This window comes from Micromonospora sp. NPDC049529 (assembly GCF_055586685.1).
On the sequence record NZ_JBVJHT010000016.1, the window covers coordinates 57,672 to 115,342 of the forward strand.

Below are 57,671 nucleotides of genomic sequence, written 5' to 3' on the forward strand. Positions count from 1 at the left end.
GAGTCGCGCCACCTCGAACCACTCGCCATCGTCGAACAACCGCCAGCCTGCCGTACCCGCGACCACCCGTTGGTCGGTCAGCCATACCCTCAGGTCCGGCCCGTTCGACGTGTCGAGATCGTGCAGCACGAGCAGGTTCGGGCCGTCGGGCTGTCGGACGATCTCCGCACGCCCCGTCGTCGCGTGTTCGTGCGTGATGAAGACCCCTGCGGCCAGTACCTCGTTCCCGGCCGGCGCGGCGGACGCCGGAGCAGCCGTGGCCGTGCCGGATGCGCCGGGTGCGGCCTTCGTCGTCGCCAGCGCAACGGGTAGGGCGTCATCGACATAGGTGTCCGTGACCAGCTTCCACGGCTGGAACCAGTAGAGGCCGAACGCCGCCACGATGCCGAGAAGCACCACACCGGCCCAGGCGAGCGGTGACCGGAAGACCCGTTTCAACATTCGTCGAGAATACGGCGACGGCACCGACGGAAATGGCCACAGTCATTGCGAGAGTCTTACGGCGCGACGTTCCGGTGAGATGGGCGGCGTCGACCGGCTTGGTCACACACGACCGGGCACGCCACGCCCGCTCACCCGCCGGTCAGCCGCGCACCCCGCTGCTGCCGGCGCAGGGCGTGACGGAAGACATCGGCGCCGCGTACGCGTGTCACGGCCGGGTCCAAATTCCATGTCGTCGGTCGGCGGGGTGTCCTCCACTTCCGCCATCGCGAGCTCGATCCGATCCGTGCGAATCCGTGCGTCGCGTCGTTCGCGTCGCTCCGCGACCTCGTCGCTCGGCTGACGCGGGCGCCCGTACCCACCACCGCTCATGGCGAGAAAGTGCTGCGACTATGGGACAGGCTTTCAAGAGCCAAGTGGCCGGCACGCCTTACCGCTTCGGGTGCCGAGCCCCGCGACCAGTCAGTATCCGCTCATGCCGCCGACCGCGCGTCGCGTAGCGCCCGCAGCGCAACGATCAAGCCAACGCCGGTCGTGCCGATGAGCTCGCGGCGCTAGGGTCTCGGGGTGATGCCAGGGCGGAGGGGCCGGATTATCCTGCTCAACGGCGCTTCGAGCTCCGGCAAGAGCAGCATCGGTCAGGCACTCCTGCCGCTCCTGCCCGACCCCTGGTTCCTCGTTCCCGTTGACGCGGTCGGCGCCATGCGCTCCACCGTTCACACTCGTGTGCTCGATGACACGGAGGTCCGCGAGATGCTGAGGAGAACCCGTCTCGGCTATCACCGAGCGGTGGCTGCACTCGCCTCCGCGGGAAACGACATCATCATGGACTATCCGTTGAGCGAGCGGTGGCGTGTGAACGACCTGCTCGATGTATTGGAGGGATACGACGTTACACTCGTCGAGGTTCGCTGCTCTCAGGAGGAGCTCGACCGGCGCGAGCGAAGTCGCGGAGATCGGCCCATCGGTCTGGCCCGTTCCCAGAACACGGTCTACGCGCACGGCGAGTTCGACATCGCCGTAGACACCACAAGCACCGGTCCTGATGCCTGTGCAACCGCGATCGCAGAGGCACTGGGCGCTGTCCCGTCGCCAAAGGCGTTCGATCGGCTCCGCCGTCGTGACATCTGACTGCCCACTCATGCCGGGGTGTGGACATCACTTTCGCCGAGCCCGCGAACGCGTCCGCACCCTGATCGCGGTTGCCGACCGTTCCGCTAGATCGATAACCATGTTGGACAGATGGGGCAGGAGTGTCTTCTAAAGTACCGAGAGCACGGCTCAGATATTGGTAGTCCACCGGACATCGTCACATGATCAGCGACAGAGTCGGTGCGGGTAAGGGATGGTCACCGGCCGGCGGTCGGCGTACCACCGGCCGGTGACCGTACCGGGTGGGGCGGGCGGCTCCGGCCCACCCGGCGGACCGGGACGACATGGCTCGGTCAAGAATCGTGACCGACATAGGCGCCGAGATGCTCTGCACGTGGGTTCGGTCCAGCGGAGCCTCAAGGACCGTCGTACCGAATCAGCTCGTCGTGCAGGTGAGGTTGGTCGGTGGGGTGTTGGCTCCGTTCGCGGTGGCGACAAAGCCGAGGGTGGCGGACCCACCCGCGGGCAACGACCCGTTGTAGTCGACGTTCGCCACCGTGACGTTCGCCCCGCTCTGCGTGTACGAGCCGTTCCACATCTGGCCGATGACCTGTCCGTCGGGAAAGGTCCAGGACACGGTCCAGCCGCGGATCGGGGCCGAGCCCGCGGTCACGGTGACCTCGCCCTGGAAGCCGCCCGACCACGAGTTCGTCACTGCGTACACCGCCCGCGCGCCGGACGGCGAGGCAGTGCTGGTGAGGGTCGGTGACGGTGACACGCTGGTCCGCGCCACGCGGTAGGTGTGACCGGCGCGGACGTTGAGTTGGACGACATCTGCCTCAGGTCGCGTGGTGGTCGGTGTGCTGCCGTCGGTGACGTCGACGAGCGTGAAGCTTCCCGTGAGGAGCCGAGCCCTGAGTTTCACCACGCCGTCGCGGTCCGCCCGCATCCGGATCTCGTCGGCCTGGCCGCTGGTCCAGGTCATGCCGATGGTGTATCCGCCTCGACCTCGCAGTCCTGCGACCTGCCCCGTGGGCCACGCGGTCGGCAACGCGGGCAGCACGTGCAACTCGCCGTTGTGGCTCTGTAGCAGCATCTCGGTGATACCGGAGGTAGCACCGAAGTTGCCGTCAATCTGGAACGGTGGGTGCAGGTCGAACATGTTCGGCGCGAGCCGATCGGTTCGCACCAGGTCCCGGACGAGCTTGTGGGCGCGGGCGGCTTCTTCCATCCGGGCCCAATAGTTGATCTTCCAGGCGAGGGACCACCCGGTTCCGTCGTCGCCGCGTAGCTCCAGCGTCCGGCGCGCGGCCTCGTACAACTGCGGTGTTCCGCGCCTGGTGATCTGGTTGCTGGGGTGCAGCCCGTACAGGTGGGAGATGTGGCGGTGGTTCCGCTCCGGCTCGATCCAGTCGGCGAGCCACTCCTGGATGTTGCCGCGTGAGCCGACGCGCATCGGCGGGAGCCGGTCCTTTGCCGTGCGCACCTGCGATCGAAATGCGGTGTCGACGCCGAGAACCTCGCTGGCTCTGGCAGCGGCCTCGAACAGGTCGCGCAGGATCTGGTTGTCCATCGTCGGACCCGCGCATACGCTGACGTTCGCGTGGTGAGCGAGTTCCGGCGAGTTCGACGGGTTCGTGACCAGGTATCCGAGCGTCGGATGGGTGACCAGGGTGTCGAGGAAGAACTGGGCGGCGCCTTTCAGAGCCGCGTAGTTGGACCGGAGAAACTCGACGTCTCCGGTGAACAGGTAGTGTTCCCAGACGAGGGTGGCCAGCCACGCGCCGCCGGTCTGCCACATTCCCCACAGGGCCCCGTCGACGACCGAGGCACCACGCCATCCGTCCGTGTTGTGGTGGGTGACCCAGCCGCCGGCCCCGTACTGGGCCTGGGCGACCCGCGCCCCGGTCACGGACAGGTCCTTGACCATCTCAAAGACCGGGAGCATGCACTCGGCTAGGTTCGTGGTGTCGGCGGGCCAGTAGTTCATCGGCAGGTTGGCGTTGATGGTGTACTTCGAGTCCCAGGGCGGTGCCATCGACTCGTTCCAGATGCCCTGCAGGTTCGCCGGTTGAGTGCCCGCCCGCGATGAGGAGATCAGCAGATATCGCCCGAACTGGAACAGCAGGGCGGAGAACTGTGGGTCGTCGGTGCTCGCGTGTTGCGCGATCCGTACGTCGGTCGGCTGGTCGGCCGCGGCTGTGCGGCCCAGGTTGATGGTCACCCGGTTGAACAGCCCCTGGTAGTCGGCAAGGTGGCGACTACGCAGCTGATCGAGGCCCACGTTCCGGGCGGCACCGAGGCGGGCACGTGCGGTGCCCTGGTAGTCGCCGTTGACGGTGCGGTAGTTCACGTAGCTGGAGCCGATCGAGATCAGCAGGGTCACGCTCGTGGCACCGGCCACCCGCAGCGTGCCGCCGGAACTGCTGACCGTGCCGCCGGTTGCGACAGCATTGGCCAGGGCGAGGAACCGTACCGAGCCGTTGACACCCTCCATGTTGCCGGAGACGCCGTCGATGGCGATGGTCGTGGCGTCCGGGCTCGACATGCTCGTCCGTTGAGGACTGTCGAAGGTGGCGTTGAACGTGATCGAGCCGGCTCGGTCGGCGGTCAGCCGGATCACGATCACCTGGTCGGGTGCGCTGGCGAACACCTCACGCTGATACCGGACACCGTTGAGCACGTACGTAGTGGTGGCGGTGGCAGTGGTGAGGTCGAGCGTCCGGTTGTACTGTGACACCCCGCCGGAGGAGCCAAAAGCCAACCGAAGGTTGCCCACGGGCTGGTAGGCGAGCTGCCCGCCCGGGGTTCCCATCATGGTCTGATTGATCAGGTCCTGCGCCTGGGTCCACTGGTCCGCGAAGACCTGCCGCCGGATCTCGGCCAGGGCGGCCGCGCCCCGGCCGTTGGCGGAGTCGTACGGGCCGCCGGCCCAGATGGTGTCCTCGTTGAGCTGTAGCCGCTCGGTGTTGACGTTGCCGAACACCATGGCGCCGAGGCGCCCGTTGCCAATCGGCAGCGCGCGAAGCCAGTCGGTGCCGGCCTCCTCGTCGTACCACAGCGCCATATCGCCGGCGGCGAGCACCTGCGGCGGCGGCACCGAGCCGGCCCGGGCGGTGGCGCTCCAGGCGGCCGGCAGCAACGCGGCTCCGGTCCCCACGGCCCCAGCCCTGAGCACATTCCTTCGTGTCACCTTCGGCATGCCTGTCTCCAAGCCGGTCGTAGGGGGGCACCCGCGGCCCCGAGGGGAGACGCGACGTCGAACCCCGGCCCAGGCGTCGTCATGTCCGGGTCCACCGCTGGTTCGCGCCGGTGTGGCAGTTCCAGACGATCACGGCGGTGCCGTTGGTCGTGGCGGCTCCGCTCACGTCGAGGCAGAGGGTCGGCGACCGCACGCTGCTTATCGTGCCGTTGCCGTTGTGGGTCCACCGCTGGTTGGTGCCGCCGTTGCAGTCCCAGATCTGTACCTGCGTGCCGGCGGTCGCGCTCACCGGGATGTCCAGACACTTGCCGAGGACCTGGAGAGTCTGACCGCTCTGGCTGAGCATCTGGTTGGCATTGTTGTGGCAGTCCCAGATCACCATCGCGGTCCCGTTCGTCGACGACCCCGAATTCACGTCGAGACACCGGCCGGACGATTCGCCGCGCAGTCGGAATGTCGGCTGTGGCTCGACCGTCCCGCCGCCGCTCACCCGGTAGACCACCGTCCCGTGGGCGGGGACGTTGGCGGAGATCGTGCCCGACGTGCTGGTGGTCGCGTTCGTCCACGCGTCGAGCAGGCTGAACGAGTTGCCGGTCTTGCCGACCGCCGCCGCCGTCGTGGAGACGGTCGTGGTGGAGCTGCCCTGGTTGAACAGGGCCACCGCGACGTCCCCGTTGGAGAGCCGTTTGGCCAGCACACGCCTGGTCTGGTCGTTCGACACCTGCACTGCCTGGAGGGCGAGGGAGTCCTGGTTGACGGCGATGAGGTGCTGGTTGCGCAGGATCGTCAGGGTGGCCGAGTCAGCGGAGCGCAGGTCGTTCCCGGCCATCAGGGGCGCCGCCATGATCGCCCAGAGGGCGAAGTGGCTGCGCATCTCGGTGTCGGTCATGCCGCCCCGACCCACTTCCAGCATGTCGGGGTCGTTGAACGACCCGGGCCCGGCGTACGAGGACAGTGGGACGTTGACGTTGACGATGTTCTGGATTCCCATCGGGTATCCGTTCGTCTGGCCGCTGTTCCACGTGTTGGTGATGTCCTCGGTGGTACGCCACAGGTTGGCGACATCGCCCCAGTTGCGCATCGGCCCGGTCTTCTCGTGGATGCTGTTCGAGTTGATGCTGTAGACGATCGGCCGACCGGTCGCGGCCAACGCGTCGCGCATCTTCGCGAACGCCACGACCTGGTCGTTGATCGATCCAGCGGGCGAACACCAGTCGTACTTCAGGTAGTCCACGCCCCACGCGGCGAACTGCCGGGCATCCTGGACCTCGTGTCCGAGGCTCCCGGTCGAGCCGGGAAAGGCGTCGAAGTACTGGGCGCAGGTCTGGTCCATGGGCGACTGGTAGATGCCGAACAGCAGGCCACGGGCGTGCAGATAGTCACCCAACGCTTTCATTCCGCTCGGGAAGCGACTCGGATGGGCCTGTAGGTTGCCCTGTGAGTCCCGGTTGGGGTCGAACCAGCAGTCATCGACCACGACGTATCGGTAACCGAGATCGCGCATCCCGTTGGTCACCATGGTGTCTGCCATCTGCCTGATCAACGTCTCGTTGATGTTGCAGCCGAACGTGTTCCAGGTGTTCCAGCCCATCGGCGGAGTACGAGCCACGCCGTTGTCGAGTGCCCATGCCGATCGTGGCGAGTGCGTCCCGACGACTGCCGCGGACGCGGCCACCACCACCAGGCTCAGGACTGTCAACCATCGCGATTTCCACTGCATTTTGCCTCCTCACGCGCCGATCGACGGCGCGCACCAGCCGTCTCGGAGCGGTCGAGTTCTCAACCCAGAAGAGTCCCCGCCGAACCGGTACGCGCACATGAAAGCCGAACCAGGACGCCGGGGCCCGGCGGTCCTTCAGACCTCAACTGACGCGCTGGAGGCGCCAGCGGTTGTCGGAGCTGGCATTGTCGGCGTCCTGCACGACCTGCGCACCCCAGGCGGCGTTCCCATTGAGGACGCCGAGAACCTTGCCACTGTTGACGTTACGGATCTTGTGAGTGCCGTCGCCGTTGTCAGTCAGTGTCCAACGATGGTCGGCGGTACCGTTGTCAGACCACTGCAACACCACGGCGTTGTCGGCGGTCGACATGTTCTCCACTCCGAGCACCTTTCCGCTGTTGACGTTTCTGAAGCGAACAGCGTTGCCGTCGGCCACCATGACCCACTGGTGGTCGGCGGTCCCGGTGTCTCCCCACATCACGGCCAGACCGCCGTCCGTGGTGGACATGCCCTGCACCCCGAGCACCAGGCCGCTCGCCGCGTTGACCAGTTTGTACGTGTTGCCGGTGCCGCCACCCGAGCCGGTGTTCCAGTAGACGGTGTAGTTGAAACCATGCGCGTCGCGGAACGGCACGAGGTTGACCGTGGACCCGTTCGCGGTCGCGGTGAAAGTCAGCGCGCTCGCGCTGGTCCGGGTGATCGAGGAGACTGTCAGCGCGGGTAGCGAACCGACGGTGGAGTTGCCGTAGTTGCCACACAGCACCTCCGGGCCATAGGTGATCGCCTGGACGTTGGCATTGTCGTTCGCCGCCTGCATGATGACGCGCATGGGCAGACGTACGGTGATCGTGTCACCTGCGGCCCACGTCCGGGTGATCGTGGCATAGCCACCCGTCGCCACGCTCTGCACCTGACCGTTGACGCTGATCGTCGCGCCGTTGGTCCACGCGGGAATCCGCACCCGGATGCTCCACGATCCGCTCATCGTGCCGCCGAGCGTCAGGGTCGTCGTGTCGCTGGCCGGATAGGCGGTGCTCTGCGTGACCGTGATGCCCCGTTGCGACCAGGTCAACACCGACGGCACGAACAGGTTCACCGTCAGCGTGGTGCCGTTGTGGAAGTAGATGGAGTCCATCAACTTCGTGTTCGTCTCGATACCGGCGCCCTGGCAACACCAGAACGTGGTGTAGTCGGTGCTCCAGGTGCCGCCACCCCAGGCCGGACCCACGCCCCGACGACCGCCGGGGTTCAGCGGCGTGAAGTAGGTGATGTGGCCGTGACTGTCGGCCGGGTTCTGGGCGCCGACCAGATGGTTGACCAGTGCCCGCTCGTAGTAGTCGAAGTAGGTCGACTGGGTCGGGTCGAGCAGCCACAGTTCCCGGGTCAGCTTCAGCATGTTGTAGGTGTTGCACTGTTCGCAGGCGTCGCTGCTGAGGTATCCCGCGATGGCGTTCGGCGGACGGAAGTGCTCCGCCTGACTGTTGCCACCGATGACGTACGTGTGCGCGTTGACGGTGAGGTTCCACGCGTTGCGGGCGATGTCACGGTAGCGGGTGGTGCCGGTGGCCTTGTATTCACGCGCGGCACCCACCCACTTGGGCACCTGCGTGTTCGCGTGCAGCCCGCTGAGCTGGTCCTGGTTGTTGGCGAGCGGGTTGAAGACCGCGGCGTGGTCGAACCGCTGTGCGGCGGTGAGCCAGCGAGCGTCGCCGGTCTGCTGGTAGATGTCGGTCAGCACGGCGTTCATTCCGCCGAACTCGGTGCCCAGCATCGCCTGCATCTGACTCGCGGTCAGCCGCGCCGTACGGGTGTCGACCCACCCAGCGAGCGCCAGCAACACCGTACGCGCCTGGGTGTTCCCGACGTACCGCCACACGTCGAGCAGCCCCGCCAGTGTCTTGTGGATGCAGTAGTAGGGAACGTTGCCGTTGTTCAGGGTGCGCGCCTCAAGAGCGGTGAAGTCGGACTCCGGGAAGCCGGAGAGATAGCCCGCGCCGAACCCGGCGGCTCCGTTGTTCGCCTGGCACCTGGCCATCTCGGCGACCATGTAGTTGGCCTTGTCGCGGCACGTCGTGTCACCCAGCACCGCATATGCCTGGGCCCAGGCGGTCAGGAAGTGCCCCTGCATGTGGGTCCGGAACGGGAACGTGGGGGCGTCCCAGCCGCCGGTCGCAACCGCGCCGTTGGTCGACAACCGGTGGTTGGCCCGAAAGTTGTAGAGCAGCCGCTCCACGTCCACGAATCGCAGGTAGTTCAGCGTGCGGGTCTGGTTGTCCAGGAACCGCCCGGCGGTGAGCCGAACCTGACCCAGCGCAAACGGGTACGCCGAGACCCCGATGTCCGCGCGCACCGGCGGGAGTTCGGCGGCCATCGCCGGGCGTGAGCCAAGGAGTTCGGCACCGGTCGCCGAGGCCAGCACACCGCCGGCTGCGGCGCCCAGTACGTGACGCCGGCTGAGGCGCAGGGATGACATGAATCCTCCAGAGTGCTTCGCCGGGGACGGGTGGGACGGAGCGGAGACAAACGCCGACCCCTGCCTCACGATCCTTACGAAAGTGAGCGCTAACATGTGTCGTACATGTTACGTCCGGTCGCCCTTACATTCAAGAGAGTCAGTACGATATCCCTCTTCGCGACGGTGATTTTGCTGGCCAGGACCGGCTTGACACCCGCACATCAAGCGGATCCGGCGCACCGGCAGCGTCTGACATCCCGTGAGGCCGACAGCATCCTTATTATCGTTAACATCCCAGGATCCATGCCTTCGGAGGTCACCGCGTACCCGGTTGCCGGCGAGCGTTGCCCTGGCTGGGTTCACCACCGGAGGGTGAACCCGCGACGAGCACGGACTCCCGGCCCTCCTGCCGACCCTCCTCCCGAGCGCGGGCGACCAGCCCGGCCAGCCGCCGTCGGCGGTGCCAGGCTGTGGCCCGCAGGCCGAGGAGCAGCGCGGCGAACAGGATCAGCAACGCGAGCTGGGCCCACGGTAGGGCCCAGGTGGTGACGCTGGCGGAGACCTGCCGGAGGTCCGCGTCGGCCTGGTCGTCGCCGAGCAGGGTCGGGGTCGTGGTGACGGTTGTTCGTAGGCGTCCCAGCGCCCAGACGCCGTCAACGCGGATTTTGGCCTCCCGGCTACCGCCCGGAAGCAGTTCCTCGACGTCACCGGTGGCGTCGTGACTGGTCAGGCCGAGGATGTCGGAGACCGCTACCCGGCTCCTTCCGGTGACCCAGGCGTTTCCGTCGTTCGTCACGGTGTAGCGGACCCGAACCGTGCCGCCCGCGAAGGGATTCCACGACGGGGTGTAGATGGCACTCAGGCTCTGGACGGGCAGGGCCGCCTGAACGGTGCCGTTGACCCGCACCATGACCCGGAATCCGACTCGACTCTCGACGTTGACCGTACCTCCGGTGCTTGTGACGGTCGCGGCGATGCCGGCCGGGTGGTCACCCGGCGTGGCGCTCCGGGGCACGGTGATGGTGAACGGCACCACCTTCGTCTCGTTGGCGCCGACGGTGACCTTCCCCTGCACGTCGATCCAGGTGCCACCGTCGACCGAGGGGCGGTCGGACGGCAGCATGTTGAAGCGGCCCTTGTCGGTGAGGTAGGCGTCGGCGGCCTTCAGCGCGAAGACGACGGCGGTGCGGCTGAAGTTTCGTACCGCCAGGTGTTCGGTCACGACCTCTCCCGGGTCGAGGCTGGTGTTGATCCACCGCCGCTCGTCCGGCCCGCTCGGGGTGGCCGGCTGGACCGTCCAGGTCAAGGCTTTCGGGTCCGGTTCGGCCGCCGCCACGGTCGGCGAGGTGGCAGTCGTGAGGATCGCGGCAGCGAGGATGGTGAGCGCCCGGCGCAGCGGGGTGACGGTCATGACGACGGCCCTTCGACCCAGGCCGGCGGGGGCCTGGTCCAGACCCCCGCCGAACCACTACTCGAACAGGGAGAGCGTGAGCGTGGAGCTGTACTCACCGGCGGCGACGTCCGCCGGGGTGCGCAGGTACAGGTCGGCGTTGACGGAGTACGAGTCGCTGGCTACGGCCTCGGAGTCGAAGGCCGAGACCAGCAGTTCCTGGTCGACCAGGCCGACATTGTTGCCGGGCAGGGTCTCCTCGTCGAGGACGGTCACGACCTCTTCGCCCTCGGTGACCAGGCCGGTGTCACCGCCGTCGAGCAGGCGCGGCTTCCAGCCGAAGTGTTCGGCGCTGATCGGATCCTGGCCGGAACCGCCGTCGAAGTCGGTGGCGCTGCCGAGCACGGCCCAGCTCGCACCGTCGGGCACCTCGTCGGCGACGCGGGTGTCGGTGACCGTCACGGTCGGCAGCGTGCCGACGAACTGACGAACCAGCAGGGTCGAGCCGTCCTCGGCCAACGCGACGGCGTCGCCGGCGATCGACAGGGCGAGCACCCCCGGTTCCCTGATCTCGGCGATGTCGACCGTCACCCGCACGCCGGCGTCGTCGCCGGGCTCGGCGACGGCGGGCGACGGCAGCACCGCAGCCCCGGCCAGAGCGGCACCGACGGCGCAGGCCGCGAGCACCTGCCGTCGTTTACCTGTGTTCATGTGATCTCCGTTGTCATCGTTGGTTGACAGGGGACGTGGTGGGCCTATTCGCCGCAGGTGACGGCGGGATGCTGCACGGTGCGTACGGTCGTCACGTCGCTGCCTCCGAGAGCCCCGGTCACCCGGACCGTCACCGACCCGGCCGGCACGGACGCGGCTCGCGTGTTGAACGACTGGTACACGTTCGACCCCGGCGCCACACCCTCGAACGACCGCTCCCCGTACGGGGTCTCCAGACTGATCCCGACCGAAGCGTCATGATCGTTGCGAGCCTGCACCGCCACGTACGCCCTGCCACCCAGGCACCGCGCCTGCGCGGTGACCGTGACGGGCAGTTCGGGCTGGCCCGTCGCGGCTTCGAAGGCCCAGGAGTCGATCTCGAAGAGGTCGACGCCGGTTGGGCCGGTGAAGGTGAAGTAGACGTCGTGCACGCCGCTCACGCCGTCGAGCTCGGCGGTCACCTCGGCCCATTCGCCGGACGGTGTGTCGACCGGAATCGTGCCGACCACGGGGCCGGTGAGCTGGTCCAGCCGTACCTCGATACGCGCGCCGGCCGCGAGCGCTCGCACCTTTGCCGTCACGCTCCGGGCGCCGTTGTCGCCGAAGTCCACCGACGACAGCGCGGTCCAGTCGCCGTTGTCGATGTCGCGCACCACCAGGTTCGGCGCCGCGGCACCGAACTGAGCGGAGCCGCCGTCGACCTTCCGGGTCGAGACACCCTTGCTCCAGCCGAAGGTCTCGGCCTCGAAGACACGGTACGGGTCGAAGTTCCGGACCTGGTTGACGCCGGCATAGGTGCCGACGACCTGCTGGATCGTGCCGTCCGGGTTGAAGGTCAGCTCTTGGATGTGCGGGCTGCGGTACCCCTGGGTGGTGTTCCCGTTGATGCGTTTGTTCAGCGTCGGAGCATGGTAGGTGAAGTAGTATTTGCCCTCGAACTCGAACACCGACTGGTGGTTGTTGCCACCGGTGCCGGCGCCGAAGAACTGTGACTGGTTCGGGAACAGCACGCCGGCATAGGCCTCCTTCGGCCAGGACATCGGGTCGTCGGAGATCATGTACCCGATCTGGCCGCCGCCGGGGTAGCCGGGAAGCGGCGTCTGCGGGCCGCCGAAGTCGTTCCCGCCGAAGTGCGAGGAGTACGAGAAGTAGTACCTGCCCTCGCGCTTGAAGACGTGGCCCGCCTCGAAGGCGACGGGAGCGTCGACCACCGCGGCCGATCCCTCGGTCGAGACCATGTTGTCGCCGAGTTCGATCGCCCGGATGTTCTTCGGGTTGTTGAAGCGCTCGGCTGGCGGCATGCTCGTCGACGCGGGACCACCGCCGAAGTAGAGGTACGGCTGGCCGTCGTCATCGACGAAGGGAGCCGGGTCGAACTTCCACGCGACATCCTCGGCACCGGGAGTACTGCCGTTGATCAGCGTGCTCGTACGCTCGCTGATCCACGGACCGAGCGGCGACCCACCCGTGATCACGTTGCTGGAGCCGCCGCCGTTGGCGTAGTAGAGGAAGAACTTCTCCTCGCCGTTCACCACCTTCTTGGTCATACCGGGCGCCCACGAGTTGCCGGTGAACGGCGCCACCCCGTTCGGGCCGGCGACCTGGATCTCGCCGTGATCCGTCCAGTTCACCAGGTCCGCGGAGGAAATCACCGTGATCTGGTTGATGTCGCCGTAGTTGATGCCCGGCGAGACGCCGGTGACGGGGTCGGGAGCGTAGCCCTGGGTGTCATTGGTCAGGTACATATACACCCGGCCGTCGTGCACGAAGCCGAATCCATCGGCACCGAACTTGTGCCCGATCAACGGGTTGTGCTCCCCCGGCAGCTTGCCGACGACCTCGATCGTCTTCGACGGCGCCGCCGGTGGCGCGGCGCCGACCACCGAGACGTCATCGAGCTTGAAATCCATGAGGTGCAGGTTCGGGTCCGAGGACGGCGTGCTCGTCCAGGGTGTCTCGAAGAACAGCCGCGCCGTCGAGACGTTCTGCGTCGCCGGAATCGTGAACGTTCCGTTGAACTGCGCCCACTGGCCCTTTGTCGCGACCACGCTGACGAGGTTGGTGTAGGTGGCAGCGCCGTAGTGCATCGTGGCGAAGAACTGCTTGGTCGCCGGCCCGCTCGGGTTCTCGTACTTGATGCGGGCCGTCAGCACGTAGGTCTGCCCCGCCTGCACCTTCCCGCTCAGGTCCTGCATCGGACCGGATCCGGTCGTGGTCCGGCTGGCGACGAGCGCGGCGCCCTGACCGGAGTAGGCGTCCGAGGTCACCGACAGTTGGCCGCCGTCGGCGGAGTTCCCGTTGTTGACGAACCAGTTCGCCAGGCCCCCCTCGAACCCGCCGTTGACAATGAGATTCGTGTCGGCGGCCTGGACGGGTGCCGTCCTGGCGAAGATCCCTGCGGCCAGGACCATGCCGACCGTCGCGATCACCGCGACCCCTCCTCGGGTCGCCCGTCGCATGTGTTGTTCCACGAGACATCCTCCTTCATCTCTGACTGGGTCATCGGTGTACGGGAGACCGTTGGGAATGCGTCCTCGGGCGGCTTCGGATGCGGGTCGGCCGCCGTCACCGGCTCGACCGGTGAGGTGAGGACTCGCGCCGGGGTTATCCGCCGCAGGTGATGGTGGGATGCCGCACGGTGCGTACGGTCATCACGTCGCTGCCTCCGAGCGCCCCGGCCACCCGGACCGTCACCGACCCGGCCGGCACGGACGCGGCCCGCGTGTTGAACGACTGGTACACGTTCGACCCCGGCGCCACACCCTCGAACGACCGCTCCCCGTACGGGGTCTCCAGACCGATCCCGACCGAACCGTCATGATCGTTGCGAGCCTGCACCGCCACGTACGCCCTGCCACCCAGGCACCGCGCCTGCGCGGTGACCGTGACCGGTATCGCCGCGAGCACGCCGAGCCGGGCCAACCGGTAGCTGAGCGCCCGCTCCGGCGCGTCGATCTGGTTCTGGGTGCCGAACCGTCCGGCCCGCGCCGACCTGGCCTCCGCGAGAGCGGACTGCGTCGCGGCCCAGGCATCCGCCGGGTAGTGGCGCCCGTCGAGCGTCCCCGCGTACGCGATGGCCGCGTCGAGGGCGCTGGTGTCCAGCGGCCGGGCCTGCGCGGTCAGCGTGTCGCTGAGCAGGTAGTGGTCGAAGTCGACGCGCCCGCCGGTCTCCTGCGTCGCGTAGTTGAACAGGCCGATCCGGTGACCCATGAAGTGCGCGAGGCTGCCGTCCAGAGTCTGCGGGCCGACACGGCTGCCCAGCCGGGTCCACTCCAGCCCGTCCAGGCTGTAGTAGAACGTCGTCCACAACTGACCGAGCGGCGAGGCGAAGTCGAGATCCGCCTTGACGTGCACCTCGGTCGCGTCACCCAACGAAACCGTCGTGCCCGGCACGAAGGCCTCCAGCGTCGACTGGTCGAGGTCGACCGCGAAAGGCGAGACCCGGTTGACCACGCCGACCGTGTTGACACCGCCGACGCGCTTGACCGCCACGTACGAGAATCCGCGGTTGTAGGCGGCCAGGCCGGCGACGTCACCGTTCTTCATCCCGGAGACGTCCATCCTGGTCTCCACCGACTGCCGGGGCCCGAAAGTCCGCTGCGAGAGCGTGTTACGTGCCTCCTCGAACCAGGCCAACTCGGCGCGGTTGGACAGTTTGGTGTAGACGTACTGGCCGGTGACGAGTCTGCCGGTCGTCAGCCGCAGCCATCCGTCCCGGTCGGTGAGCGACCAGTGGCGGTTGTCGGGAGCGTGGTTCCACTCCCACGCCAGGTCCAGCCGCGATCCGTTGGGGGCGATCTCGGCCTCGGTCGGGTACTCGGTCGTTGACGGCTGCCCGACAATCGAGACGTCGTCGATCAGGTACTCCACGCTCGACGACGGCGGCTGCGGGTTCGCCCACGGGGTTTCCACGGCGAACTTGACAGTGCCGAGGTTGGCGGCCGCCGGTACGACGTACCGTCCCGACACCGTCGTCCACTGCCCGGTCGACACGTCCCCGGACGCTTCGTACCCGGAATTGGTCGGCAGTTCGACGCCGATGAGCGACTCGTCGACATCGGGTGGCTCCGGAATTGTCCACTGCTCGTCCTGGTAGGCCTTCCGCGGCGCGTCGTTGGCGAAGTCGTCGGAGGCGACGATGCTCTTCTGGCGCTCGAAGACCTCCTCCTGCGGGCTGAGCCGGATCGGCTTGGCGAACACGCCGTTGACCGGCACGACCCCGTTGGCGCCGAAGGTCGGCCATCCGTCCTGCCAGACGGCGGGGATGAGTGCCGGAATCCGCCCGGTCGGGAACGTGTCACGGAAGAACATCCCGTGCCAGTCGGTCGCACCGCCGTCGCGGGCGATCGGCACCAGGCTGCCCTGCGCGAAGCCGTTGGAGTTGAGCACCCCGCGCGCCTCGTAGGTGTTCACACCACCGGCGGAGGTGTAGCGCCCGAGCAGTTCCCTGGAGCGAAGCATGACGACCTGGCGTCCCTGCCCGGACGGCCAGGTGATGATGACGGCGTAGTACCAGCCGTCGATGTGGTAGAACTGGGCGCCCTCGAACAGACCGCCGATGAACGGCTGCCCCGCGTAGTTGCTCGCCGTGAAGATGTTCGGGTAGTCCTGCTCGATGGCCGTCAGGCCGGCGTTGAGCCGTACGGCGCTCGTTCCGCCGGATCCGTAGAAGATGTACGGGGTGCCGTCGACGTCGAAGAAGAGGGACGGGTCGTGGAGACCACGACCGAGTGGCGTGCGCTGCCAGGCGCCGTTCTCGATGTCGTCGGTGCGGTAGAGGTACGCCCCACCGAGGTTGTTGGTGTTGAAGGCGACGTAGAACATGCCGTCGTGGTAGCGCAGCGACGACGCCCACTGACCTTGGCCGTACGAGTTCTGGCCGTTGCGCAGGGAGAACGCGTCGCCGATGTTCGCCCGGTCGAAGACGTAGTTGACGATCTCCCAGTTCACGAGATCGTAGGACTTCATGATCGGCGCACCCGGGCTCAGGTGCATGGTCGTGCTGATCATGTAGTAGATGTCCCGACCCTCGTCGTTCTCGCCGGCCGGTACGCGCTCCACGCTGATGTCCGGCACGTCGGCGTTGATCAGCGGCACCGCGTACGTGCCGGCGCCGGTGTCGGTGGAGGTGTACGACGATCGGGGCGACCACCCTTCGGCAGCGTGCGCCACGGCGGGTGTTGCCACGAGGCTGGCACCGAGCAGGACGCCCACCGTTGCGAGCGTGCGCAGTGGGCCGGGCCGGCGAGTGTGAACCGTGGCGCCGATCCGTGCCATCACGGTCACGACACATTGAAGCGCGACATTGGGGCTGTTCAACGATGATCTGCGGTGGGGCCTGGGGACACGCGAGCGGATCGACACAGCCAAGGCGAGCTCCAAACGCGAGAGCGGCGTGAAGGCCATCTTGTTATCGCTAACAATGCCTGTCAAGAGCATCTATGAAACGTGCCCGAAGTATCCCCGTAATACCGTGTACCCATCCACCGGCGACGACGCGCGCGTTTTCCCACCCACCGGTGTCGCCAGGGAACACGGCCGCGCGGTCGCGGTGCGGCCGGCTCCAGCGTCAGCTGGCCGAGCCGGCTCGGCGTTTGTTGTAGACGTCGAAGGCCACGGCGACGAGCAGGACGAGACCCTTCACCACCGACTGCGTCGACTGGTCGACGCCCATCAGCTGCATACCGTTGCTCATGACCGCCATGATCAGACCGCCGACCATCGCGCCCACCACGGTACCCACTCCCCCGGTGACCGCCGCGCCACCGATGAAGGCGGCGGCAATCGCGTCGAGTTCGAACATGTTGCCGGCTGCGGGCTGGGCACCGTTGGACCGCGACGAGTAGATGACGCCGGCCACCGCCGCCAGGAAACCCATGTTGACGAACATCCAGAAGTTGACGGTGCGGACCTTCACCCCCGACAGCGCCGCCGCGGAGAGGTTGCCGCCGATCGCGTAGACCTGACGGCCGAAGACCGTACGACGGGTGAGCAGGCCGTAGACCAGCACGAGCACCGCCAGGACGATCAGTACGATCGGCAGCCCACGGGCGTGCGCCAACTGCCAGGCGAAGTACATGAGGACCGCCCCGACCACCGCCACCCGGGCGACGAACAGCGGAAACGACTCGACGGGCTGCTGGTAGCGGATGCGCGCGACCCGGGTACGGAAACCGCTCACCGCGTACCCGGCCACGGCGACGACGCCGATCAGCAGCGTGAAGGCGTCGTAGCCCTGCCCGCCGAGCAGTCCGTTGAGGAATCCCGCCGCGACCCGCTGGTACTCGGCCGGGAACGGCGACAGCGAGATGTTGTCGAGCACCCGCAGGGTCAGACCGCGGAACAGCAACATCCCGGCCAGGGTCACGATGAAGGCCGGGATGCCGGCGTACGCCACCCAGAACCCGTGCCAGGCGCCGACCAACACGCCGACCGCCAGCGCGGCCAGGATGCCGACCCACCACGGAAAGCCCTGCTGGATCACCAGGACGGCGGAGACCGCCCCGGTCAGCGCCACCACCGACCCGACCGACAGGTCGATGTGCCCACCGATGATCAGGATGACCATCCCGATCGCGAGCACCAGGATGTACGAGTACTGCAGGACGATGTTGGTGATGTTCCCCGGGCTCAGCGACACCCCGTCGGTCAGGATCGCGAAGAACGCCACGATGACGACCAGGGCGACGTAGATCCCGCTCTGCCGCAGGTTGTTCAGCACCAGGGCCCGCAGGTCGCTCGTCCCGGTGTGCAGCGCGGCGGCCGGCGCGCCGTCCGGAGGCGTCGGACGCTCCGTCGAGGGGGTCTTGATGCTGGTCATCCGACGAACTCCTTGTCCTTGGTCATCAGCCTCATGAGGCTCTCCTGGGTCGCCTCGCCCACCGGTTTCTCACCCGTGATCCGGCCGGCGGCGAGGGTGTAGATGCGGTCGCACATCCCGAGGAGCTCCGGCAGCTCGGAGGAGATGATGATCACCGCCTTACCGTCGGCGACCAGCCGATTGATGATCTGGTAGATCTCGTACTTGGCACCGACGTCGATCCCGCGCGTCGGTTCGTCCAGGATCAGCACGTCCGGGTCGGTGAAGAGCCACTTCGACAGGACAACCTTCTGCTGGTTGCCGCCGGAGAGCTTGCCGACCACCGTCATCACGCTGGGCGCCCTGATGTTCATCTCCCGCCGACTCGCCTCGGCGACCTTGATCTCCTCGTTGCCGTTGACCCAGCCCAGGCGGGACAGCCGGTCCAGGGCGGCGGCGGAGACGTTGCGGCAGACATCGTCGATGAGGTTCAGTCCGAACCGCTTGCGATCCTCGGTGACGTAGGCGATGCCGTTGCCGATCGCCTCGGCGACGGTACGGGCGCCGACCTCCCGCCCGCGCACGAACAACCGGCCCGCGATGTCGCGGCCGTACGACCGGCCGAACACGCTCATCGCCAGCTCGGTCCGCCCGGCCCCCATCAGCCCCGCTATCCCGACGACCTCACCGGCGCGAACGGACAGACCGACACCCTCGACGACCAGCCGGTCCTGGGTCGGGTGCCGCACCGTCCAGTCCTCGATCCGCAGCACCTCCTCACCGGGCGACGACACACGGTCCGGGTAGAAGCTGTCCAGATCGCGCCCGACCATGCCCCGAATGATCCGCCGCTGGCTCACGTCGTCGGCTCGCATGTCGAGGGTCTCCACGGCGCGCCCGTCCCGGATGACCGTGGTCGAGTCGGCGATCGCGGTGATCTCGTTGAGCTTGTGGGAGATCATGATGCAGGTGATCCCCCGGCCCTTGAGCTGCCGCAGCAGGCCGAGCAGGTGAGCCGAGTCGACGTCGTTGAGAGCGGCGGTCGGCTCGTCCAGGATGAGCAGGCGCACCTTCTTCGACAGCGCCTTCGCGATTTCCACCAACTGCTGCTTGCCCACGCCGAGCTGGATGACCGGGGTGACGGGGTTCTCGTCCAGCCCGACGGACGCCAGCAGCTCCGCCGCCTCGGCGTTGGCCCGGTTCCAGTCGATGAGCCCACCTCGGCCACGGCGCTCGTTGCCGAGGAAGAGGTTCTCGGCGATCGACAGGTGCGGCACCAGGGCGAGTTCCTGATGGATGATGACGACGCCGTTGGCCTCGCTGTCCCGGATGCCGCGGAACCGCATCGGCTCGCCGTCGAACAGGATCTCGCCGTCGTACGAGCCGGCGGGGTGAACACCGGACAGCACCTTCATCAGGGTGGACTTGCCGGCGCCGTTCTCGCCGCAGATGGCGTGGATCTCTCCCCGGCGCACGGCGAGGCTGACATCGTCCAGCGCGGTCACTCCGGGGAAGGTCTTCGTGATGCGACGCATCTCAAGGATGGTGTCGTCCATGGTCACTGTCCTCTGTCCGGTTCGACGCGGTACGCGACGCCGTCGGACTCGGTCATCGTCGCCGAGCCCGACGGGTCGGCTTACTTCTTCGCCTGACCCGCGGCGACCTCTTCCGCCGTCCAGTAGCCCGAATCGATCAGGGTGGCCTTGATGTCGTCCTTGTAGACGGTGGCGATCGGCAGCAGGTAGGCCGGGACGACCTTGACGCCGTTGTCGTACGTCTGCGTGTCGTTGGCCTGTGGCTGCTTGTCCTGAAGGAACGCCTCGGCGGCGAGCATGGCCTGGTCGGCCAGCAGGCGGGTGTCCTTGAAGACGGTGGAGCTCTGCACGCCGTCGTTGATCAGCTTGACCGAGGCGATCTCCGCGTCCTGGCCGGTCACCACCGGGATCTTCTTACCCGCGCCGCCGTAGCCGGCGTTCTGTAGGGCGGTGATGATGCCGCGGGAGATGCCGTCGTACGGCGACAGGACCCCGTCGACCCGCGAACCGTCGTTGTAGCTGGAGGTGAGCAGGTCCTCCATCCGCGTCTGCGCGGTTCCCTGCTGCCAGCGCAGGATGGCCACCTGCTCGACAGCGGTCTGTCCCGACTTCACCCGTAGCGTGCCGGCCTCGATGAAGGGCTTCAACGTGTCCATCGCGCCGCCGAAGAAGTACTGGGTGTTGTTGTCGTCGAGCGAGCCGGCGAAGAGTTCGACGTTCAGCGGGCCCTGGGCCGTACCCTTCGCGCCGTCCCTGGTTTGCAGGCCGAGGCCGACCAGCAGCGCGGTGGCCTGGGCGACGCCCACCTTGTAGTTGTCGAAGCTGACGTAGAAGTCGACGTTCTTGCTGCCGCGGATCAGCCGGTCGTAGGAGATGACGGGAATCTTCGCGTCGGCGGCGGCCTGCAACTGTCCGCTGAGCGACGTGCCGTCGATCGCCGCGATGATCAGGACGTCCGCGCCCTGGGTGATCATCTGGTCGACCTGCTGCGACTGGGTGGGGATGTCGTCGCCGGCGTACTGGAGGTCGACCTTGTAGCCCTTCGCCTCCAGCTTCGACTTCACCGCGTTGCCGTCCGCGATCCACCGCTCCGAGGTCTGCGTCGGCATCGAGACGCCGATGGTCAGGTCGCCGGGCTTGTCCCCGCCGGTGTCACCGCCGCCGCCCGCACCCTCGCCACTGCACGCTGCCAGGCTCATCGCCAGCACGGCGCTGCCGAGAGCAACCAGGAACCTTCTGCCCATGAGTTTCTCCTCTCTGGACTCGCCCGCCGACTGCCGGGCCGACTGTCGCCTTCCGGGTAGCGTTAGCGCTCACAAAGTGAACGTCAACACTTGTTCCGAAATAGCGGTGTCACGGTCTCGTAACGGAGGTGTCCCGACGAGCGGTGCGCGGGACTGCCACTCGACCTCGGACCGGACGCGGAAAGCCGCTCACCACCGTCGATGCGGACCCGGTCGAGGACGCGAACGTCGGTGCGGGCTCCGGCCGCCCGCGATCAGCGACGCGGTGGGGCGACGCTGTCCCGGGAGACCAGGGCCGGGGCGATGGTCTGACGCAACGCACCGCCGGTGCCCGATTCGATCTGCGCCAGCAGCATCTGCAGACTCGCCCGCGCGACCGCGCCGAAGTCCGGCCGGACGGTGGTCAGCGGCGGGATGAAGTACGCGGCCTCCGGCACGTCGTCGAAGCCGACCACGCTGATATCGTCCGGCACCCGCCGGCCGAACTCGTGCAACGCCCGCAGCACGCCGAGCGCGAGATGGTCGTTGGCGGTGAAGACCGCGGTGACCTCCGGCATCCGCGCCAGCATCTGCCCGCACCGGTAACCCGAGGCCGCGGACCAGTCCCCCGGCAGCAGCGGCGGTGGATCCACCCCGGCGGCCAGCAGTGCCGCCCGCCAGCCGTCGATCCGGCCGACACTGTCGAACCAGTCGGACGGCCCTGAGACGTGCCAGACGCTGCGATGCCCGGCGTCGAGCAGGTGCTGGGTCGCCGCTCGGGCACCCGCCACCTGGTCGACCGTCACCAACGGCACCGGCCGACTCGGGTCACCGTCGACCGTGACCAGCGGAACATCCTTGGGCAGGCGCTCCAGCGCCTCACCCGCCGACTCGACCGGCGCGATGACCACGATGCCCGCGACCCGGTGCGACAGGTGCCGCTCGACGGCGGCCGAGATGGAACGGTGGTCGAGGTTCTGCACGCTGCCCATGCTGACCGCGAAACCCTCCGCCGCAGCGGTCTGCTCCAACGCGGCCAGCAACGACGCCGGTCCGTAGAGCGTCGTGTTCTGCGCGACCACGCCGATGACCTGCGATCGGCCGGTCACCAGGGCGCGCGCCGCGCCGTTGGGGCGGTAGCCGAGCTGGGCGATTGCCGCTCGCACCCGCAGCCGGGTCTGTTCACGGACGTTCGGGTGCCCGTTGAGCACCCGCGACACCGTCTGGTGGGAGACACCGGCCAGACGAGCAACGTCCGTCATCGCAGGACCGTGGACGGCCATTTCGCTCCCCCACTACATCTCCGGCCCGCGGCCCGTCGACGTCGACTGGAGCGGTTCGGCCCGATCCCCCTCGCTCGGTCACCACGCTGGTGCGCAATCCCAGGTGACCAGCGCTGGATGGCCTGCAGTCTACGTCAGCCAACGGCTCGGACGCGGCACCGCTGTGTCGGGAACGGCGAAACGAGCGCACAGTCGCACGGCGCGACCACCGTGCGCCGGGTACGCAGACGACCGTGTGCGCCCCGCGCACCGTGGCCTGCTCCACGCTCCCGTGGACGGAGCGTGGAGCAGGCCGGCGACGACATGACGCGGTGGCACGCCGGCACTCGCCCGGCAGGCACGTGGTTCTCCGCGCCAGCGATCAGATCAGTCGCCGCCCGAGTGGTGTCAGGGCGTTGTCAGACTGAACCGGCGTACGGTGACCGCGCCACCGAGCGACTGGGTGGCGTGGTTGAACATCGCGAATCGGTAGCCCATGAAGAACTGCCAGTTGTTGGCCAGGGTCAGGGCATTGCCGAGTGGGGTGAAGGTGACTCCGTCGGTGCTGTAGGAGAAGTGGGCCTGACGGCCGGCGCCGGGTCTGATGTCGGCGCTGGCGCGCAACCAGATCCGGCCACCGGAGACGGCGGCGCTGGCCACCTCGGTACCGGTGCTGGTGGTGTTCCAGTTGCTGTCCATAGTTAGGCCGTTCTGCATGACCAGTCGGGTGGTGCCGTTGTCACGACGGACTCCGATCCAGGCCGACGAGTTACGCAGCACCGCCAGCCCGGTGCGGTCACCATCGCGCATGGTGGAGTAGTCGAGTTCGATGGTGGCGGTGGAACTGGGGCCCTGGATGCGATGGGTCAGCGTGTTGCGCGCGGCGTACAGGTCGCCGGTGACGGTGGCGGTCTGCAGGCGCAGTCCGTTGTTGACCGACCAGTTGCTGTTGTCCGGGTTGTGGTTCCATTCCCACTGCGGGCCGAGGGTGGTGCCGGCGAAGGTGTCGGTGCCGGTCAGTGGCTTCACCGCCCGGGGCGGTGCGGGCAGGTTCGGTGCGGGGTAGGAACTACCCCAGGCGCCGTTGACCGTCTGCACCACGGGCCAGCCATCGCCGGTCCAGGTGATCGGTGCCAGAGCCGGCATCCGGCCGCCCGGATAGGCGTCCACGAAGGCCATGTAGTACCAGTCGCCGCTCTGGGTCTGCACCAGCCCACCCTGATGCGGCACACCGCCGCCGGAGATCGGCCCCGGCATGTCGAGCAGCACCTGGCGCATCTCGTACGGGCCGAAGGGGCCGTTGGTCGACTTCAGTACGTACTGCCCGTTCGCCGGTCGGGTGAGCCAGATGTAGTAGTTGCCCCCGCGCTTGTAGAAACGCGCTCCCTCCAGCGTTCCGACGCTCGACGGAGTGGTGAACACCTGCTGGGCGCGGACCTGGCTACGCCCGTCGGCGGAGAGCTGCGCCACGCTGATCGTGCCGTTTCCGTACGCCACGTACATGGTGTCGTTGTCGTCGATCAACATTCCGGCGTCGTAGTAGCAGTTGTTGATGGTGGTGTGCCGGTTCCACGCGCCGTCGACGGCGGTCGCGGTGTAGATATGGGTCTGCGCGAAGTCGATGCACCCCGCCCAGTAGAACGTCCGGTTGCTCGGACGGTAGTTCAACGTCGAGGCCCAGATTCCGTCGACGTACGCCCGGCTGCCGTTCAGGTCGTACTTCGACCCGAAGTCGAGCCGGGGCACGGAGTGACCGGCGAACTCCCAGTTCACCAGGTCGTACGAGCGCAGCACCGGTGCGCCCGGCGAGTAGTGCATGGTGGACGCCGACATGTAGTAGGTGTTGTCCACCCGGATGATGTCGACGTCGGCGAAGTCCTGCCACACGACCGGATTCGCGTACGGCGTGTTGCCGGGATTGCCGCTGCCGACGGGTACGAGCTGCCACTGCTGGTTGTTGCCACCCCAGTCGTCGTACTGCACCACGTTCGCGCCGTCGGCGGTCGACGCGCTCTGCACCTCCACCGCCCTGTTGCTGTTCCGATTGATCAGGCGCACGTAGCCTCCGGCCGAGTCCGCCAACCGGAACTGCTGGTTGGTCCCGTTGCCGTCAGCCCACTGCACCACCGCCGCGCCGTTCGCGGTGGAGAAGTTGTAGACATCGAGCACCTTGCCCGAATGGCGCGACCTCAACCGGTAGTAGCCTCCGCCGGAATCCACGAACTGCCACTGCTGCCACGCACCGTCGTTACGCGCCCACTGGGTGATCCGCGCACCGTCGGTCGTCGCCCGGTTGTAGACGTCCAGCGCCTTACCGCTGTTGCGGTTCACCAACACGTACCAGGCATTGGTGTCGACCGTCGCGGCCGAGGCGGGTGTCGGGGCGACGGCCGCCAGCGCTCCGCCCACCACCGCCGCCACCGCCGCCGCGGCGACCCGCGACAACCACCCACGCCGCCGCGGTGGTGGTGGCGCTACCCAGGGAACCCGATCGATGGCAACCATGATCCTCCTCTGACGACGCGAACCGAACGGTCTGAGTCGGTGCCCGCCGCACCGGGCGGCGGCGCGAGGCTGGTCGAGTTTGCCCTTTGTGATCGCTAACATCACCCATCGCACTCCGCCGCACTCTGCTGTCGCGCACGAGGAGAGACATGACCACGGGTGGACCAGCCACGAATATCGACCGTCTCAGATATAGACTGTGAGCGATAACACGTCCGTAGTCAAGACGTAACACAAGCGGCTCACGGTCGTGCAGAGACGCGGACGGGGCGGGCCGTCCCGGCCCGCCGGACGCGGGCAGGGGCGGACCACCCCGTCATCGACGCGGCGTGGCCGGGCGGGTCAGAGGCCGCGGGACAGCCGGTAGTAGGCCTGGTTCCAGCGGATCTCGTCGGCGAACCGGCGGGGCTCGGTCTCGGCGTCGATGACGACCAGCTCGGTCCGGCTCATCTGCGCCAGGTCGTGCAGCTCCTCCACCCCGACCGCTTGGGACAGCACGGTGTGATGCGGTGCGCCAGCGGTGATCCACGCCTCCGCCGAGCGGGGCAGGTCGGGCCTCGGACGCCACACGGCGCGGGCGACCGGTAGCCGGCGCAGCGGCTGCGGCGGAGGCACCACGTCGATCTCGTTGGCCACGAGCCGGAAGCGCTCCCCCATGTCGGCCAGCCCGAGCACCACCGCCGGGCCCGGCGCGGCGTCGAACACGAGCCGGACCGGATCCTCCCTGCCCCCGATGCTCAGCGGGTGGATCTCCACGTTCGGCACCCCGGACGCGATGGTCGGGCAGACCTCAAGCATGTGCGCACCGAGCACCAACTCCTCGCCCGGGGTGAGGTCGTAGGTGTAGTCCTCCATGAACGACGTACCGCCATCCACACCCACCGACATCGCCTTGAGGGTCCGGACCAGCACGGAGGTCTTCCAGTCACCCTCGCCGCCGAAACCGTAGCCGTCCGCCATCAGCCGCTGCACGGCGATGCCGGGCAACTGGCGCAGCCCGCCGAGGTCCTCGAAGTTCGTGGTGAAGGCCTGGAACCCGCCCGCGTCCAGGAAGGCGCGCATGCCGAGCTCCAGGCGTGCGGCGTACCGCAGCGAGTCGTGCCGCTCGCCTCCGGCAAGCAGCTCACCGACGATGCGGTAGGTGTCCTCGTACTCCTTGACCAGCTCGTCCACCTGCGCGTCGGTGACCTCACCGACCACCTGGACCAGATCGTTGACGCCGTACGTGTTGACCGACACCCCGAATCGCAGCTCCGCCTCGACCTTGTCGCCCTCGGTCACCGCGACGTCACGCATGTTGTCGCCGAAGCGGGCCAGGCGCAGCGACCGCATCGCCGACCAGCCGAGCGCGGCCCGGGCCCACGCCCCGACGCGGGCGGTCACCCGCGGGTCGCTGACGTGCCCGGCCACGGTCTTTCGGGCCACACCGAGACGGGTCTGGATGTACCCGAACTCGCGGTCGCCGTGGGCCGCCTGGTTCAGGTTCATGAAGTCCATGTCGATGTCGGCCCACGGCAGCACGACGTTGGCCTGGGTGTGCAGATGCAGCAGCGGTGTCTGCAACGCGTCCAGGCCGGCGATCCACATCTTCGCCGGTGAGAAGGTGTGCATCCACGCGACAACCCCGATCGCGCCCTGCGCGGCGGCGTCGCGGCAGACCCGCAGAATCTCGCCGCTGTTGGTCAGGACCGGCTTCCAGACCACCCGGGCGGGAATCTGCGGCGATTCGTCAAGCACGGCCGCGATCAGACGTGACTGCTCGGCCACCTGCCGGAGAGTGTCCTCGCCGTACATCCCTTGGCTGCCGGTGAGAAACCAGACCTCGGGTTCGGTGTGTGATGCCATGGGGCTGCCTTCCGCGAGAGGGACGGTCACTTGTAACGGATTCCGATGAGTCGCTGGAAGAGGATGAACACGAAGAGCAGACCCCCGATCACAATTTTGGTCCACCAGGAGCTGAGACTTCCATCGAAAGTGATGAGAGTCTGGATCACGCCCAGGACCAGCACGCCGAGCACCGTGCCGAAGACGTAACCCGAGCCGCCGGTGAGCACGGTGCCACCGATGACGACCGCGGCGATGACGTCCAACTCCATGCCGACGGCGATCAGTGGCGCGCCGGAGAGGGTGTAGAAGGACAGCAGGATCCCGCCGATCGCGGAGCACAGGCCGCTGATCGTGTAGACGGCGATCCGGGTCCGCCCCACCGGCAGGCCCATGAGCAGCGCCGACTGCGGATTACCGCCAATGGCGTACACGTTGCGGCCCAGCCGGGTGTAGGCCAGCGTGTACGCGGCGATGGCGACCACGACCAGGGTGATCAGCACGCTGATCGAGACGAAGTTTCCGCGGGGATCACCGATCCGCTCCTGCGACATCCTGGTCCAGAACCCATCGGTGATCGGGATGGACGAACCGGAGATGAACGTGCACATCCCCCGGGCGAAGAACATCCCGGCGAGCGTGACGATGAACGGCTGGATCTCGAAGAAGTGGATGGCGCAGCCCATCAGCAGGCCGAGCGTCGGACCGATCAGCAGCGCGATGACGAGAACGAGCGCCGCCGGCAGGCCCTCCTGGAGCAGCCAGGCCGACACCATCGCCGTCATGGCGACGACGGAACCGACCGACAGGTCGATGCCACCGGTGAGGATCACGAAGGTCATACCCACCGCGACAACGAGCAGGAACCCGTTGTCGATGAAGACGTTGAAGATGACCTGCACGTTGGAGAACGCCCGGTACTGGGACACGCCGATGCCGTACATGACCAGCAGCAGGGCGAGCGTGGCCAGGACCGGCACCTGTCGCCTCGGCAGTCGGATCCAGGACGGGCGCGCGGTGAGCGATCCGGTGGTCATGCCGGCACCTGCTCCTTCGGCTCGGCGGCGATGATGCTCGGCGGCGCGCTGCTCCTGCGACGGGTGAACCGAGCGCGGAAGGCCGGCGCCTGGATGAGACAGACGGCGATCACGACGACCGCTTTGAACAGCAGCGAGGTCTGCGGTGAGATGTTCATGGCGTACACCGTGGTGGTCAGGGTCTGGATGATCAGCGCGCCCAGGATGGTGCCGCTGAGGAAGAACCGGCCGCCCGCGAGGGACGTGCCGCCGATGACGACCGCGAGAATGGCGTCGAGCTCCACCCAGAGTCCGGCGGCGTTGCCGTCGGCGCTGGAGACGTTGGCCGTCATCATGAAACCGGCGATCGCGGCGCAGCCGGCGCTGAGCACGTACGCGAGGAACACGACCCGGCCGGAGCGGATGCCGGCCAGGCGGCTGGCCTCGGCGTTACCGCCCACCGACTCGATGATCATGCCCAGTGCGGTGCGGCGGGTGAACGCGGCGACGAGCAGGGCCGCCGCCAGCGCGACGAAGATGGCCAGCGGCAGGGTCAGCACGTGGCCCAGCCCGATCGCCCGGTACGGCTCGGAGTTGATGGTGATGATCTGGCCCTCGGTGATCAGCTGCGCGAGCCCTCGGCCGGCCACCATCAGGATCAACGTGGCGATGATCGGTTGGATACCGATCACGGCGACCAGCACCCCGTTCCAGGCGCCGAGCACGAGCGCGACGCCGAAGGCCATCGCGAGGGCGGTCAACACCACGGCGAGGCTGTTCTGGTCGGGTTGCTGGCTGATGTACATGCAGGCGATCGCGCCGCTGATCGCGCACAGTGAGCCGACCGACAGGTCGATGCCTCCGGTCGAGATGACCAGGGTCATACCCAGGGCGACGAGGATCAGCGGCGCGCTCAGCCGCAGGATGTCGATCGGGGTGCCGTACAGGTGCCCGTCCTTGAACTCGATGGACAGGAACCCCGGCCGGTAGATCGTGTTCGCGGCGAACATGACGACCAGCACGGCGGCGGGCCAGAACAGCCGGTGACCGATCATCGTCCGGTAGCGGCCCATGGTGGCGTTCATCGGTCTGCCTCCTCCCGGTGGGATCCCTCGGCGATGGTCTGCATGATGCGATCGGCGTCGAGGCTGTCGTCGTTGGCGAGCTGCGCGACCATCTGCCGGTCACGCATCACCACCACCTTGTGGCTGAGACGCAGCACCTCCTCCAGCTCGGCGGAGATGAACAGCACCGCCATGCCGCCGTCGGACAACTGCGCCACGAGCTTCTGGATCTCCGTCTTCGCGCCGATGTCGATGCCCCGGGTCGGTTCGTCGAGGATCAGCAGCCGTGGCTCGGTGATCAGCCACCGGGCCAGGAGCACCTTCTGCTGGTTGCCGCCGGAGAGATTGCGTACCGGCACCTCCGGGTCGGACGGCCGGATGTTGAGCGCCGTGACGTACCTCTCGACCAGCTCGTCCTGCCTTCGACGAGGGATCGGCCGCAGCCAGCCGCGGGCGGCCTGCATGGCGAGGATCATGTTCTCGCGGACCGACAGGTCGGCGACGATGCCCTCTGCGCGGCGGTTCTCCGAACAGAAGCCCACGCCCTGCTCTATCGCCCGCGCGGGCGTACGCAGGCTGCTCGACGTGCCGTTCACCGCGACCTGACCACCGTCGGCCCGGTCGGCACCGAACAACAGCCGGGCCACCTCGGTGCGGCCGGAGCCGAGCAGCCCGGCCAGTCCGACCACCTCCCCGGCGTGAATGGTGAGGTCGAACGGCTCGACCGCCCCCGAGCGGCCGAGCCTCGACACCGCCAGCAGCGGGCTGCCCTGCTGTCGGGCGGCCACGTCGCGCCGTGAGTGCTCCTCGATCCCGTCGAGTACGTCGAGTTCCTTGCCGATCATCTTCTCGACGAGGGTGAGCTGGGGCAGTTCGGCGGTCGGATACTCGCCGACCAGCCCGCCGTTGCGCAGCACGGTGATCCGGTCGGCGATGCCGTAGACCTGGTCGAGGAAATGGGTCACGAACACGATCGCGATGCCCTCGTCGCGTAGTTGCCGCATGATGCGGAACAGCTGGGCGACCTCGCCGGCGTCAAGGCTGGAGGTCGGCTCGTCCAGGATCAGCACCCGGGCCCGGATGTCGATCGCCCGGGCGATGGCGACCATCTGCTGGATGGCGAGGGAGTACGTCCCGAGCGGCGCGCCGACGTCGAGATCGAGGTCGAGGCGGGCCAGCAGGGCACGGGCGCGGCGGCGGACCTCACCCCACCGGACGGCGCCGAGGAAGCGGGGCTCGCGTCCGATGAAGATGTTCTCCGCGACCGAGAGGTTGGTGCAGAGGTTGACCTCCTGGTAGACGGTGCTGACACCGGCGGCCGTCGCCTGCATCGGCCCGCTGAAGGACACCTGCTCGCCGTCGAGCGTGATCGTGCCCTCGTCGGTGTCGTAGACGCCGGTCAGCACCTTGATGAGGGTCGACTTGCCGGCGCCGTTCTCGCCCATCAGGGCGTGCACCTCGCCCGGAAAGAGCCGGAAGTTGACGTCGTGGAGTGCGCGCACCCCGGGAAAGGACTTGGCGATCCCGGTCATCGTCAGGACCGGACGGCTATCCGTCATCCCATCAGACCTCTTCTGGGTTGTCGACAGGGGAGGGCCGCTGCGCTCCCGTACGCCCGCCCGGTCGTCGCTGCGGATCGCCCGGGCGGGCGTGGGACGGGGTGATCGCGGGCCACGCCCGGTCCGTTGCGGGTAATGGGGTGACGCAGCGGGGCCGCCACGCGAGCGCGGCGACCCCGGCGTCGGTCAGTACTTGCGGTTGGGCAGTGCCGCCTTGGCCTGCTCGGTGGTGAAGGTGGTCTCCTCGGTCTCGATTCGAGCCGGCACCTCCTCGCCGGCGTGGACCTTCTTCGCCAGGTCCATGAGCTGTGGGCCGAGCAGCGGGCTGCACTCGGCGATGAAGTTGAACTTGCCGTCGGCGAGGGCCTGCATGCCGTCCTTGACGGCGTCCACGGTGATGATGGTGATGTCCTTGCCGGGCACCTTGCCTGCGGCGGTGATCGCCTCCAGCGCACCCAGTCCCATGTCGTCGTTGTGCGCGAACAGCACGTCGATCGTCGGGTTCGCCTTGAGGAACTGCTCCATCACGGCCTTACCGCCGGCCCGGGTGAACTCACCGGTCTGCGAAGCGATGATCTTCAGGTTCGGGTTGACGGCGATTGCCTCGGCGAAGCCCTTCTTGCGGTCGTTCGCGGGCGCCGCACCGGCGCTGCCCTGCAACTCGACGATGTTCACCGGGCCCGAGGCGGTCTTCTTCTGCTCGACCAACCATTCCCCGGCGAGCCGGCCCTCCTTGACGAAGTCCGAGCCGAGAAAGCTCTTGTAGAGGGACTTGTCGGCCGAGTCGACCGAGCGGTCGGTCAGGATGACCGGGATGCCGGCGTCCTTGGCCTCCTTGAGCACGGTGTCCCACCCGGATTCCACCACCGGCGAGAAGGCGATCACGTCGACCTTCTGCTGGATGTAGTTGCGGATGGCCTTGATCTGGTTCTCCTGCTTCTGCTGCGCGTCGTCGAACTTCAGGTCGATCCCGGCCGCGGCGGCGGCCTCCTTGATCGAGGTGGTGTTCGCGGTACGCCAACCGCTCTCCGCGCCGACCTGCGAAAAGCCCATCGTGATCTTGCCGTCGTCGGTGGACCCGCCGCCGGTGTCGCTGTTGCCGCAGGCCGCCATGCTGCCGACGAGCAGCACACTGGCGACGACCGAGGCGGCGCGCCATGCAGCGGAGTGCGTTCGCATCTTTCTCATCGGATCTCCTTGGGCTCGGTGTGGTGGATGCACCGCGCCTACCGCCGACGTGCGGGAAGTGGCATACGCGGCTGGTGCGTGCTGGTAACTCCGTGGTGCAGACCGGCGGGCTTCTGCCCGACCGCTGGGCGGTCAGGAATCCGCCGGTGCCGCCGGTTGTTGGCCGTAGACGTTCTGGTATCGGTGGTAGAGAGCGTCGATGTCGGCCTGCGCGATCGGCACCGGCTGCCCGAGCGCGCGGGCCAGGTGCGCGGTACGGGCCACGTCCTCGCACATGACCGCCGCCTTGACCGCCGCGCGGGCGTCGCGGCCGATGGTGAACACGCCGTGGTTGCGCATCAACACCGCGGGCGAGCGGTGCCCGACGAGCGTGCCGACGATGCCCTTGCCGATGTCGTCGCCACCGATCAGGGCGAACGGGCCGACCGGGATCTCTCCGCCGAACTCGTCGGCCTGCGCCGTGAGATGGCAGGGGATCGCCTCCCCGCGGGCGGCCCAGGCGGTGGCGTACGAGCTGTGTGTGTGGACGACCCCGCCGACCTCGGGCATGGCCCGGTAGACGTAGGCGTGGGCGGCGGTGTCGCTGGACGGCGCCAGATCCCCCTCGACGAGTACGCCGTCGAGGTCGCACACCACCATGGCGTCCGCGGAGAGCTCGTCGTAGCCCACTCCGCTCGGCTTGATCACCATCAGATCCCGGCCGGGGACCCGCGCGGAGACGTTGCCGGCCGTCCAGGCGACCAGGCGGTATCGGGTCAGCTCGGCGTGCAGGCGGGCGACACTCTCCCGCAACTCGGCGATCTGTCGGCTCACCTCGGCGTTCATCGGATCACCTCCAGCGCGGTCTCGGGCGTGACGGCGGCGGCATCGACCGCCGCGTTGCGGATCGCCCGGAGGCGGAGCATGACGTCGTTGCCGCCGCGTCCAAACTGGTCGTGCAGTGTCCGGTACTCGGCGTAGAGGGCGTCGTAGGCCCGCACCCGCTCGGGATCCGGTCGGTAGACGGCCTCGTGCACCCGCCCCATCGCCTGCGACGCCTCGTGGATCGAGGGGTAGTCACCGGCGGCGACGGCGGCATGGATCGCCGATCCCAGCGCGGGCCCCTGTGCGGAGCCGATGATGTTCAGCGGCCGGTTGGTGACATCGGCGTAGATCTGCATCAACAGGCTGTTGGAGGTCAGACCGCCGGCGATGACCAGGTCGTCCACCGCCACCCCGGACGCCACGAACGCCTCGATGATCATCCGTGTGCCGTACGCCGTGGACTCCAGCAGCGCCCGGTAGATGTCCTGCGGCCGGGTGGCCAGGGTCATCCCGACGATCATCCCGCTCAGGTCGTGGTTGACCAGCAGCGAGCGGTTGCCGTTCCACCAGTCCAGCGCGATCAGGCCGTGCGCACCGACCGCCTGGCTCGCGGCCAGTTCGGTGAGACGTTCGTGCGAAGCGACGCCGGCCGGGGCCGCGTGCTCGACGAACCAGCCGAAGATGTCGCCGACCCCGCTCTGCCCAGCCTCGTACCCCCACGCCCCCGGGCTGATGCCGCCGTCGACGACGCCACACATCCCGGCGACCTCCGCGAGGTGTGTGCCGTTGACCACGTGACAGGTGGAGGTGCCCATGATCGCGACAAGCCGACCGGGCTTCACCGCCTGCGCGGACGCCGCGGTGACGTGCGCGTCGACGTTGCCGACAGCCACCGCGATCCCCTCCGGCAGGCCGGTCCACGCCGCGGCCCGGGCGGTGAGCCCGCCGGCCCGGGCGCCGAGGGGCAGCAACGGACCGTCCAGCTTGGTCACGAAGTCGCCGAAATCCGGGTTGAGCGCGGTCAGGAACTCCCGGGAGGGATGGCGACCGTCCTGCAGGATGCCCTTGTAACCTGCCGTGCAGACGTTCCGGGTCTCGGTGCCGGCGAGCTGCCAGACGATCCAGTCGGCGGCTTCGACGAAGCGCTCGGCCCGGTGATAGACCTCGGGGTCCTCTTCCAGCATTTGCAGGCCCTTGGCGAACTGCCACTCGGCTGAGATCTTGCCGCCGTACCGGCCGATCCACGGCTCCGCACGCTCGTGTGCCAACGCGTTGATCCGGTCGGCGTGTGGTTGCGCGGCGTGGTGCTTCCACAGCTTGACCCAGGAGTGTGGACGGTCGCGCAGCTCGGGATCCTCGCAGAGCGGAGTGCCGTCGGCGAACGTCGGGAGCACTGTGCAGGCGGTGAAGTCGATGCCGATCCCGACCACCGCCGCGGGGTCCACCTTCGCGGCGGACACCGCCGCCGGGACGGCGTACCGCAGCACGTCGCGGTAGTCCTCGGGATTCTGCAGAGCCCAGTCCGGAGGAAGCGGTCGGCCTGCCGGAAGGGCCGTGCTGATGACCCCGTCGCCGTACTGGTGCACCGCGGTCCCCAACTCGGCGCCGTCACCGACCCGAACCACGAGAGCTCGTCCGGACAGGGTGCCGAAGTCGACACCGACGACATAGCGGTCGCCAGCTCCGTCCACACGGTCCATGTTCACCTCCACCGTTGACGGGGATAGTGTTAACGCTCACATCCAAACTCGTCAAGACATCTGTACGCAACGGCTCCGTAACGGAGCCGAACAGTCGCCCCAACTCGGGCACAGCGACATCGCGGCGGCGCAAAGGATCCGTTCCGTCCCCTTTCCGAGGGACCTGGTCGACCGCCGCGCAGACCGGCTCCGCGAATGCGCGTTCGGCGGGCAGGGCGGCTCACACCGAGCGACAGCACCGCCGACGAGACACGCCACGCAGTCCGGCGACCCCGGCTGTCCAATCACGACCATCTGTCGGCAGTCCACGATGTCAGCGATAACATCGGCGAATCCAGCTATTCATCGCGGTCGAATCGACCGACCCGCCAGTGTGGCACCTCGCGCGATGCCAGGTTCGCGATTGGAGGACACCACGGATCGCCGGCCGCCGCAACCGTCCTCGTTTCAGGTACGCAGGGATTCATTTCCCCCGTACCACTCGACCGACCCCGGACCGGCGGCCGCTCCCGCCGCCGAACGCTCGCGGCAGCCGACACCAGGGCCTTCCGGTCGGAACGGAGTCCGACGTGCGCCACGGTCCCCACCGCGCACCCCACCTGCCGCGACGATCGACACCCGATCCGACTCATTTCCGCACGACCGAATCGACCGCTCCGCAGAGCTGATGCCGACCTGGATCGAACGCACCACCGGGAGCGGCACACCAATGCGTAATTTGATTGTTATCGATAACATCCGCGTTTTCCCGACCCGCGTCGTCGGCGCCCCTGCGGTTCCGCGCGACACACGGATAGGTGCGGCCTCCAGGGACGGAAGTTACCGGTACGTCCCGTCCGGGGCCCGCCCCGACGAGTCGGTCGGGGGGCCGGGCAGTTCGTCCCGGTGCGGCGGGTCGGCTCCCGGGCGGGCACAGGTGGCGGCGGCCACCGCGACGGCGTACCGCAGGGCGGCACTGATCTCGTCGTCCGGCCAGGCGGGCCCCGCACCGGACCGGGAGAGTACGGCGAGCAACCCGGCGGTGAACGCGTCGCCGGCACCGATGGTGTCGACCACCTCGACGGCGGGGGCCGCCTGCCGGAGCAGCCGGTTGCCCGAGCGGGCGACGGCGCCGCGCGGGCCGAGGGTCACGACGCCGAGCGTCACGCCCTGGTCGTGCCAGTGTTCGAGGACCTCCTCCGCCGATCGCTCCGGGTAGAGCCAGCCGATGTCCTCCTCGCTGGCCTTGACGACGTGGGCATGGCGCACCAGCTGGTCGACCCGGGTGCGGGCCTCGGCGGGGGTGCCGAGCAGGCCGGGCCGGACATTCGGGTCAAGGCTGACGATCATGCCGTTGTCCCGCGCGGCACGCAGGGCGGCGCCGATCCGGTCCGCGCCGGGCGGCAGGAACACCGCCAGCGAGCCGGCGTGCACGATGCCCCGCCGGGCGAGTGCGACGTCCAGTTCGCCCGGCCGCCAGGCCCAGTCCGCCGTGCCTTCGACGTAGAAGTCGTACCCGGCGTTGCCGTCGGCGCCCACGGAGACGATCGCGAGCGTCGCCGGCTCCTCGGCGTCGACGGCGTACCGGAGGTCGACGCCGTTGGCCGCCGCGTGCCCGCGCAGCCGGCGGCCGAGGGCCGTGGTCGAGAACCGGGCGAGCAACCGGGTCGGCACACCCAGCCGGGCCAGGCCGACGGCCACGTTCAGGGGGCTGCCGCCCGGATGTGCGGCGTACCGGCCGTCGGGCTCCGGTACGAGGTCGACGACCGCCTCACCCAAGACGGTGACCGCTGTCGGGTCCGGGCTGACGGAGCCGTCCCCCTGCTCCCGTGCCGAGCTCATGGCCGGTGGCCGACGGTGGCCCGCACGGTGTCGGCGTTCGGGCCCGTCCACGGGGGTTGGAACGGGACGGGGTCGGTGATCTCACCGACGAACGTGCCGTCGACGTGGTCGAGGAACCCGATGAGCGCCCAGCCCCGGTCCCCGTCGGGGACCAGGCGGGGTGCGTACAGGTGCGGGTGCGCGACCGGCTGCGCGCGGGATACGTCCCAGGGGCCGCGCACGCTCGGTGCGTCCACCACCCAGATTCGCTGGTCGCCGAGGCGGGGGTCCGCCACGGCGTTGGTGCAGAAGAGCAGGACGGGTTGGCCGTCGACAACGGCGACCTGGGGCACTTCGAGGTGGCCGAATCCGGCGGGCGTGGACAGCGGCGGCCGGACGGTCCAGGTGACCAGGTCCGGGGAGGTCGCGTGGCCGACGACGCCGCGCTCGGACGCCGGTCCCTGGTTGGCGCGGGCGGTGACGAGCATGTGCCAGCCGTCCCCGGAGGGGTCGGCGAAGACCCACGGGTCACGCCATGCCTGCTCGTACCACATGTCCCGGTCGAGCAGCTCGTACCAGGTGGGGTCGGCTTCGACGGCGGGTTCGGTGCCGTGCCGGTGCCAGGTGGTCAGGTCGTCGGAGACCGCCCGACCGATCCGCTGGACCAGTCCGTCCTCGGCCCGGCTGACCCCCGTGTAGAACATGTGCCACCGGCCGTCCGGGCCGCGGACGGTACACCCCGTCCAGGTGGCCAGATCGTCCCAGCCCGGTGAGTCGGCCGGCACGAGCGCGTCGGCGACCAGGGTCCAGTCGCGTAGGTCGGTGGAGACGGCGTGCCCGATCGTGGCCCGCTGGTGGCGGCGGTTCGGGTCGTGCAGGGCGCGGGAGGCGCGCAGGAAGAAGACGTGCCACCGGCCGTCGTCGTCCTGGACGTACCAGCTGTCCCACACCCAGTGGTCCGGCAATCGCAACATGCGGGCAACCTACCAGTGAATCGGTTTAGCTAGAACATGCCCTACCTCGGTGAGTGGGTTGTGACGGCCGGCGCGGCGGTGGACCTGCGTCGACGCAGCGGCATGGGAACGTACGACGGCCCGGCCGCGCCGCCGTCGAGCACGAGTTCCACGGCACGGCGCCCCATCCGCTCGTGCGGCAGGGCGGCGCTGGTCAGGCTGGGACGGAGCCAGGCGGCGATGGGATCGTCGTCGAAGGAGATCACGGAGATGTCGTCGGGGACGGTCAGCCCGGCCTCGTTGAGCGCCTGGTAGGCACCGAAGGCCAGGCGGTCGTTCATGCAGATGACCGCGGTCGGGCGTGGTGACCTGGACAGGAGGGTGCACATGGCGGCGTACCCGTGTTCGGGTAGCCACTCCACGCAGTGACACTCGGCGAACAGGGTGACGTCGGCGGCGGAGAGGGTTCTGCGGATACCGCGCAGGCGGGCCCGCGCGGCGATGGAGACCTCGGGGTCGTCCTCCTTGAGCCGGTTGCGGCCGATCAGCGCGATGCGGTCGCGATGGCCGTGCGCGAGGAGGGTCTCGGTGACCGTCACGCCGGCCTTCTCGTCGTCGGGCAGCACGCAGGGCAGGTCGTCCGAGCTGGTGGCGTTGAGCAGCACCACCGGGCCGCCGAGAATGGCGGGGGGCACCGCGAGCCGACGGGTCGCCATCGCCGCGTAGACCACGCCGTCGACCTGGCGATCGAGCATCGCCTCGATGGCGTACCGCTCGAACGCCGCGTCGCCCTGGGTCTCCGTGATGAGCAGTACGTGGTCGCGTTCCCGGGCGGCGTCCAGCGCGCCGCGGATCAGGTCGCCGGCGAACCTGGTGGTGGCGACGATGTCCGAGACGAACGCGATGGTCGCGGTCTTGCGGGTGCGCAGACTGCGCGCCGCCGTGTTGGGTCGGTAGCCGAGTTCCTCGGCTGCGGCGAAGACGCGCTGGTGGGCCTCTGCGGAGAGCCGGGTGCCCTCGCGCCCGTTGAGCACCATCGAGGCGGCGGTCTTGGACAGGCCGGCCAGTCGTGCGACATCGGCCAGGGTCGCCCTGTTGCTGCCCATGACTCCTCCGAATCCGCGGTGCGTCACATGCGCCACCACATCTCATTCATCATCCGCGAGCCGCCGTGTCCAGCGAAGCCGGGACGGGCGACGGGCGCGCTCGGCCGTGTGGCCGAGCCGTTTCCAGGTCGTTACAGATCTCATCCTTGACAGGGTTCATGGGCCGCGCGCATGCTCTGCTAAATCATTTTAGCGACGTCGTTTAGTGTTACGGAAGGGAAACAGCCCCCTTTCCCGTGATCGTGTCGGCCGACGTGGTCGCGGCCCCCGGGCCCCGGCCGCGCGACCGGGGCGAGGCGGTCGGGGCTGTGCCGCCCGACCGTCGGCGGCGTGACGCGGCATGAATCAAGGAGTGGTTGACGTGCCGGATTTTTCGACCAGGTTCTCGCGACGCCGGCTGGCACTGCTGGTGCCGGCCCTCACCGCCGGCCTGGTGATGACCGCCTGTAGCGCACCAGGATCGGACCAGCCGTCGTCGGCCGGGTCCGACGCCCCGGTCAGCACCGAAATCGGCACCGGGCCGATCACCCTGGAGCTGTACGCGGAGACCGGCTTCCCGCTGGTCAAGGCGCTGGCGGACGAGTTCACCAAGCAGCGCCGCCGGCATCGCGTGGACCTGGCTACTGTCCACCGACGGCCTGGTCAACCAGATCCTGCGGGCCATCGGCCTGGGCGGGATCACCCGCGCCTGGCTCGGCGAGTTCGACACGGCACTGCCCTCGGTGGGCGTGATCGGTACCTGGGTCATGCTCGGCCTGTGCACGATCCTGCTCGTCACGGGCATGAGCAAGATCGACCCGGCGCTGTACGAAGCGGCCCGCATCGACGGCGCCGGACCCGTACGGGAGTTCTTCGCCGTCACCCTGCCGAGCCTGCGCCAGGAGATCGGGGTCTGCCTCACCGTGACCATCATCGCCGCCCTCGCCAGTTTCGACATCGTCTACATCTCCACCAGCGGTGGGCCCGGCATCCAGACCACGGTGCCCGGCCTGGAGATCTACCGGCTCGCCTTCTCCCAGCGGCAGGTCGGACTCGCCTCGGCGCTGGCGGTGGTGCTCATGGTGCTGGTGCTGGCGTGCGTGCTGCCGATCCAGCGGCTGACCCGGGAGGACAAGGCATGAACCTCACCAGCCGCGGCGAACGCCTGACCGGACGGATCTTCCTGATCGCGCTCGTCGTCGTCACGCTCCTGCCGTTCCTGAGCATGCTGTCCGCGGCGTTGCAGCCGCGCGGCACCGTCCCCACCGGACTGGCCTGGCCGTCCGACCCGCAGTGGGGCAACTTCGGCGCCGCGTTCACCGCCGCCAACATGGGTGTGTTGTTGCAGTCCAGCCTGCTGATCGTGGTCGGGGTCGTGCCGATCGGCGTGGTCATCGCGACCATGGCCGGGTTCGGACTGGGTCACCTGCGGGTGCCCGGCGGTCCGATCGCCTTCGGTCTGCTCCTGCTCGGGCTGACCCTGCCACTCGAAGCCGTGGTCACCCCGCTGTACTACCAGATGCGCGACCTCGGCCTGCTCAACACCCGCTGGGCGATCATCCTGCCGCTGATCGGCCTGTACATGCCGTTCTCGGTGTTCTGGATGCGGGCACACTTCACCACCGTGCCGAAGGAACTCTCCGAGGCGGCGCGGGTCGACGGCAGCAACACCTGGCAGTTGTTCTGGCGCATCCACGTACCGCTCGCCCGACCGGCCATCGCGTCGCTGACCATCCTGCTGTTCCTGTGGACCTGGAACCAGTTCCTGCTCGCCATCGTGCTCGTCGACGACGCCACGAAACGCACGATGGCCGGTGCGCTCGGCGCGTTCCAGGGCCAGTGGGGGACCGATCTGGTGCTGCTGTGCGCCGGGTCCCTGCTGATCCTCACCCCCACGCTCATCGTGTTCCTGATCTTCCAACGCCAGTTCATCAAGGCCCTGATCCAGGGGTCGCTGAAGGGATAGTGCGTGACCACGCATCCATCGATCCGGGGGGACGCCGACGAGGGCTTCGGCCGGGTCGTCGACATCTTCCGGGACAACTTCTCCTCGCGCGACGAGGTCGGCGCCGCCGTGGCCCTCTACGTCCGGGGCCGCAAGGTCGTCGACCTGTACGGAGGGCTCGCCGATCCCCGGTCGGGACGCCCCTGGGAGGCTGACACCCCGGCGGTCGTCTTCTCCTGCACCAAGGGAATCCTGGCCATCTGCGCGTACCTGCTGGTCCAGCAGGGCCGCCTCGACCTGGACGCGCCGGTCACCCGGTACTGGCCCGAGTTCGGCCAGCACGGCAAGGCGGCCATCCCGGTGCGCTGGCTGCTCACCCACCAGGCCGGCCTGCCAGCCCTGGACCGGCCCCTCACCCGTGAGGACGTGGTCGGCTGGCAGCCGGTGATCGAGGCGATCGAGGCGCAGACGCCGCTCTGGCCGCCCGGCACCGCGCACAGCTACCACGCGATGACCTACGGTTGGCTGATCGGCGAGGTGATCCACCGGATCACCGGTCAGCTGCCCGGCGCGTTCTTCCGCGACGTACTCGCCGCGCCGCTCGGCCTGCGTACCTGGATCGGTCTGCCCGACGAGGAACGCGACTCGGTGGCCTGGATGCTGGCGCCGCCGGCCGGCTCCTCGGTGCCCATGCACCCGGTCGCCGAGAGCGGACTCACCATGGGCGGCGCCTTCGCGTTCCCCGCCGACCACGACGGTCTGGTCAGCTTCAACGACCCGGTGATCCAGGCCGCCGGGATACCCGGAGCCGGTGCCGTCAGCACCGCCGAGAGCCTCGCCCGCCTCTACGCCGCCACGGTGTCCCCGGTCGGCACCGAACGCCTGCTCACCAGGGCTTCGGTCTACGACGCGACCCTCCCCCGGGTCGCCGGCCAGCAGCGGTACGGCCCGGCCGACACCGGCCAGCGCTGGGGAACCGGCTTCCTCCTGGACTCCCCGCCGGCACGCCCCCTGCTGGGCGCACTCAGCTTCGGCCACGACGGTGCGGGCGGCCACCTGGCCTTCGGCGACGACGCCTACCAGATGGGCTTCGCGTACGTCGTCAACCAGATGGGCGGTGTCGACGACGACCGGGGCGACCGGCTCACGGCCGCCGTGCGAGCCTGCCTCGGGGCCTGACCCGACCCGGAGGCCCACGGATGTCGACCCTCCGAACGAGGGCGATCGGGCGCCCGTACCTCCTGCGGCGCAGGGCGGTACGGGCGCCCACCACTCAACTACGCAGCTGCCACTGCTGGTTCGTGCCACCGTTGCAGGACCAGAGGACGAGCTTCGTACCGTTTGCCGTCGCGGCGCCGGTCGCATCCAGGCAGAGGCCCGACTGCGCGCCCGTGATCGTGCCGTTGGCGTTGATGTTCCACTGCTGGTTGGCCTGGCCGTTACAGTCCCAGATCACCACCGTGGTGCCGTTGGTGGTGCCCTGGCCGGAGGCGTCCAGGCACTTGGTGCCGTAGACCATGAGCTGCCGACTGGCGGTCTGGGTCCAGCGCTGGTTGGTACCGCTGGTGCAGTCCCAGAGCTGGGCCTGGGTGCCGTTGGTCGTGCTGGACCCGCCAATCTCGGCGCAGCGGCCCGACTGGCCCCCCACGATCTGCACGTTCTGCGGGTTGGTGCCGCCGTTCTGGACACCGGCCGCGGTCATCACCGCCTGGGCGCCCGACGGCCAGTTGCCGTTGGTGACCGTGACGTTGCCGGAAACGACGTTGCCGCGATCGCCGTTGGTCACGTTGGTGCTGCCGTTGGTCGACCAGTTGTTGGTGACGGTGAAGTTGCCCATGTTCTCCGCGTACCAGTAGTTGGCGGTGGCCCAGGTACCGGTGGAGGACAAGACGTTGTTGCGGGCGCTGTAGTAGCGGGAGCCCTCGTCGAAGTAGAGCCCGAACCACCCGTTGGTCCGCAGGCAGTAGTTCTCGTCGATGGCCCCGTTCGGGTTCGCCGAAAGGGTGTAGATGCACCCTCCGTCGGTCATCTGCTGCATGACGTCGTGCACGTAGTTGCCGACGACCCGGTTGTTGGCGGCGGTGGTGGGTGTCGTGTAGCGCGGCTGGTAGTTGTACAGGCCACGGTTGGCGTAGTGCTGACTGCCGCCGGCGTCGTTGGCGCCCCAGCCGTACCCGACCGAGAGGCCGGTGTACGGCATGTTGTAGACCTCGTTGTGGGAGATGGTGGCGGTGTTGACGTAGGTGGTCAGGATCGACACCACGCCCCGGTACTCCAGGCCGAGGTCGTGGACCCGGTTGTTGCTGATGGTGATGTCCCGGTTGACCATCCGCTGGTCGCCGGGGTGATGCGCGTCGGCTCGTACGCCGCCGACCACGATCCCGCCGGCCGAGTTGCGGGCGATCTCGGAGCGGGTGACCGTGATGTTGCTGGCGCCCAGGCCGACGCCGCTGGCGTGGGCGTTGGCGTCGTTGCCGATGCCGATCGCCGTCTGTCCGAGGTTGACGAACTGCGAGTCGCTGAAGGTGATGGTGTTGGCGGCGGAGACCTGCACCGCGGCGGGCATCTGGTACCAGTTCGGCCGGGTGGCCTCGAACTGGGGGCAGCCGGCCTGGCAGGAGGTCAGGGCGTCGGTCGGGCGGGCCCAGGTGCCGATGATGTGGGCGCCGGTCTGCTGGTCGGCGAAGCCCTGGTTGCTGCTGGGGCCGAGCCAACTGGTGCCGGTGAAGGTGATGCCGCGCAACGAGATGTGGTGCGCGGGCGCGTCGTAGCTGCCGCCGACGTTGACCAGGGACTGCAACTGCGGCAGTTCCACGTTGACGGTGGCCATGTTCTGCCCGGCGAGCGGGATGTAGTTGAGCGCGCCGGTGCCGGGGTTGAGGTACCACTCCCCCGGTGAGTCGAGGAACTCGTACGCGTTGGTCAGGTAGAACGGGCCCGCCCGGTGCGGGCTGGACAGGGTGTCGAAGCCGAAGGTGTTGTTGTTCCAGGCGGGCTGCTGCATCGTGAGGAAGTTGCCGCTGATGCTCTGCACCGGCGAGTACCGGTCGGTGAACGAGCCGACGCTCTCGACCTCGACCCGGTTCTGGTTGCCGAGGTTGTTGAGGTAGTTCAGTGCGCTGTTGCTGAACCGCATGCCGGTCGTGGTGAAGGTGAAGTCGGCTCGGTTGACGGCGGTACGCGCCCGGGTGGCGACGGCGCCGTTGACGTAGAGCTGGCGGGTGTCGAGCCCGGCTCCCACGTTGGCCCGCCAGATGTTCCTCCCGGAGTCGACGAGCGACCAACCGGTGACCGCCCGCGCGCCGCTGATCGTCGGACGGGCCGAGGCGGCCGCTTGCCAGATCACCTGGTAGCCGTTGTTGCCGGAGTCTGCCGCCGTCAGTCGCAGCGGCGTCGTGAGCCGGTACACCCCGTCGGCCAGTTCCACGACGATGTCACCGGACATCGTGCTGTTGCGCGCCCGTACCGCAGCCTGCGCGGCGGTGAGCGAACACGGCTGGGAGGCGGAGCAACCGGTGCCGGTGCCGGAGGGAGACGCATAGAGGGTGGTGGGGGCGGCCAGAGCCGGGGACGCCGAGGCGGTCACGGCGACCAGGGCGGTCATCGCCGTCGCGGCGGCGCCGGCCAGCAGCCGGCGGACAAGGGGTGGGGACGAGACGGACACGGGACGGTCTCCTGACCTGGGAGGGGTGGTGGTGGAACCGCCTCAACGCGGCGAGCTCGTTGACGCGGTGGTCGCGTTAGCGCTAACAACATGGACCAGCGGACCGCCGCTCCCGCACGGCGGCCCACTGCGGACGGTCCCCTGCACGGCCACGGGTCACCCGATGACCTTCCGCAGGTGGTGCAGGCCGTCCACGGCGAGACGGTCCTGCGATACGGCCAACGGACGCCAGATCGACGCGGCGGTGGCGATGGTCTCGTTCTCCGCCGTGAACGACTCGATGCAGACCGCGCCCTGATAACCGGTGGCTCGCAGGGTGGCGAAGAATCGGGGCCAGTCGAAGTGGTCCCGCCCGGGAGCGCCCCGGTCGGTCCCGCTGACCTGGACGTGCTTGATGTGCCGTCCGGCGACGGCGAGTGCCTCGTAGGGATCGGCCTCCTCGATGTTCATGTGATATGTATCGATCATGATGCCGACGTTGGGGGGCAGACCGTCGATCAGTTCGATCGTCTGCTCGATGGTGTTGACGACGCTCGTCTCGTAGCGGTTCAGCGCCTCGACACCGATGCTCACACCCCACTCGCCGGCCTGCTCGGCCACCGGCGACAAGGCCCGCCGGAAGTCCGCGTAGCAGGCCGCGCGAGCCGTCGGCGACATCCGCCAGGTGCGGCCGACCGCGGCGTACACGGGACCGCCGACGCACGGTGCGCCAACGGCCGCCGCGCTCGCCACGCAACCCATCAGGTACGCCACGGTCGACTCCACGACGGCCGGCGCCGCGTCCACCAGGTCCCGACCGGGCGGGGTGACCGCGCAGACGCCGGCCGCGACGAGCCCGTACGCCGCCAACAGGTCCCGGGTGCGGACCGGGTCCCAGTCGCCGGGCTGCTCGATCGGCAGTTCGACCGCGTCGAAGCCGAACGAGGCGATCCGTGGGATCAGCTCGGCGAGAGCCTCGTCGTCGACCGGCGAGGTCCACACCCAGGGATTGACGCCGATGGCGTACACCGGAACCTACTTCCAGCGCTGCGGGTAGCCGGGCAGGTCGGTGCAGCCGCACATGGCGTAGTGCAGCGGCGGCATGCTCGGGTCGAGGTACTGGTCCAGGTTGGCTTCGGTGATGGTCGGCTGGGGCAGCTTCCACGGGCTGGACACCTCGGCGCCGTCGAGAATGCGCAGTGCGGCGATGATCGGGGTGCGCCACTGGTAGGTCGGGTAGGTCGGGGCGATCGCGGTGAGTTTCTTGTCCTTCCACATCTTCAGGAAGTCGAGCTGGTCCTCGCCGTTGATCGGTGGCACGGGCTTGCCCGCGTCCTGGAACGCCTCGACGGCAGCGACGGCGACCGCCCCCGCGTCCATCCAGACGCCGTCGATCGTGCCGTACCGCTGGATGTAGTCGTTGACGATCTTCTTGGTCTTGGCCGGGTCCCCGTCGGTGAACTCGACCCCGACGACGTCGACCTTTGCCTTGTCGAAGGCCACCTTCGCCGCGGACCAGCGGGTCTCCAGGACGTCGACACCGGGCAGGATCCGCAGGGCGAGCACCTTGCCACCGGGCTTCATCCGCTGGCTGACGAACTCGGCTCCGACGTGACCGAAGCCGTAGCCTCCGATCGGGTTGATGAACGTCACCGGGCACTTCGTGTTGACACCACGATCGAACACGACAACCGGCAGGCCCGCCTGGCAGGCCGCCTCGACGGCCGGGGTGAGCGTGGCGGTGGTGTTCGGCGAGACGATGAGTGCGTCGCAACTCTTGCCGAGCAGGTCGTTGATGTCCGCGATCTGCTTCTGGTCCTTGCCTTCGGCGTCGACGTGCACGAACTCCTTGATGCGGCTGCGCTGCGCCTCGACCTCGGCCTGCATGGTCTTGAATCCGACCTGTCGCCAGGGATTGTTGAGCGCCGCGTTGGAGAAGCAGATCTTGTACGGGCCGTCCTTCTTGAACTTCGCGGTGTCCACCATCGTGGGGTTGAGCACCTGTTCCCACGGCTTGTCGGCCGGCCCGGTCGGGGCGGCGTCGAGCAGCGAGATCTCGGCTTGGTGGTCGGCCTCCACGAAGAACTTCGACTGGTCCCCGGTGCCCGATCCGGCAGCGGAGGCGCTGCCCGAGGGGCTCGCGGTCGGCTCGTCGGTGGCACAGCCGGCGAGGGACAGCAGAGTGACGGCCGCCAGCGCCGCCATGGAACGTCGTACCATGATTCCCCTTATCTCAACGAAGATCGTGTTGCCGAGACCGCCACGGCGAGCAGGATGATCGCGCCCTGGACGGTCGACCTGAGGGCGCCGGAGACGCCGTAGAAATTCATGAGGGTGAACAGGAGTTCGAGGGTCAGCGCACCGAGCATCGCTCCGACGACCGAGCCGCGCCCCCCGCCCAGCGCGACGCCGCCGAGGACGACCGCGGTGATCGCACCGAACTCCAGGCCGGCGCCGGCCTGGAACGACACGCCGCTGTAGCCACCCAGCAGGATCGCCGCCACCGCCGCCGCGACTCCGCTGAGGACGAAGGCGATCGTCCGGGTACGCCAGACGCGTACCCCGCTCAGCTCGGCGGTGCGCGGGTTGTCGCCCACGGCGACCAGTGTCCGGCCGAAGTCCGACCGCATCAGCAGCACCGCCAGCACCGCGAGGACCACCAGGACAACCAGGGCGTACGGGAGACGTCCGAGCACCGGCACGTCCTCGATCGAGCGCCGGCCGAACTGACGGAACTCCTCGGAGAAGCCGCCCTTCGGTGCGCCGTCGGACCAGAGGTAGACCGCGCCGACGAGGATCAGGAACATGCCGAGGGTGGTGATGAACGACGGCACCCGCAGTCGCGTCGTGATCAGGCCGTTGACCAACCCGACGAGCGCGCCGCCGACGAGCAGCACCAGCACCACCGGCCACGTCCGCGACGGGTCGCCGTCGATCAGCCGGGCGGCGACGACAACCTGGGCGGTGACCAGGGAACCGACCGAGAGGTCGAACTCGCCGGAGACGATCACGAAGTACTGACCGGCGGCGAGCAGGATGACCGGCGCGCAACGGCCGAGGAAGGACATCAGCGACGGTGGGGCGAAGAAGTCGGGCTGCCGGACGGCGAGGAGGACCAGCAACACCGCGAGAATCGCGAGGATCGGCAGGACGCCCCCGGGGCGTACCCGCAGGAGTCGCAGCGGCAGCGGACGGCGTTGGGCGATCTGCATGGCTATGACGCCGCCTTTCGCGAGGCCCGGCGGGCGTAGACGGCGACCGCGGCGATGATGATGGCGCCCCTGACCACCTGCTTGAAGAAGGCGTCCACCTCAAGCTGGTTGAAGATGGCGTCGATGCTGGCGAGCAGCAGAACTCCGCCGACGGTGCCGATGACGCCGCCGCGCCCGCCGGCGAGGGCGGTCCCGCCGAGTACCACGGCGGCGATCGACTCCAGGTCGTAGAGGCCCTCGGTGCCCACCCGGGGTGCCCCCGAGCCGAGCCGGCTGGCGAGGTAGATGCCGGCCAGCCCGGCGCAGAGCGAGCAGAGCACATGGGCGGTGACGAGGACCCGGTCGTTGCGGACGCCGGAGAGCCGGGCGACCTCCTGGTCGCCGCCGACGGCGACCAGGTGGTGGCCGAACCGGGTCCGCGAGAGCGCGAACCACGCTGCCCCGGTGACGACGAGCAGCAACAGGAAGGACAGCGGTACCGGTCCGACGCGCTGGTAGCCGAGGGTCTGCACGAGCGTGGGTGAGGTGGTGCCGGCCGGACCGTCGTAGCCGCTGTCGAGGTATCCCTTGAGCAGCAGGCCGACGCCGAGGGTCGCGATGAAGGCGTTTATCCGCACCTTCGTGACAAGCAGGCCGTTGACCAGGCCGATGCCGGCGCTGAGGGTGAGTGCCAGGCCGATCGCCGGCAGCAGCGCCGCGTCGCTGCCGTTCATGGTCTCGGCCGCGACGAGGGTGCTCAGGCTGATCACGTACGCCACTGAGAGGTCGAGCGAGCCGCCGAGGATGACCAGGGTCTGTCCGACGGCGACGAGCCCCAGCCCGGCGGCGACATGCAGCAGACTCACCGTCGTCGACTGGTTGAACAGCTGACCGCCGTCGACCATGACGACCAGCCACCCGATCGCGAGGGTGAGGGTCAGGGCCACGAACACGCCCGGTACGGGGCGTCGGGCCGGCAGGAGCGACAGGACGCTCACGCGGCCGCCTCCCGTACGGTCCCGACCGCCAGGGCGACGACGTCCTCCTCGGTCGCACCGGCGGGCAGCTCGCCCGCGATGCGGCCGTCGCGCATGACGACGATCCGGTCGCTCATCCCCAGCAGTTCCGGCAGGTCGGACGAGATCATCAGTATGGCCGCCCCGTCGTGGGCGAGGCGGCGGACGAGGTCGTGGATGGCCGACTTCGCGCCTACGTCGATGCCCCGGGTCGGCTCGTCGAACAGCAGGATCAGCGGGTTGATCGCGAGCCATCGGGCCAGCACGACCTTCTGCTGGTTGCCGCCGGACAGGAAGCGGATTTCCTGGTCGTCGCCGGCGGCGCGGACCTCCACCGCGGCGAGCAGTTCACGGACCCGAACGGTCCGGGCGGCGCGGCCGGACCGAGCCGCGAAGACGGCCCGGCTGGCGAGCAGCGCGTTGTCGAGCACCGACTGCCGGGCGACGATGCCTTCACCCTTGCGGTCCTCGGTGACATAGGCGACGCCGGCCAGCATGGCGGCGCGCGGCGAGCGCAGCCGGACCGGCTTGCCGTCCAGCGTGACCTCGCCGGTCGTGAACGGGGATACGCCGAAGAGCGCACGGGCCAGCGCCGATCGCCCGGAGCCCTGGAGGCCGCCGACGCCCAGCACCTCCCCCGCGCGCAGTTCCAGGTCCACGCTGCGCAACTTCCTGTTTCCCCCGCCGCGGACGGTGAGTCGGACCTGACCGAGGTCGTCGGGGCTGGCCCGGTCCGGGTAGTAACTGGACAGCTCCCGGCCGACCATGTGCCGCACCAGCTCGTCGGCGTTGGTGTCCGGGGTGTGCAGGGTGGTCACCCGACGGCCGTCCTTCAGGACCGTGATCCGGCCGGACAGGTCGAAGACCTCGGTGAGCCGGTGCGAGACGTACAGCAGGCCGATGTCGCGTTCCTGGAGCCGGCGTACCAGCCGGTAGAGCAGTTCGACCTCGTGGTCGGCCAGCGCCGCGGTCGGTTCGTCCATGATGAGCAGCCGCGCGTCGAGGGCGAGTGCCTTGGCGATCTCGACCACCTGCTGCTGCGCGACGCCGAGGCGCCCCACCCGGGCGTCGGCCGGCAACGCGGTCTCCCCGATCGAGGCAAGCAGTTGAGTGGTGCGGCTGAGCATCTGCCGACGGTCGACCAGGCCACGCCGTACCGGCTCGTGCCCAAGGTAGACGTTCTCCGCGACGGTGCGCTCCGGCAGGAGGTTGAACTCCTGGTGGATGATGCCGATGCCGGCCCGCTGCGCGTCGCGTGGACCACGGAACGCGCGCGGAACGCCCGCGAACTCGACGGTGCCCTCGTCCGGGACGTACCCACCCGAGACGATCTTCATGAGGGTGGACTTCCCCGCGCCGTTCTCACCGACGACGGCGTGGACCTCGCCCGGCGCGACCTCCAGGTCGACACCGTCGAGGACGCGTACCCCGAGGAAGGACTTGCCGATGCCGCGCAGGGCGAGCAGCGGCGCCGGCCGTGGATCTGACATCCGAGAACCCTCACAGAAAGTAGTCACCGACGAGATCCGTGCACCGCCCCGAAGCCGTTCGGGGCGCTGGACGACGAGCTTCCGCATGTCACCACGCAGGCTTATGTGCTTGCGTTGCAAACATTGCCTTGACATGGCCGAAACATCACACGTATGAAGATAGATGTTTGGATGCGGGTCCGCAATCCTCGACCTGAGCCGATCACCAGGCCCGCCACCGGACCGGTTGCGGCGCCGGCCGAGGAAACCGGACATCTTCACCCCACCCCCGGCGGAGACCCGGGACATTGATCAGGCCATTGACACCCATCGATGCCTAGCGCATCCTGACCTCACAGACCACGGGACGAGAACACAGCCCATGCCACGCTGTGTGACGTCCTGCAGGGGCTGACTGCCGTTGCGGCGGACGGCACGACGACCAACCGGCACACTCGTGCCCCCTCGCGCGTCCAGGCACAACCTGACGCGCCGTGGGGCCCGTGGTCGCAATCTCGTTGCCCGCCCACACTAGGAGACGGCATGCGTCGCAAGACATTGATCATCGGGTTGATCGCGGGCCTGTTACTCTCGCTCGCGCTCGTCCAACCGGCATCGGCGGCCCCGGCCTTCCGAGCCCTGCTGTTCACCAAGACCACCGGCTACCGACACGACTCGATCCCCGCCGGGGTCTCGATGTTCCAGCAGCAGGCGACCGCGAACAACTTCGAGCTGGTACACAGCGAGGACTCGAACGTCTTCACCGCCGCCAACCTCGCCACCTTCGACGTCCTCATCATGTTCCAGACCTCGGGCATGGTGTGGACCTCGGCGGCCCAACGCCAGGCGGTGGAGGGTTTCCTCGCCAGCGGTAAGGGAATCGTCGCCATCCACAACGCCACGGACATGGGCATCGAAGCCGAGTACCCGTGGTGGGACCAGACCGTGAACGCCGGCGCGCACATGCCGGAACACTCCCCCGGCGTACTGCCCGGCACCGCCATCGTCGCCGACAAGAAGCACCCGTCCACGGCCGGCCTGCCGGACCGCTGGAACCGCAGCGAGGAGTGGTACAACTTCGACCGCAACCCCCGCGGCGACGTCCACGTCCTGGTGACCGCCGACGAGCGGACGTACAACCCGGGATCACGGGCGATGGGGCCGGACCATCCGATCTCCTGGTGCCGCAACGTCGCCTCCGGCCGGGTCTGGACCACCGCCATGGGGCACGCCGCCGAGTCGTACAGTGAGACGTACTTCCGCAACCACGTCCTCGGTGGGGTCAAGTGGGCGGCCGGCAACGAGGCCGGCGACTGCGGCGGCACCGTCTGGGGCAACTTCGAGAAACGTGCCCTCGACGACAACACCGTCGACCCGATGGCGCTGGCCGTGGCACCGGACGGGCGGGTCCTCTACGTCCAGCGGGGCGGACAGGTCAAGATTTTCAAGCCCAGCACGAACAGCACCGTCACCGCGGCCACACTCAGCGTCTACACCGGCGGCGAGGACGGCCTCACCGGGATGGCGCTCGACCCGAACTTCGCCAGCAACGGCCACGTGTACCTGTACCACTCGCCGTCGAGCAGCACGACCGACGTCAACCGCGTCTCCCGTTACACGCTCACCGGCGACACGCTCAACCTGTCCAGCGAGGTCCGGATCATCGACATCCCGGCGTACCGTGACCGCACGTTCCCGGAACCCGGCCACACCGGCGGGTACATCGAATTCGGTCCGGACGGAAACCTCTACATCGGCACCGGGGACGACACGCCGCCGAACCTCGACCCCAACTGGCAGGGCTACGCGCCGCTGGACTGGCGGTCGGGCAAGGCCAATCTCGACGCCGCCCGGACCGCCGGCAACACCAACGACCTGCGCGGCAAGCTGCTGCGCATCAGGCCCTCGACCAGCGGCGGCTACACCATCCCGACGGGCAACCTCTACGCGCAGGGAACGGCACAGACCCGGCCGGAAATCTACGCCATGGGCTTTCGCAACCCGTTCCGCTTCTCGATCGACCCGGCCAACGGCTGGGTCTACCTGGCCGACTACGGCCCCGACCGGAACCCACCGACCACCAACCGCGGCCCCGAGGGGCTCGTCGAGCTCAACGTGATCAAGTCGGCGGGTAACTACGGCTGGCCGTTCTGCCACGGCGACAACCAGCCCTACGCGCCGTTCAACCCGGACACCGGCGTCGTCGGCGCCAAGTTCAACTGCTCCGCACCGGTCAACAACTCGCCCAACAACACCGGGCTGACCAGCCTGCGGCCAATCGTCGCGCCCAACCTGTGGTACGGCTACGGCACCTCGCCGACCTTCCCGGAGCTCGGATCCGGCGGTTCCGGCCCGATGGGCGGTCCGGTCTACCGGTACGACCCGGCGAACCCGTCCGCCACGAAGTTCCCGCCGTACTACGACGGCGTCCACTTCTTCTACGAGTGGTCGCGCAGCTACGTCAAGGAGGTGCACTTCGACTCCGCCACGGCGGTGACCCGCACCAACGCGTTCCTGCCGACGGCGAGGTTCAACAAGCCGATGGACATGGAGTTCGGCCGGGACGGCTCGCTCTACCTCCTGGAATGGGGCACCAATTTCGGCGGTGGAAACAGCGATTCCGGGCTCTACCGGATCGACTACGTCCAGGGCGGACGGTCGCCGGTCGCCAAGGCCACCGGCACTCCCACCAGCGGCAACGCACCGCTCAACGTCCAGTTCAGCAGTGCCGGTACGGCCGATCCGGACCCCGGCAACACGCTCAGCTACCAGTGGACGTTCGGCGACGGCACCATCTCGACGGCGGCCAACCCGTCACACGTCTACACCACCAACGGCAACTATGCGGCACAGTTGAAAGTCACCGACAACACCGGCAAGACCGGCTTCGCCAACGTCCAGATCACCGTCGGCAACACCGCACCGGTGGTCACCATCACCACCCCGTCGAACGGCGGCATGCTCACCTTCGGTGACCGGGTCTCGTACCAGATCAGCGTCTCCGACCCGGGCGGCGACCCGATCGACTGCGCCAAGGTGGTCCTCAACCCGGCGCTCGGGCACGACGACCACGCGCACGAGACCACGGAATATCCGGGCTGCTCGGGCACCATCTCCACCGACCTGCTCGGCGGACACCCCGACGGCGCCAACCTGTTCTACGTGCTGAACGCGCGGTACACCGACAACGGCGGCGCGGGTGGCGCGGCTCCGCTCACCGGCTACGGACAGGCGATCCTCCAGCCCAAGCACAAGCAGGCCGAGTACTACAGCAGCCAGTCCGGCACCCGGATCGTCGACCAGGCCGGCGCGGAGAGCGGCAAGCGCGTCGGGGACATCTCCAACAACGACTGGGTGGCGTTCACCCCGATGAGCCTGTCGGGCATCACGAACGTCAGCTACCGGCTGTCGTCGCCCTCCGGTGGCGGCTCCATCGAGCTGCGCGCCGGCTCGCCGACCGGCACCCTGCTCGCCACCACACCCGTGCCCAGCACCGGTGGATGGGACAACTACCAGTCCACGCCACCGGTGAACGTTGCCGCCCTCTCCGGAACCCAGACGCTCTACCTGGTGTTCAAGGGCAGCGCGAACAACTGGTTCGACCTCGACTCGCACACCTTCGGTGGCGCCGGCGTCGGCGTACCCAACACCGGCGGCGTAGCGGGCCGGACCTGGACGCTCACCGCGTCGCACAGCGGCAAGCTGATGGACGTCAGCGGCGTGTCCACCGCCGACGGCGCCCAGATCCACCAGTGGGCGGCCACCGGCGGCAACAACCAGAAGTGGCAGGCCGTCGACGCCGGCAGTGGTGCGATCTACCTGAAGGCGGTCCACAGCGGCAAGTGCGTCGAGGTGACCGGCGGCTCCACCACGGCGGGCGCCTTCCTCCAGCAGGCCACCTGCAACAACAGCAACCAGCAGAAATTCACCGCCGGGACGACGGCGACCACCGGGGTGTACACCCTGACGAGCGCGCTGAGCGGGCTCTGCGTGGATGTCGCCAGCGCCGCCACCAGCGACGGCGCCCGGCTGTTGCAGTGGAACTGCCTCGGGTCCACCAACCAGCAGTGGCGGTTCAGCCTGGCCTGACCAACAACGGCTACCGCGGTAGCCAGTGACGGTCCGGTCGGGACCGGCATCCGACGAAACGGAGCCGGTCCCGACCGGGACGTCGCCGTCAACCGCGACGAGGTCGCCGTCAACCGCGACGAGGTCGGGCGGAGCTGACCCGCCCCGGACAGGTGTGGCCGGTCGCACCGAAGCCCGGTTCGGTGCGGCGTACCGCCGGGCGACGTGGCGGTGCCCACGCCCTCAGGACGCCCCCAGCCGGTAGACACGACGCGCCGTGTCCCCCCACAGCGCCTGGTCGGCTCCACCGGGGTCCCCCAGCAACTCCGCCAGGACCTCGACCCACCGCGAGTACGAGGCGGCGAGCAGGCACACCGGCCAGTCCGAGCCGAACATCAGCCGATCCGGGCCGAACACGTCGAGCGCGTGGTCGACGGCCGGTCGGAGGTCGCCCGGCGTCCAGGGCGATCCCTGCACCTCGGTCACCAGACCGGAGAGCTTCGCCGTGGTGTTGGGCGAGGCCGCCAGCGCCCGCAGTTCCCGGCTCCAGTCCGCCATCTCCGGACGGCCCAGCGCGGGCTTGCCCAGATGGTCGAGAACGAAGCTCACCTCGGGCAGGTCCTGCGTCAGACGCACGGCCATGGGTAACTGGTGCTGGCGGACCAGCAGATCGAAGACCAGGCCGGCGGCTCCCACCGCCGCGATCCCCCGGCGGACGTCCGGGCGGTCCAGGTACGCCGGGTCGGTCTCGCCCTGCACGAGGTGGCGGATGCCGACGAGGCGGTCCCCGCCCCGTCCTGCCCGCAGGCGCCTGATGCGGTCGACGACGTCGTCGGCCGTCAGGTCCACCCAGCCGACGACCCCACGGACGAGGGTGTTGTCGGCCGCAACGCCCAGCAGGTCCACCGTCTCTGCCTCCGAGGCGATGGACTGCACCACTACGGTCGAGGTGACCCCGGCGGCCCGGGCCAGCGGGGTGAGGTCGACCGGCTCGAAGTCGGCGTCGATGGCCGCCATGGTCACCGGATCGATCCACGGCTGCGGGTGTCGCGCCCGGACCCAGAGGTGGTGGTGTGCGTCGACGATCCCGGCCCGTCCGGGCGCCTGCTCGCCCGTCATCGGCCGAGCCAGCCGCCGTCGACGGGCAGCACGACTCCGTTGACGTAGTCCGACGCCGCCGACGCCAGAAACACCGTGGCGCCGCCGAGATCGTCGGCGCGGCCCCACCGGGCCGCCGGAATCCGGGTGAGGATCGCCCGTTCCCGGTCGGGATCGTCGCGCAGCGCCTGGGTGTTGTCGGTGGCGATGTAGCCGGGGGCGATGGCGTTGACGTTGACCCCGCTGGCCGCCCACTCGTTCGCCAGCGCCTTGGTCAGCCCGGCCACGCCCGACTTCGACGCGGCGTAGCCGGGAACGGTGATGCCACCCTGGAAACTCAGCAGCGACGCGGTGAAAATGATCTTTCCTCGGCCACGCTCGACCATCGCCCTGCCGATCTCCCGGCTCAGCACGAACTGGCTGCTCAGGTTCACCTCGATCACGTGGTCCCACATCTCGTCCGGGTGGTCGGCGGCCGGGGTACGGGCAATCGTGCCGCCGTTGTTCACCAGGATGTCGATCGGCCCGAGCGCGGTGAGGTCGCGGACCAGCCGGTGCACGTCCGCCCGGTCGGCGAGATCGGCCCGCAGCGCGGTGAACCGGCGGCCGGCGGCCCCGACCCGGCGTTCCACCTCGCTTCCATGCGCTTCCATCCGGGCGGAGACGCCGACGACGTCGGCACCGGCCAGGGCCAGGGCCTCGGCCATGGCAAGACCGATTCCGCGCCGGGCGCCGGTCACGACGGCGGTCCGTCCGGACAGGTCGAACAGGTCCATCACCGGTTGCCCTCCCCCAGGTCGAGCAGGACCTTCATGACGCCGCCACCCTCCAGGGCCGTGAACGCGGCGGCGGCCGCCTCGACGGGTTCGATCCGGGAGATGAGCTGTCGCGCCGGAATCGCGCCGGAGGCCACCAACCGGATCGCCTCCACCATGTCGTCGCGCTGGTACAGGCGAGCACCGAGCAACTCCAACTCCCGCCAGAAGAACCGGTGCAGGTTCACCTCCCGGGGTTGGGGGTGGATCGCGACCATCACCAGCCGACCGCGAGTGGTCAGAACGTCGACCGCCGTGGCGACCCCGGCGGCGGAGCCGGACACCTCGAAGGCAACGTCGGCACCCGCGCCCTCGGTGCGGTCGTTCACCAACGCCACGACGTCGGTCGTACCCGGGTCGACGACGTCGATCCCGATTTCTCCCGCGACCGCACGCCGGAACGGGTCCGGCTCGATGAGGAGCACCTGCGCGCCGCGGCCCCGGGCGACGGCGGCGATGAGAGCCCCTATCGGCCCACCCCCGACCACGACCACCAGGTCGTCGGCGGTCACCTTCCCCCGCCGTACGTCGTGCACCGCGACCGCGACCGGTTCGACGAGCGCCGCGTGGTCGAGCGGCAGTTCCTCGGGGAGCGGCAGGACCAGTTCCGCCGGCACGTTCCAGAAGGACTGCATGGCGCCTGGCGAGTCGATGCCGAGGAAATTCATCGCGTGGCAAACGTGGGAGTTCCCGTGCCGGCAGGCCGCGCACCGTCCGCACGACCGGGTTGGCATCACCGTCACGGCCTGTCCGACCGTCCAACCGGTGGCGTCCTCGCCGACGGCCGCGATCCGCCCGGACATCTCGTGCCCGATGATCGCCGAAGGGCCGACCCGGGCGTCCATGTCCCCGTGGTAGATGTGCAGGTCGGTGCCGCAGATCCCGGTGTACGCCACCGCGATCCGCACCTGGCCGCGACCCGGTGGTTCCGGTTCACGTTCCTCGATCCCGAGGTGCCGCGCACCCCGGTAGACGACTGCCTTCATCGATCCTCCGTCTCGGCGGTCGGTACGTCGGTCGTCCCGACCGGGCATGGTCGTGGGTGCACCACCGTTGGCGGCGCACCCGCGATCTCGTTGGTCTGGCGGTAGCTCGTGCTGAAACCGGCACCCCCGTACCGGAGCTGACCGGGCGGACCCGGCCGGCGCCCCGGCCCGGACGGCCCGCTGAACGCGTCCGGGTAGGCGTTGCCGTCCAGGTCAGTGGTGTGCGGTGGGCGACACCGGGCTGTGGGAATTCAGCGGCACGACGGGAACCTGATGTGCGGGCGCGATCCCGTCGACCCCGGCCAGCAGCCGTCGTCCGGCCCGCTCCGGCCGGACGTTGGGGCCCTCGGTCGCCTGCGTCTCCGGGCGGCGCCTGGCCTCCCGAATCCGGTCCTCGTCGACCAGGACGCCCAGTCCGGGCGAGTCTCCGAGGACGAAGGCGCCGTCCTCGACGTGCAGGTCGATGGAGAGGCCGACCGGTGGATGCAGGTCCTGCAGCTCGCTGGTCAGGTGGTTCGGCACCGATGTCGCGGCGTGCAGCAGTCCGACCGGACTGTTGCCGATCGGGCTGACCGGCAGGTCGTGGGCGTGCGCCAGGGCGGACGCCCGCAGGAAGTGGGTGACCCCCCAGACGGCGGCCATCTGGACGATGTCGACCGCGCCCGCGGTGATCAGCGGGCGGTACTGTTCGAGCCCGGTAAGGTTCTCTCCGGTCGCGACCGACGCGCGAATTCCTCGGCCGACCGTGGCGAGACCCTCCGCGTCCCAGCGCCGGACGGGCTCCTCGATCCAGATGAGGTCGAGGGTGCGTTCGAGTTCGCAGACGTGCCGTACGGCCTGCTTGCGGGTCCAGGCCTCGTTCACGTCGAGCATCAGGCCCGGCCGCAGTCCGTGCCCGGCCTCGGTCAGGACCTCCCTGACCAGGCAGAGGCGGTGCCGGTCGCGCTCGATGTCGAGGCCGCCCTTGAGCTTGGCGGCTCGCAGCCCGTGCCGGGCGTAGACCTCGTAGGTCGAGACGAGTTCGTCGTCGGTCAGCCCGATGTCCAGGCCGGACGCGTAGGCGGGGACCCGCCGGTCGCGTCCGCCCAGCAGCCGCCACAGCGGCTCGCCGGCGGCCTGCGCCTTGATGTCCCACAGGGCGGTGTCGAGCGCGCCGATGGTGCCGAACACCGGACCCGCGTGCCCGGCCTTGAAGGTGTGCCGCAGCATGCGGTCGTAGAGGGTCGTCACCGCGCGGGGGTCTTCGCCGTCGATGGCCGCGAAAATACGCTCGATCTCGACGTGCGGTCCGAGTCCGATCCCGGAGATACCCTCGTCGGTCTCGACGATGACGATCGGCACCGGGACCACCCCGTCGGCGAACACGCCGTTGGCGTCGCCGACGGGCCGACCCCATTCCTGGACAGTGGACAGCGTCCGATATCCGGTGATCCGCATGTCAACCCTTCGTGGAACCGGCGGCGACGCCGTCGGCGATCTGGCGCTGGAGGAAGAGGTAGACCAGCAGGACGGGAATCGCGGCGATCAGCACACCCGAGGCGAAGGTGGGAATGTCGTCGGAGTACTGCCCCCGCAACGAGGTCACACCCACCATCAGCGTCCGGTGGTCGGCCGAGGGCATCATCACCAGCGACATGAGGACGTCGTTCCAGCAGAACAGGGCGTTGAGGATGCCGACCGACAGCAGTGCCGGGGTGCCGAGGGGCAGCATGATCCGGCGGTACACGCCGTACACGCTGTTGCCGTCGATCCTGGCCGCGTCAATGATCTCCGGCGGAATGCCCCGGTAGTAGCTCGTCATCAGGAAGACGGTGAAGGGCAGGAACTGGGCCACGTAGACGAGAACAAGCCCGGGGTACGTGTCGATGAGCGCGGTGTCAGCCATGATCCGGGCGAGCGGCACCATGATCACCTGAAACGGGACGAACAGTCCCGCGAGGCAGCCCAGGAACAGCACCGACGAACCACGGAAGCGCAGCTGACTCAGGGCGAAGCCGGCCATCGACCCGAGCAGCAGCAACAGCACCACCGACGACGTCACCACGAGCAGGGAATTGGCGAAGTAGCGGCCCAGGCCGACGCTGTTCCACGCCGTGCTGATGTTCTCCCAAC

Annotated in this window: 40 protein-coding genes (2 of these 40 cut by a window edge); 5 read left to right on the plus strand and 35 right to left on the minus strand. The window is 68.7% G+C overall.

Annotation, left to right across the window (positions count from 1 at the left end; translation table 11 throughout):
- A protein-coding gene (locus tag ACZ6QQ_RS26435; protein ID WP_465879909.1) for a DM13 domain-containing protein crosses the window boundary here: on the minus strand, nt 1-441 show its 5' portion. The gene continues 129 nt to the left of window position 1, outside the view; 441 of the gene's 570 nt are visible here — the first part of the coding sequence; its start codon is at nt 439-441; its stop codon lies off the left edge, out of view.
- 570 nt (nt 442-1,011) lie between these two features.
- Between ACZ6QQ_RS26435 and ACZ6QQ_RS26440 the strand changes: the two genes are divergently transcribed.
- Nucleotides 1,012-1,572 (plus strand): chloramphenicol phosphotransferase CPT family protein, encoded by a 561-nt coding sequence (locus tag ACZ6QQ_RS26440; protein WP_465880046.1) that lies wholly within the window; start codon nt 1,012-1,014, stop codon nt 1,570-1,572.
- A 397-nt stretch (nt 1,573-1,969) separates the two neighbouring features.
- Here ACZ6QQ_RS26440 and ACZ6QQ_RS26445 read toward each other — a convergent pair whose 3' ends face one another.
- The 23 genes from ACZ6QQ_RS26445 to ACZ6QQ_RS26555 form a co-directional block, all read right to left on the minus strand.
- Nucleotides 1,970-4,735, minus strand: a complete 2,766-nt coding sequence (locus tag ACZ6QQ_RS26445) for a glycosyl hydrolase family 95 catalytic domain-containing protein (RefSeq protein WP_465879911.1) — start codon at nt 4,733-4,735, stop codon at nt 1,970-1,972.
- A gap of 79 nt (nt 4,736-4,814) precedes the next feature.
- The gene (locus tag ACZ6QQ_RS26450) at nt 4,815-6,455 is read right to left on the minus strand and encodes a glycoside hydrolase family 27 protein (RefSeq protein ID WP_465879912.1); all 1,641 of its coding nucleotides are present in this window, start codon (nt 6,453-6,455) and stop codon (nt 4,815-4,817) included.
- A gap of 142 nt (nt 6,456-6,597) precedes the next feature.
- Nucleotides 6,598-8,928, minus strand: coding sequence for a beta-L-arabinofuranosidase domain-containing protein (locus ACZ6QQ_RS26455; RefSeq protein ID WP_465879914.1), 2,331 nt, complete (start codon nt 8,926-8,928; stop codon nt 6,598-6,600).
- 298 nt (nt 8,929-9,226) lie between these two features.
- Entirely contained in the window at nt 9,227-10,321 is a 1,095-nt protein-coding gene (locus ACZ6QQ_RS26460; protein WP_465879915.1) for a COG1470 family protein, read from the minus strand.
- Between the two features lie 57 nt (nt 10,322-10,378).
- Nucleotides 10,379-11,011, minus strand: coding sequence for a hypothetical protein (locus ACZ6QQ_RS26465; protein ID WP_465879917.1), 633 nt, complete (start codon nt 11,009-11,011; stop codon nt 10,379-10,381).
- A gap of 44 nt (nt 11,012-11,055) precedes the next feature.
- Nucleotides 11,056-13,482 (minus strand): family 43 glycosylhydrolase, encoded by a 2,427-nt coding sequence (locus ACZ6QQ_RS26470; protein ID WP_465879918.1) that lies wholly within the window; start codon nt 13,480-13,482, stop codon nt 11,056-11,058.
- Nucleotides 13,483-13,615: 133 nt separating this feature from the next.
- Entirely contained in the window at nt 13,616-16,225 is a 2,610-nt protein-coding gene (locus ACZ6QQ_RS26475; protein ID WP_465879919.1) for a glycoside hydrolase family 43 protein, read from the minus strand.
- Nucleotides 16,226-16,580: 355 nt separating this feature from the next.
- A complete protein-coding gene (gene mmsB / locus ACZ6QQ_RS26480; RefSeq protein ID WP_465879921.1) occupies nt 16,581-17,831 on the minus strand; it encodes a multiple monosaccharide ABC transporter permease in 1,251 nt (416 codons plus the stop codon).
- Entirely contained in the window at nt 17,828-19,366 is a 1,539-nt protein-coding gene (gene mmsA, locus ACZ6QQ_RS26485; RefSeq protein WP_465879922.1) for a multiple monosaccharide ABC transporter ATP-binding protein, read from the minus strand. Before mmsA ends, mmsB begins: the two co-directional genes overlap by 4 nt.
- An 80-nt stretch (nt 19,367-19,446) precedes the next feature.
- Nucleotides 19,447-20,589 carry a multiple monosaccharide ABC transporter substrate-binding protein gene (gene chvE / locus ACZ6QQ_RS26490; RefSeq protein WP_465879923.1) on the minus strand — a complete coding sequence of 381 codons (1,143 nt, stop codon included), beginning with the start codon at nt 20,587-20,589 and terminating at the stop codon, nt 19,447-19,449.
- 254 nt (nt 20,590-20,843) lie between these two features.
- On the minus strand, nt 20,844-21,830 hold the full coding sequence (locus ACZ6QQ_RS26495) for a LacI family DNA-binding transcriptional regulator (protein WP_465879924.1): 987 nt from the start codon (nt 21,828-21,830) through the stop codon (nt 20,844-20,846).
- Nucleotides 21,831-22,238: 408 nt separating this feature from the next.
- Nucleotides 22,239-24,335, minus strand: coding sequence for an RICIN domain-containing protein (locus tag ACZ6QQ_RS26500; protein WP_465879925.1), 2,097 nt, complete (start codon nt 24,333-24,335; stop codon nt 22,239-22,241).
- A 342-nt stretch (nt 24,336-24,677) separates the two neighbouring features.
- Nucleotides 24,678-26,180: an L-arabinose isomerase gene (gene araA, locus ACZ6QQ_RS26505; RefSeq protein ID WP_465879926.1), complete on the minus strand. Its 1,503-nt coding sequence runs from the start codon at nt 26,178-26,180 to the stop codon at nt 24,678-24,680.
- A 26-nt stretch (nt 26,181-26,206) separates the two neighbouring features.
- Nucleotides 26,207-27,196 (minus strand): galactofuranose ABC transporter, permease protein YjfF, encoded by a 990-nt coding sequence (gene yjfF, locus ACZ6QQ_RS26510; RefSeq protein WP_465879928.1) that lies wholly within the window; start codon nt 27,194-27,196, stop codon nt 26,207-26,209.
- Complete coding sequence (locus tag ACZ6QQ_RS26515) at nt 27,193-28,260, minus strand: ABC transporter permease (RefSeq protein ID WP_465879929.1); 1,068 nt, start codon at nt 28,258-28,260, stop codon at nt 27,193-27,195. The genes yjfF and ACZ6QQ_RS26515 overlap by 4 nt, the downstream gene beginning before the upstream one ends.
- Nucleotides 28,257-29,798 carry a sugar ABC transporter ATP-binding protein gene (locus ACZ6QQ_RS26520; RefSeq protein ID WP_465879930.1) on the minus strand — a complete coding sequence of 514 codons (1,542 nt, stop codon included), beginning with the start codon at nt 29,796-29,798 and terminating at the stop codon, nt 28,257-28,259. Before ACZ6QQ_RS26520 ends, ACZ6QQ_RS26515 begins: the two co-directional genes overlap by 4 nt.
- Before the next feature lie 186 nt (nt 29,799-29,984).
- Nucleotides 29,985-30,986 (minus strand): ABC transporter substrate-binding protein, encoded by a 1,002-nt coding sequence (locus ACZ6QQ_RS26525; RefSeq protein ID WP_465879932.1) that lies wholly within the window; start codon nt 30,984-30,986, stop codon nt 29,985-29,987.
- 132 nt (nt 30,987-31,118) lie between these two features.
- On the minus strand, nt 31,119-31,811 hold the full coding sequence (locus ACZ6QQ_RS26530; protein WP_465879933.1) for an L-ribulose-5-phosphate 4-epimerase: 693 nt from the start codon (nt 31,809-31,811) through the stop codon (nt 31,119-31,121).
- Nucleotides 31,808-33,490, minus strand: coding sequence for a ribulokinase (gene araB, locus ACZ6QQ_RS26535; RefSeq protein WP_465879934.1), 1,683 nt, complete (start codon nt 33,488-33,490; stop codon nt 31,808-31,810). Before araB ends, ACZ6QQ_RS26530 begins: the two co-directional genes overlap by 4 nt.
- 819 nt (nt 33,491-34,309) lie before the next feature.
- Complete coding sequence (locus tag ACZ6QQ_RS26540; RefSeq protein WP_465879936.1) at nt 34,310-35,311, minus strand: carbohydrate kinase family protein; 1,002 nt, start codon at nt 35,309-35,311, stop codon at nt 34,310-34,312.
- Nucleotides 35,308-36,264: a glycoside hydrolase family 68 protein gene (locus ACZ6QQ_RS26545; RefSeq protein ID WP_465879937.1), complete on the minus strand. Its 957-nt coding sequence runs from the start codon at nt 36,262-36,264 to the stop codon at nt 35,308-35,310. Before ACZ6QQ_RS26545 ends, ACZ6QQ_RS26540 begins: the two co-directional genes overlap by 4 nt.
- A 41-nt stretch (nt 36,265-36,305) precedes the next feature.
- A complete protein-coding gene (locus ACZ6QQ_RS26550) occupies nt 36,306-37,349 on the minus strand; it encodes a LacI family DNA-binding transcriptional regulator (RefSeq protein ID WP_465879939.1) in 1,044 nt (347 codons plus the stop codon).
- Between the two features lie 345 nt (nt 37,350-37,694).
- Nucleotides 37,695-37,877 carry a hypothetical protein gene (locus ACZ6QQ_RS26555; RefSeq protein WP_465879941.1) on the minus strand — a complete coding sequence of 61 codons (183 nt, stop codon included), beginning with the start codon at nt 37,875-37,877 and terminating at the stop codon, nt 37,695-37,697.
- A gap of 95 nt (nt 37,878-37,972) precedes the next feature.
- Here ACZ6QQ_RS26555 and ACZ6QQ_RS26560 point away from each other — a divergent pair, with 95 nt between their 5' ends.
- Genes ACZ6QQ_RS26560 through ACZ6QQ_RS26570 form a run of 3 tightly spaced genes read left to right on the plus strand, consistent with a single transcriptional unit; the run spans nt 37,973 to nt 40,452 of the window.
- Nucleotides 37,973-38,470 (plus strand): carbohydrate ABC transporter permease, encoded by a 498-nt coding sequence (locus ACZ6QQ_RS26560; RefSeq protein ID WP_465880047.1) that lies wholly within the window; start codon nt 37,973-37,975, stop codon nt 38,468-38,470.
- Nucleotides 38,467-39,294 (plus strand): carbohydrate ABC transporter permease, encoded by an 828-nt coding sequence (locus ACZ6QQ_RS26565; RefSeq protein ID WP_326559330.1) that lies wholly within the window; start codon nt 38,467-38,469, stop codon nt 39,292-39,294. The genes ACZ6QQ_RS26560 and ACZ6QQ_RS26565 overlap by 4 nt, the downstream gene beginning before the upstream one ends.
- Nucleotides 39,295-39,297: 3 nt before the next feature.
- Nucleotides 39,298-40,452 (plus strand): serine hydrolase domain-containing protein, encoded by a 1,155-nt coding sequence (locus tag ACZ6QQ_RS26570; RefSeq protein WP_465879943.1) that lies wholly within the window; start codon nt 39,298-39,300, stop codon nt 40,450-40,452.
- A 94-nt stretch (nt 40,453-40,546) separates the two neighbouring features.
- On the opposite strand, the gene ACZ6QQ_RS26575 is transcribed toward ACZ6QQ_RS26570, so the two are convergent.
- The 6 genes from ACZ6QQ_RS26575 to ACZ6QQ_RS26600 all read right to left on the minus strand — a co-directional run bounded on the left by ACZ6QQ_RS26575 (nt 40,547) and on the right by ACZ6QQ_RS26600 (nt 48,613).
- On the minus strand, nt 40,547-42,937 hold the full coding sequence (locus ACZ6QQ_RS26575) for a ricin-type beta-trefoil lectin domain protein (protein WP_465879946.1): 2,391 nt from the start codon (nt 42,935-42,937) through the stop codon (nt 40,547-40,549).
- A gap of 156 nt (nt 42,938-43,093) precedes the next feature.
- Entirely contained in the window at nt 43,094-43,945 is an 852-nt protein-coding gene (locus ACZ6QQ_RS26580; protein WP_465879948.1) for a sugar phosphate isomerase/epimerase family protein, read from the minus strand.
- Nucleotides 43,946-43,951: 6 nt separating this feature from the next.
- A complete protein-coding gene (locus ACZ6QQ_RS26585) occupies nt 43,952-45,136 on the minus strand; it encodes a substrate-binding domain-containing protein (protein ID WP_465879950.1) in 1,185 nt (394 codons plus the stop codon).
- A gap of 8 nt (nt 45,137-45,144) precedes the next feature.
- Nucleotides 45,145-46,128: an ABC transporter permease gene (locus ACZ6QQ_RS26590; RefSeq protein WP_465879951.1), complete on the minus strand. Its 984-nt coding sequence runs from the start codon at nt 46,126-46,128 to the stop codon at nt 45,145-45,147.
- A 2-nt stretch (nt 46,129-46,130) separates the two neighbouring features.
- Complete coding sequence (locus ACZ6QQ_RS26595; protein ID WP_465879952.1) at nt 46,131-47,105, minus strand: ABC transporter permease; 975 nt, start codon at nt 47,103-47,105, stop codon at nt 46,131-46,133.
- The gene (locus ACZ6QQ_RS26600; protein WP_465879953.1) at nt 47,102-48,613 is read right to left on the minus strand and encodes a sugar ABC transporter ATP-binding protein; all 1,512 of its coding nucleotides are present in this window, start codon (nt 48,611-48,613) and stop codon (nt 47,102-47,104) included. Before ACZ6QQ_RS26600 ends, ACZ6QQ_RS26595 begins: the two co-directional genes overlap by 4 nt.
- A gap of 522 nt (nt 48,614-49,135) precedes the next feature.
- Between ACZ6QQ_RS26600 and ACZ6QQ_RS26605 the strand changes: the two genes are divergently transcribed.
- Nucleotides 49,136-52,681, plus strand: coding sequence for a ThuA domain-containing protein (locus ACZ6QQ_RS26605; RefSeq protein WP_465879955.1), 3,546 nt, complete (start codon nt 49,136-49,138; stop codon nt 52,679-52,681).
- Between the two features lie 222 nt (nt 52,682-52,903).
- On the opposite strand, the gene ACZ6QQ_RS26610 is transcribed toward ACZ6QQ_RS26605, so the two are convergent.
- The 5 genes from ACZ6QQ_RS26610 to ACZ6QQ_RS26630 form a co-directional block, all read right to left on the minus strand.
- Complete coding sequence (locus ACZ6QQ_RS26610) at nt 52,904-53,779, minus strand: amidohydrolase family protein (RefSeq protein WP_465879956.1); 876 nt, start codon at nt 53,777-53,779, stop codon at nt 52,904-52,906.
- Complete coding sequence (locus tag ACZ6QQ_RS26615) at nt 53,776-54,534, minus strand: SDR family NAD(P)-dependent oxidoreductase (RefSeq protein ID WP_465880048.1); 759 nt, start codon at nt 54,532-54,534, stop codon at nt 53,776-53,778. Before ACZ6QQ_RS26615 ends, ACZ6QQ_RS26610 begins: the two co-directional genes overlap by 4 nt.
- On the minus strand, nt 54,534-55,559 hold the full coding sequence (locus tag ACZ6QQ_RS26620) for a zinc-dependent alcohol dehydrogenase (protein ID WP_465879957.1): 1,026 nt from the start codon (nt 55,557-55,559) through the stop codon (nt 54,534-54,536). The genes ACZ6QQ_RS26615 and ACZ6QQ_RS26620 overlap by 1 nt, the downstream gene beginning before the upstream one ends.
- A 213-nt stretch (nt 55,560-55,772) precedes the next feature.
- The gene (locus tag ACZ6QQ_RS26625; protein WP_465879958.1) at nt 55,773-56,996 is read right to left on the minus strand and encodes a mandelate racemase/muconate lactonizing enzyme family protein; all 1,224 of its coding nucleotides are present in this window, start codon (nt 56,994-56,996) and stop codon (nt 55,773-55,775) included.
- 1 nt (nt 56,997) lies between these two features.
- Nucleotides 56,998-57,671, minus strand: partial view of a carbohydrate ABC transporter permease gene (locus tag ACZ6QQ_RS26630; RefSeq protein ID WP_465879959.1) — the 3' portion only. It continues 154 nt past the right edge of the window; only the last 674 of its 828 coding nucleotides appear in the window; its start codon lies off the right edge, out of view — the gene reads right to left on this strand; its stop codon occupies nt 56,998-57,000.

What these genes read in the sequence shown, in the direction of transcription:
- ACZ6QQ_RS26460 (WP_465879915.1), bottom strand. Translation starts at nt 10,321, where the DNA reads ATGACCGTCACCCCGCTGCGCCGGGCGCTCACCATCCTCGCTGCCGCG.
- mmsB (WP_465879921.1), bottom strand. Translation starts at nt 17,831, where the DNA reads ATGACCAGCATCAAGACCCCCTCGACGGAGCGTCCGACGCCTCCGGAC.
- ACZ6QQ_RS26520 (WP_465879930.1), bottom strand. Translation starts at nt 29,798, where the DNA reads ATGACGGATAGCCGTCCGGTCCTGACGATGACCGGGATCGCCAAGTCC.
- chvE (WP_465879923.1), bottom strand. Translation starts at nt 20,589, where the DNA reads ATGGGCAGAAGGTTCCTGGTTGCTCTCGGCAGCGCCGTGCTGGCGATG.
- ACZ6QQ_RS26545 (WP_465879937.1), bottom strand. Translation starts at nt 36,264, where the DNA reads ATGTTGCGATTGCCGGACCACTGGGTGTGGGACAGCTGGTACGTCCAG.
- ACZ6QQ_RS26625 (WP_465879958.1), bottom strand. Translation starts at nt 56,996, where the DNA reads ATGCGGATCACCGGATATCGGACGCTGTCCACTGTCCAGGAATGGGGT.
- ACZ6QQ_RS26550 (WP_465879939.1), bottom strand. Translation starts at nt 37,349, where the DNA reads ATGGGCAGCAACAGGGCGACCCTGGCCGATGTCGCACGACTGGCCGGC.
- mmsA (WP_465879922.1), bottom strand. Translation starts at nt 19,366, where the DNA reads ATGGACGACACCATCCTTGAGATGCGTCGCATCACGAAGACCTTCCCC.
- ACZ6QQ_RS26530 (WP_465879933.1), bottom strand. Translation starts at nt 31,811, where the DNA reads ATGAACGCCGAGGTGAGCCGACAGATCGCCGAGTTGCGGGAGAGTGTC.
- ACZ6QQ_RS26525 (WP_465879932.1), bottom strand. Translation starts at nt 30,986, where the DNA reads ATGAGAAAGATGCGAACGCACTCCGCTGCATGGCGCGCCGCCTCGGTC.
- ACZ6QQ_RS26445 (WP_465879911.1), bottom strand. Translation starts at nt 4,735, where the DNA reads ATGCCGAAGGTGACACGAAGGAATGTGCTCAGGGCTGGGGCCGTGGGG.
- ACZ6QQ_RS26450 (WP_465879912.1), bottom strand. Translation starts at nt 6,455, where the DNA reads ATGCAGTGGAAATCGCGATGGTTGACAGTCCTGAGCCTGGTGGTGGTG.
- ACZ6QQ_RS26605 (WP_465879955.1), top strand. Translation starts at nt 49,136, where the DNA reads ATGCGTCGCAAGACATTGATCATCGGGTTGATCGCGGGCCTGTTACTC.
- yjfF (WP_465879928.1), bottom strand. Translation starts at nt 27,196, where the DNA reads ATGACCACCGGATCGCTCACCGCGCGCCCGTCCTGGATCCGACTGCCG.
- ACZ6QQ_RS26465 (WP_465879917.1), bottom strand. Translation starts at nt 11,011, where the DNA reads ATGAACACAGGTAAACGACGGCAGGTGCTCGCGGCCTGCGCCGTCGGT.
- ACZ6QQ_RS26540 (WP_465879936.1), bottom strand. Translation starts at nt 35,311, where the DNA reads ATGAGCTCGGCACGGGAGCAGGGGGACGGCTCCGTCAGCCCGGACCCG.
- ACZ6QQ_RS26585 (WP_465879950.1), bottom strand. Translation starts at nt 45,136, where the DNA reads ATGGTACGACGTTCCATGGCGGCGCTGGCGGCCGTCACTCTGCTGTCC.
- araB (WP_465879934.1), bottom strand. Translation starts at nt 33,490, where the DNA reads ATGGACCGTGTGGACGGAGCTGGCGACCGCTATGTCGTCGGTGTCGAC.
- ACZ6QQ_RS26610 (WP_465879956.1), bottom strand. Translation starts at nt 53,779, where the DNA reads ATGACGGGCGAGCAGGCGCCCGGACGGGCCGGGATCGTCGACGCACAC.
- araA (WP_465879926.1), bottom strand. Translation starts at nt 26,180, where the DNA reads ATGGCATCACACACCGAACCCGAGGTCTGGTTTCTCACCGGCAGCCAA.
- ACZ6QQ_RS26590 (WP_465879951.1), bottom strand. Translation starts at nt 46,128, where the DNA reads ATGCAGATCGCCCAACGCCGTCCGCTGCCGCTGCGACTCCTGCGGGTA.
- ACZ6QQ_RS26500 (WP_465879925.1), bottom strand. Translation starts at nt 24,335, where the DNA reads ATGGTTGCCATCGATCGGGTTCCCTGGGTAGCGCCACCACCACCGCGG.
- ACZ6QQ_RS26600 (WP_465879953.1), bottom strand. Translation starts at nt 48,613, where the DNA reads ATGTCAGATCCACGGCCGGCGCCGCTGCTCGCCCTGCGCGGCATCGGC.
- ACZ6QQ_RS26455 (WP_465879914.1), bottom strand. Translation starts at nt 8,928, where the DNA reads ATGTCATCCCTGCGCCTCAGCCGGCGTCACGTACTGGGCGCCGCAGCC.
- ACZ6QQ_RS26615 (WP_465880048.1), bottom strand. Translation starts at nt 54,534, where the DNA reads ATGGACCTGTTCGACCTGTCCGGACGGACCGCCGTCGTGACCGGCGCC.
- ACZ6QQ_RS26515 (WP_465879929.1), bottom strand. Translation starts at nt 28,260, where the DNA reads ATGAACGCCACCATGGGCCGCTACCGGACGATGATCGGTCACCGGCTG.
- ACZ6QQ_RS26495 (WP_465879924.1), bottom strand. Translation starts at nt 21,830, where the DNA reads ATGACGGACGTTGCTCGTCTGGCCGGTGTCTCCCACCAGACGGTGTCG.
- ACZ6QQ_RS26565 (WP_326559330.1), top strand. Translation starts at nt 38,467, where the DNA reads ATGAACCTCACCAGCCGCGGCGAACGCCTGACCGGACGGATCTTCCTG.
- ACZ6QQ_RS26440 (WP_465880046.1), top strand. Translation starts at nt 1,012, where the DNA reads ATGCCAGGGCGGAGGGGCCGGATTATCCTGCTCAACGGCGCTTCGAGC.
- ACZ6QQ_RS26620 (WP_465879957.1), bottom strand. Translation starts at nt 55,559, where the DNA reads ATGAAGGCAGTCGTCTACCGGGGTGCGCGGCACCTCGGGATCGAGGAA.